Origin of the sequence: Photobacterium jeanii, from assembly GCF_001650345.1 — a bacterium.
GTDB lineage: Bacteria > Pseudomonadota > Gammaproteobacteria > Enterobacterales > Vibrionaceae > Photobacterium > Photobacterium jeanii.
Genome location: NZ_LVHF01000011.1, coordinates 1 through 57,671 on the forward strand (window position 1 = coordinate 1; position 57,671 = coordinate 57,671).

Below are 57,671 nucleotides of genomic sequence, written 5' to 3' on the forward strand. Positions count from 1 at the left end.
CCGGGGGTCGCGGGTTCGAGTCCCGTCCGCTCCGCCACTTATACTAAGCCCGAGTCGAAAGACTCGGGCTTTTTTACGTTTATATTTTGGTTAATCACGGATTGGAAGCGGCCGTTCAGCGGGTTAGCCTCTTTACCTTGAAGGCAGCGGCCTGTCACGGCGAGGGGCGCGCTGATTTTTGGTATGGGGAGTCCCGTCCGCTCCAACACTGAGACTAAGCTTTTTGATTGTGGGGCGGGAAGGGCTCGGGCTTTTTGCGTCTGCTGTTTGGTAATTTGATCTGCTCGTCTCGGAACTAGCAACCCATAGTCATTTTAGGTCATAAGCTAGCACCTTCGTAGGCGATTCCTGTCTAGTCACTTCTTTTATTTCCTTTCCTACATTTCCACAAGCCTGTCTTTCTCTTTATCAATTTATCTATAGTCAGTGAGGCGGACGAGTTTATCTTTGTTGCTGCTTTTTGGGAAATCTAGGACTCTACAGAAAAATGTTGGGATAAGAGGCTGATGAGTTCGTTTTGATAGCCTTCATGCTTGCTACTTGGTAGTAAGTGGGCAAGTTCGTTTCCGACAGGCGATAAGCGGTAATAGAGGAGGCTGCAGCGTTTGCTGATTGCTTGCAGTTTGTAGTGCTGTTGTTGATAGGTCAGTGTGAGTGGCTGTTGTGAGTTAATTTCACCGGATTCAAGCTCAGAGCTAAAGAGAATACCCAGATCGATTAATGAAAGAAGCTCATGATAAGGAAGTTGGTATTGCCCTAGGCTGAGTTTACGCTGTTCTTGTTTCGGTAAGATTAATAGTGATGTGCTGTAGTAATTGATACCTGTGATTAGTTTTTTGCCGTGTTCGTTACCAAAGCTGCTTGCGAGGGTGCAGAGATGTTGAAAAGCATGCGCTTCGCGCTTGGTCATTCGCTTGAGTGTTTCTAGCGCTTTGATAGAGAAGCTATTGGGTGTCGTCATTTCTCGCTTGAGTACACGGCTCCATAGTTTTTGCATGTTTGGACTATGGATTGTTTTGGCGATAGCCATGAACTGAGCGAGCCAATCAGGATCTGGGCTATGAGCGCTTTCATCATTACAGACATCGTGGGTCAGCTTAAATATTTGCTCTAGGTTTTGTTGTTCTAACTCTCTTGAGCGTTTTTCTCTGGTGAGTGTTCGCTGTTCAAGGGAAACACCTTCCGTTGGCTCGATGAGATAGTTGACTGCCAGTTGCTTTGCTATCGCTTGGGTCCACTGCTTACTGGTACGAAGGTTATTTTGATTGTTGGTATGTGATGAGCTTGCTTTGACATGAGTTGAGAGCTCAGTGGCGTTTTTCTCGGTAGACGTTGTCATAGTTCAGTAAGCTAAGAAAATAAGTGGATAGGTATTTATCGACTCTCGCTGTCAAAACTATAGGCAGGTTTTTAAAATCTGGGTAGAAAAAAGGCTAATACCAATGTATTAGCCTTAGTGGATGGTGATATTACATATCGTCGTATTCTTCTAAGTCAGTCCCTTCTATGACGTACCCTACTTCAGCGAGATCATGACTAACATGCTGTGTTTTAAGTTCTCCAATGATGTAAACCACATCCCATAATTGTTGAATTGGAGCGCCTGATGGGTATTTGACGTAGATGATTTGATTCGGCGGTGGTGGTGGTACGTGAATGCAGGCACCAAAATAAGGCACTAACAAGAACTCGGTCACAGCCTTATCGTCACCCTCTAGTGGGATCACAAAGCCTGGGATTCGTACTTGGCTACCGTTTAGCTCTTCACGTACTTTGCCCATTTTGCTTTGTTTGGCTGGGGCTCCTGTGTGATCAATGAAAGCGGCAATACCTTGTTCATTAATCATTGCACGTTCATTTTCTGGCACCAAGTCGAGCCAGTCTAAAGTGAGTGGCTCGGCAGCTTGGGCGACCAGAGGTAGCCAGCAGCATAAAGCGATAAGCCATTTCTTCATTTGTAATCCCTTAAATTTTGATTGTCATGCCATCAGATAAAGAATGCTGATAAGCACGAATCGCAGGAATAATACCTACTAAAATACCCGCCAATTGTACCAAGCCTAGCAGTAAGAGTTCATAGCTGTTTAGGGGCGTGATCTCAATGAACATGCCAAAATGAGACAAGATCACAGGTTGAGCAATAAATAACAATCCGTAGAGCACCATGGTACCAACTAAAATACCAATTGCTGTTAGGAAAGTGGCTTCACTGATCAGTAAGAAAAAGATATGGCTTGGGCGCGCACCAGTCGCACGGAGGATTGCCATTTCACGGCGACGTTCGTTCAGACTGGTTAACAAGCTCGATAGCATGCCAAGTAACCCTGCAATTACCACGAACCCAGAGACAACGAGCAGTGCTTGTTCGGCAATAGACATCATTTGCCATAGTTCATGAAGAGCGATCCCTGGCATGATGGCGCTCAGAGGTTCTTTACTATAAGTATTGATATAGCGTTGAAGGGCGAAAGTTTGGATTTTCGATTTAAGCCCAACCATGAAAGCCGTGATTTGCTTGGGCTTAAACTCATGTTGGAGTAAGACTTCAGCCGCTGGTGTTGGGCCGAGACGAGCACCGGATTCCCAGCCTACGTGTATCGCTTCAATGGCTTCTAGTGATACATGCACACTGCGGTCAACCGGGGTGCCTGTAGGCGCTAAGATCCCGACAATTTTAAATGGCAGATTGTCATGACGATTAAAGGATTTATCACTGATACCGTGCGCAATAATGATTTCGTCACCAATCTTATAGTTGAGCTTTCGTGCGACTTCTGCACCAATGACGGTTTCAAACAATCCGGTAAAAGGGATGCCTTGTGCAAAAGCTAAAGGTTGTTTCTTACCGTATTTGTAGTGTTCAAAATAATCACCGTTGGTGCCGATAACGCGAAAGCCACGGTGCGAATCCCCTAATGAGATTGGAATTGCCCATTTTACGGCGCGATGTGAGGTGATTTCTTGATAGCTTTTCCAATCAATATTATTGGTGGCGTTACCGATACGGAAAACGGAATACAGAAGTAGGTTGACCTGCCCTGCACGAGAGCCAACGATTAAGTCGGTGCCTGAAATGGTATTGGCAAAGCTAGCTTTAGCTTGAGTACGAACACGTTCTACACCAAGTAGAAGAGTAACTGAGATAGCGACGGTGAGAATAGTTAGTAAGGCAGTCGCTTTACGGTTCGTTAGGCTTTTCCAAGCCAGGTGCAAAATGGCCTTCATGATGTTGTCTCGTGATGAGTAGTATTGATTTCGTTGAGTGAAACGGTGCGATCAAACAAGCCTTGTAGGGTTTGATCATGACTTACAAACAGTAAGGTGGTATTGGAACGCTCACACTCTGTCATCAGTAATTCGATGAAGGCTTCACGATTGTTATGATCTAGTGAGGACGTTGGCTCGTCGGCAATCAGTAACTCAGGCTGCCCCATCAGTGCACGAGCGGCGGCGACACGTTGTTGTTGACCGATGCTGAGCTCGGAAATAGGTTTGTTGAGACAGTCGGTTGGAAGGTGGAGCTGCTTAAGGAGTCGCTTGGCTTCTTGTTCTAAACTGCTATTGATACGTTGCTGACGTAGTGGCGAGAAGCGACAAGGTAGCATGACATTCTCAATCACTGACAAATAAGGCAGCAGGTTGAACATTTGGAAAATATAGCCGATGTGATTGGCGCGGAATTTATCGCGTTGGCTTCCTTTTAGCTCACTAAACTTCTGACCTAAAATGGTGACTTCACCGTGTGAAGCTTGGTTAATCCCCGCTAATAGACCAAGCAGTGTCGATTTACCGCTGCCACTTGGGCCTTCAAGAAAGACCTTTTCACCTTGTTTAACTGTAAATTCTGAGATCTTTAGTACATCTGAGGCCTGGCGAGGCCAGCGAAATGCCAGATCTGATACTTCAATTACATTCATTTTGTATTACCGAAGAAGGGGCCGAAGCCCCTTGGAAAGCGATTAGAACTTAAATTGGGTTTGAGACGGTGTTAGATCGCCTGCTCTTTGCCCTTTGTTGGTGATTGCTTGGATGGTTACTTTTTCAGTCGCAGTGAAGTGCTTAAACCAATCCAGTTGAAGTTCGGTAAGGGCATCAATGTTGTCACAGCTGAATGTATATTGTGCTGAAAACTCACCGTGACCACTATGATCATGTTCGTGGCTATCATGCTCATGGTGTTCGTGGTCGTCATGGTCATGTTTGTCATGATCATGGTGCTCGTGGTTATCATGGTCATGTTTGTCATGATCATGGTGTTCGTGGTTGTCATGGTCATGTTTATCATGATCATGGTGGTCGTGACTATCGTGGTCATGGTGATCATGACCTTCATGACTGGCCGTCAGTGTTTCTGTAACATCAGATTCGGTGAGTTTACATTGTGCCGCAGTTGCGAGTTTGATGAAGCTAGTTGGTTGAGCGAGTTTGGTCAGTGCCTTTTCAAAAGCTTGTTTTTGTTCGTCTGTTTTTGGTGCGTGCTCAAAACCAACCACATCTGCACCAGGCGCGGTAATTTCAATGAGAAGCGCGTTATCATCTTGCGCGATGTTTAACTCCACCACGCCGTGAACGTGAGCATCGTGCTGACGAAATTCTTCGCCATGATCGTGATGGTTATGAGCGAATGCCTGCCCTGAAATGGCAGCGCCTAGGATGGTGGCACAAAGTGTACGAGTGAACTTCATTATTACTGTCCTTGAAAGTTGCAGAAACGGTTTATCAAACTCGTGACGCTAAAAGCGCGCTGCAATAATGAAAGACAAACATTAAGTGGAATAGTTCCAGTTTTGCGTCATACCTTTCTGATAGAGAGCGTGCAATGTCACGTGTTGTAATAGTATAACATCACACTGCGCGCTCTGATATGATCGAAAACCCGAGGGATTGTTACAGGTTATTGTTAATTAAGCTCATTACTTGCTTAACTTGTTGATCTGATAGTTTGCCTTCTTGAACGAATAACACCTTTCCTTGTGGATCCAGCAGCGCAATCATCGAATTCTCGGTTTGCAGATCCCAAGCTTGCTGTACGCTGCCATTTGCGTCTAACACCATAGAAGACCAAGAAAATTCACGCTTGCTGTCTTCTGCTGATGATTTAACGAAACCGCCGGTACCCCAAATAGCGTCATCTTGATTGATGATAGTCGTTGTTTGGTATTTGTCATTTGGCAGGTTAGCCGCCTTGATAGCATCAATCATCGGAGCGTTCATTTCTTTCGCTGCACTACGACCCGCAATGGCCTGAATGACACGAACTTTGCCTGGTAGTTGGTCACTGCTCCATGCTTGGTAAGCAACCTTGTCTTGGTTGAGAACAATCTCACCTTTGTCTTGTACTTCAACCATAGGCACTGGTTGACCTACAGTCAGATTGTGGGCTGAGGCAATCGTTGGCAGTAAACCAGCTAGTAAGGTGATGATTAGCTTCTTATTCATTGTCATTATTCCAATTGTAGTTAGACGCCATATTATCTTAGTAAATCTAGGTTGATCTGGTTATACCAGTTGCTAAATCGCGAAGTTTGTCACTGAAAATATGAGAACTTGAGTGGATAACGTAAGCAAAGCGGTGGTTTTGTTCTAAAGTCTATAAAGTTAGGGGAGTGCGATAGGCTATTACGGATTAATGGCTGATTTATTGCATGAGTTAAAGACGCGATGATTGAAACATTCTGTGTTTCTGCGGGTCTATAGCTATGTTGAAGAGAGGAACTCATGCTAAAAATATTCAAACAGTACCGACCAAATCAAATTGCGCGTTATGTCAAAAGCTACTTTCGAGGGCGCCTATTTATAATGGGGGTTGGGGCTTTTGAGTTTGACTGTGGGCGTTTATTACCGCCCAAGTCTAACGACATCAAAGCACTAAGTGCGCTAACGGAAGTTAATAAAGAAATCCAATTGCTGGCAGCAGAAGCTTATTAGCCCCGAGATAACGGGGCTATTTACTAGGTAAGCTATTTATTATTGTCGCCATAGTCGAGTATTAGGGTTGTAACGATGGCGGGAAACAGATCCCTGTTCCACCTAGGCCGCAATAACCGTTGGGATTCTTGGCTAAATACTGTTGGTGGTAATCTTCAGCAAAGTAAAAGGTGCTGGCTGGACAGATTTCCGTGGTGATTTTTGCACTATCACTATGTTGTGCTAACGCTTGTTGATAGTTCTCAAGGCTTTTAATTGCTTGGTCGTATTGGGTTGATGAGTGGGTGTAGAGTGCAGAGCGGTATTGAGTGCCAATATCATTACCTTGTCTCATGCCCTCTGTTGGTACATGGTTTTCCCAAAATAGGGCAAGCAGCCGTGATAAGGGTAGGATGCTCGGATCAAAAATTATCTTAACCACCTCAGTGTGACCTGTTTTTCCGGAGCACACTTCTTCATAGCTAGGGTTAGGTGTAAAGCCGCCACAATAGCCTACCGCAGTGCTATACACGCCCTCTTGTTGCCAAAACAGACGCTCAGCCCCCCAGAAACATCCCATGCCAACAATCAGCGAATCCAACCCGTCAGGGATCGTATCGTCAAGCGGCGTATTAAGCACGATGTGACGATGAGAGGGAATGATCGGTGTTGCTCGACCTATGAGTGCCGCTTCCTGCGAAATCATGGTTTGTTTGGTCAGCGTCATAATGACTTCCTTTTTCTGCTGCGTGATATAAAGAAAGTAGTGAAATTGGGAAGTACAATCAATGATCAATTTTTTAGCAAAGAAAAGCTGGCGGCTAACGCTGTGCTTTGTCAGAATATTTTGAGCGCAAATTGGGTCAAAATTTAATAAAAAAGAAGCAAAGAATGAATCCATTGTATAAGCGGTTAAGCCTTACCGCTGCAGCTTTACTTTTTTCTATTCCTGTCAGTGCCAAAACAACATTAAATATCAAAGGGCTAGATGGGGAGCTTGAAGATAATGTCGATGCTTATGTTCAGAGCATTGCCGAAGATGATTACAGCATTTCCTTACGTTTTCGCGAACAACTTGAATCAGAAATTAAGGATGCGCTAAAAGCACTGGGCCATTACAACCCCACTTTTCAGTACGAGATCAAAAAAAGCGATGATGATAGTCATATCACGGTTACGGTTGATCCTGGACCTGTGACCCGCATTGCTCGTAGTAACATTATTATCAACGGTGCAGCCAAGGATGATATGGACTTTATTGCCTTGGTTCGAGGCAGTGGACTTGGTCTTGGTGAGGCGCTGAACCACGGTAATTACGAAGCATTAAAATCAGGCTTGAGCAGCTTAGCGTTACGAAAAGGCTATTTCGATGCCAAGTTTGAAAAGCGGGCATTAGAAGTCGCTCCTTCGTTAAATGAAGCTTTTATCTATATTACGTTCGACAGTGGCATTCGCTACAACTTTGGGCAAACCATATTCACTGGTAGCCAGATCGAAGAAGATCGTCTGCAATCCCTGATCCCTTATGAAGAAAACGAACCTTATTTAGCCTCTAAACTTGGCGAGTTTAATCAACGTCTCTCTAACGTTGGTTGGTTCTCATCCATTTTCGTTGGCGGTGACGTTAACGAGCTCGATGGCGATAAGGTACCCGTCAAAGTCAGTTTAGCGCCGCAAAAAAGGAATCAAATTGAGACGGGTATTGGTTATTCCACCGATACGGGTCCACGCCTTAAATTCAATTGGAAAAAGCCGTGGATCAACAGCGCAGGTCATAGCTTGAATGTGAAAACCGAGCTGTCGTTGGTTCAACCGAAAGTCGAAGCCGCCTATAAAATCCCGCTTGATGATGTTTTGAATGATTACTACCAAATTGTTGGTGGGCTAAGTTATACCGATAATCATGACACCGTCAGTACGGAAATGACCGCAGGTCTTGAGCGTCACTGGTTACTGCCTCATGGCTGGAAGCGTATTGCCTCGCTACGCTGGCTCAATGAGAACTTCACCCAAGGTAAGTCAGAAAAACGGGTGTTGAATATGTTTATTCCAGGGATCACCTATACCAAATCACGCTCTCGTGGCGGTGCAATGCCGACATGGGGTGACAAGCAGTTGATCTCGGTTGAGTATGCCGATCCCAATTTAGGCTCAGATACCCGTGTTGGTCGTATTCGTGGTCGTAGTGCATGGATCCGTAGTCTTGGTGAAAACCACCGTGGTTTGTTGAAACTCGACGGTGGTGCGGTGATCGCCGATCGTATTGAAGATGTACCGCCATCAATGCGTTTCTTTATTGGTGGTGACAATACGATTCGTGGTTATCGTTATGAGTCCATCGCCCCGCGTGATAACGGAGGCCAGCTCCGCGGTGGTCAGTACATGTTAGCGTCTACTTTAGAGTATCAATATCGCGTGTACGGCAATTGGTGGGGCGCGATGTTTTATGACTACGGCTCGGCATGGATCGAAACACCTGACTGGCACCGTGGTGCTGGTGTCGGGGTGCGCTGGGCATCTCCTGTCGGCCCGGTTCGTTTAGATTTAGCGTGGGGGCTTGAGCGTCCTACCAGCGATCAAATCCAAATCCACTTTACCTTGGGGCCTGAATTATGATTTGGCTAAAGCGCATCTCAATAGCCGTACTGGCCACTCTGGTCTTCATTATTCTGCTGGTGGCGTCGTTGCTCTATACCCCTGCTGGCGTCAAGTTGGCAGTGTGGGGCGCGCAGAAAGCCCTGCCTGCATTAACGGTTGAAAACAGCCAAGGCGCTTTGTTTCGCGGCTTAGCGCTGCAAGGGGTGAAATATCAAGATCAAGGGATCACGCTTGAGGCGCAGCAACTTGCACTGGATCTTGATGATCGTTGCCTACTTGAGCCTCAAATTTGTGTCCGTGAGTTGGCGTTGCAAGGGGTAAATTTTGCGATGCCTGAATTACCTCCAGCAACGGCTGACGAAGCTGAACCTGAGCCTGAAACAAGTAACGAGGTGATTAACTTACCTGTGCCAATTTCGATTGAACGCGTACGTCTTGATGATATCGAATTGGCGATTTTGGGTAATCATGTCACTTGGCAACATTTTGCGACTGCCGCTGAGTTAGCGGGTTCACAAGTGAGCTTAAAGCCGACCGACTGGCAAGGGATCAACCTCCGCTTAGCACCGAGTGAGGAAGCTGCAGATGCATCTAATCCTCAGCAGAGCGAGCAGCTAAATGGCCAAACACCTACTGCGATCGCTTTGCCTGAGGTGTTACTGCCATTAAATGTTGATATTGAAAGGTTTACGGTAACGGATTTCACCCTTGAAGGTGATACCCCACAAAAAGTAAACCAGCTTGAGATCGTCGGCTATGCCAAAGGGCATGATGTTCGTCTAGATAAGCTGTTACTGGATGTGCCGCAAGCGGTGTTGAATGCGACCGCGGATGTTTCATTGCAACAAGATTACCCGTTGAACTTGGATGCGGATTTAGCCATTGCGATGGCGCCGTTACAAAACCATCAACTGGCATTACAGGCAACAGGTTCAGTGGCCAAATTAGCGTTAAATGCCAATTTAAAAGGCACGATTGATGCGGTGTTGGCGGGGCAGTTATCACCACTTGAGCCGACTTTGCCTTTCGATATCAAGTTAACCAGTGATCATATTCAATGGCCAATTGATAGCAAAGCGGAGTTTGAAGTTAGCGATACCGCGCTTAGTGCTAAAGGCGATCTGGATGGTTTCCGGTTTGATCTTAAGAGTGATATCGATGGTCAGCCAATGCCGGAAGTCGCGGTTAAGCTCAAAGGTAAAGGCGACCTTAACCAAGTGGAATTGTCATCGCTCAAAGTCGATACCCTTGGTGGTGAAATTTCCGGTAAAGCCAAGGCGAGTTGGCAAAAAGCGGTGAAATGGCAAGGGCAGTTGGCGTTTACCACGATTCAACCGGGTAAACAGTGGCCAGAAGTGCCGGGGAATTTGAGCGGCGAGCTTAGTACCTCGGGCGGATTAACTTCAAAAGGTGGCTGGTTTGTGAAGCTACCTGTCCTTAACGTTGATGGTGAGGTGATGAACCAAGACTTTGCTTTGCAAGGTCAATTGGATGCCAAAGATACTGCCGGTAAAGGTGATATTGAATTGGTGACGAATGGTCTATCACTTAGCCATGGCCCGAACAGCTTGTTAGCTAAAGGTTCGCTCAGTAAAGAGTGGGACATGTCGGCTGAAATCAATGCGCCTGCACTTGCACAATCAGTTCCGGATCTAAAAGGCGCGGTTGTTGGTAATGTCGCGCTATCGGGCAAAATGATGGAGCCCGATATTGCACTCGATTTACAAGGGAGCGCGCTTGGTTGGCAGTCACTGGCAAGCCTTAACAGCTTTAGCTTAAAAGGTCGCGTGACCCCGCTGCCACAGCTAAATGCCGACATTCAACTGAAAGCTCAGCAAGGAAAGTACGAAGACATTAAGCTTGATAGCTTAGCGTTAAGCTTCACGGGTACCGAGAAACAACATCAGCTTGATGTTGATCTGAAGGGTGAGCCAGCTAGTGCCGCCATTCAAATGGTCGGGGAGTTAGATCGCAAAGTAGGGTGGCAAGGGAAGTTAGTGAAAGCGGAACTGGGTACACCTGTTGGACCGTGGCGACTCAATAAGCCAACCGCGATTGGTTATAACCTCAATACTGCGATCGCGACGGTGGCAGCGCACTGTTGGCAACAAGATAGCGCAGGCTTATGTTTGACCGAACCACTTGAAGCGGGCACATCGGGTCATGCCAAAGTGGCATTGCAGCGTTTTGACTTCGATATCATTAAACCTTTTTTACCACCGGAATTAACGGTGCAAGGTGAAGTGGGCGCGAATGTCGAAGCGGTGTGGGCTCCTGAGTCAAAACCTTATGTTAAAGCTGCGGTGACTATGCCTGCGGGTAATGTCACTCAGCAAATTGATGATAAGCAGCCACCACTGAATATTGGTTGGGATAAAGTGACCGCCAATGCCGAGTGGAAAAATGATGTGCTGAATGCGGATTGGCTGATTGCGGTTAAAGATAACGGTGATGTTAGTGGTCAAGCGCGACTAGCGACTGATGAAGGTAAGCAGACCATAGATGCCAAGTTGAAGATCGACCGTTTTGTGCTGGATTTCCTGCATCCGTTACTGACCGATTTTCATGATTTTGGTGGGCAAGTGGATGCCAACTTACACCTAACGGGGCCAGCATTACATCCTGCGGTTAACGGTAATTTGAGCGTTAGCAAGGTGAAGATGAGTGGCAAAACTGCCCCAGTCGATGTCGAGCAAGCCGATGTAACTGCAAGCTTTTCAGGTTATCAAGCACAGTTGCATGGCAGTGTGATCACCCCTGACGGCAAGCTTTTGTTGCGCGGTAAAGGCGATTGGGCTGATTTAGCTAAATGGTCTGGTGAACTTAACGTTAACGGCAATGAGTTGGGGGTCAATGTACCGCCAATGCTGGCAATGAAAGTGTCGCCTAACTTGAAGATCGCCGCGACAGCCAAAGAAGCGGAGATCAGCGGTAGCATTAACATTCCGTGGGGCAGGATCACGGTAGACCAATTACCGCAATCTGCGGTGAAAGTCTCTGACGATGAAGTGATCCTCAACGAGGATTTACAGCCAATAGAGCAAGAGAAACCGTTGCCATTTAAGGTCAAAACCAATGTATTAGTGAAGATTGGTAACGACGTGAAAATCTCAGCCTTTGGCTTGAAAGCCAATTTGAAAGGTGATCTCAACGTTCGTCAAAAAGATAATGAGCCGTTGGTTTACGGTGAAGTGAATATCAAGAATGGTACCTATCGCTCGTTTGGACAGGAGTTGGTGATCCGCAAAGGTCAGATTTTGTTTAATGGTCCTGCCGATCAGCCTTATCTATCGATGGAAGCGATCCGCGATCCTGACAATATCGAAGATAGCGTTACTGCCGGTATTCGTGTGACCGGACCTGCTGATGCACCTAAGATTGATATTTTCTCCGATCCCGCGATGCCGCAGCAAAATGCCCTGTCTTATATCTTGCGCGGTAAGGATATCGACAGCGAATCGGGCGACAATAGCTCGGCCATGACTACAGCCTTGATCAGCATGGGCTTGGCGCAAGGTAGTCAGCTGGTGGGTGATGTGGGTCAGGCCTTCGGGGTACAAGATCTCGCGGTGGATACCGCAGGCTCAGGTAATGATTCACAAGTGACGATCAGCGGTTATATTGCACCTGGGCTGCAAGTGAAATATGGGGTTGGGATCTTCGATAGTCTCGGGGTATTCACGGTTCGTTATCGCTTGATAACCGATCTGTATGTTGAAGTGATCCAGAGTGAATACAACTCTATCGATTTCTTATATCAGTTTGAATTTGATTAATCGCTAAGGAAGTCGCTGCGATGGAAAGTACCAATATGGAATTAGTCTTTGTGTATGGCACCTTGCGCCGAGGGGAATCTAATCATGCTTTGCTACAGCATGCGAAGTGCCTCGGTGAGGCTGTGGTTAGCTCAGGTTATGTGTTGCATGATTTGGGACCATATCCTGGGGTTATCGTTGATAAGCACTCCCAAGCGCCGTTACATGGTGAAGTGTATCAGGTAGACAGTGAGACTTTCGCTGCGCTCGATCGACTAGAAGAATATCCGACGGGCTACGATCGCGAACTGGTGGTAACGCCTTATGGCGCAGCATGGCTGTATGTGTATTTACACTCAGTGACGCACGCGCCTGTGATTAGCAATGGTGATTGGTGCCGCCGTTAGCAAGTTATCGTCACCTTTCCTTATCGATATAACAATGCCCCAAGCTGTGCTTGGGGCATTTTTTATCTGTCGCCTCGTGTGCTGGTAATTATTTCTGTGCACGCTCGAAAGAGGTGAGGATTTCTTCTTTTGCCGCAGCGGCGTCAGCCCAGCCATCAACTTTGACCCATTTATTCGGCTCAAGCTCTTTGTAGCGCTCAAAGAAGTGGGTGATTTGTGCTTTGAGTAGCTCAGGCAGATCGCCGACATCTTGAATGTGGTCGTATTCTTTGGTGAGTTTGCTGTGAGGGACAGCAACCACTTTGGCATCTTCGCCAGATTCGTCAGTCATTTTGAGTACCCCGACTGGACGACAACGGATCACTGCGCCTGGCTGTAATGGGTATGGGGTTGGCACTAAGACATCAACCGGATCACCGTCGAGCGAAAGGGTGTGGTTTACGTAACCGTAGTTGCAAGGGTAGAACATCGGAGTCGACATAAAGCGGTCTACAAAAAGGGCGCCTGTGTCTTTATCGACTTCGTATTTGATCGGATCTGCGTTCGCAGGGATTTCGATAACAACGTAGATATCTTCTGGAATGTCCTTTCCGGCTGGGACATTGTTTAGGCTCATAACACATTCCTTTTGCTGAGTGAAAACCATGTAGTCTGCCAAGAAGTATAACCAGAGGTGGTGAAAAAAGAAGCGAATTTCGGTGAGGGTGTGGTGTATCGCAAAAATGTCCGAGCTTGGTTGCAAGCTCGGACATGGGGAAGTATTAGTATTCGGTCGGGAACTCTTTAATGAACTCCTCGACTTTGCGCACCATATTGGTTGAACCAACAAAGAATGGCACGCGTTGGTGCAGCTCGACAGGTTTCAGATCCATGATGCGTGTTGCACCATCAGAAGCAATACCGCCTGCTTGTTCGATCAAGAAAGCCATCGGGTTGCACTCGTACAGCAAGCGCAGCTTACCGCTAGGGTGAGTTGCAGTGCTTGGGTACATGTAGATACCGCCTTTCAGTAGGTTACGGTGGAAGTCTGCCACCAGTGAACCAATGTAGCGAGAGGTGTATGGACGATCATCTTCTGGCACGTTTTCTTGGCAGAATTTGATGTACTTTTTCACCCCTTGAGGGAAGCGAATGTAGTTACCTTCGTTGATCGAATAAATGCGGCCATCTTGAGGGATGCGCATGTCTTCGTGCGAGAGGCAGAATACACCCAGCGACGGGTCGTAAGTAAAGCCGTGAACACCGTTGCCTGTGGTGTATACCAACATGGTGGATGAACCATAGATGATATAACCCGCAGCGACTTGGCGGTGACCGGGTTGAAGGAAATCTTCTTGTGTTGGTGGGGTGCCAACAGGGGAAACACGGCGGTAAATCGAGAAGATAGTACCGACGGAAACGTTTACGTCAATGTTCGAAGAACCATCCAGTGGATCCATTAAAACAACGTACTTCGAGTTACGGTTAAGCTCTTTGTTAAATGCAACCGCTTCGTCTTCTTCTTCACTGGCTACGCCACAGACTTGGTCGCGAGCTTCTAGTGCCGCTTTAAATTTTTCGTTGGCGTAAAGATCGAGCTTTTGTTGCTCTTCACCTTGTACGTTCTCGCAGCCTACTGCGCCTGTAATATCAACCAGACCGGCTTTATTGATCTCACGGTTAACGATTTTCGCTGCAAGCTTAATTGAACCAAGCAGAGAGGAGAGCTCACCACTAGCGTGGGAGAAGTCGTTTTGTTTCTCGACAATGAACTCACCTAAGGTTCTAATATCGGACATACACAATCCTTGCATCAAGTTGTCATGGGGGGCTGAAAACTCATGTACAATGTCTCTTATGGACAATTTTGTACGTTATAGGCAAGAGAGCCTTTCGGTATCTAATTGTATATAAAGATCTTTTTTATGGTAACGAAGTAACGTAAAAGCGTGACTTCACATTTTTTTAGTCTGTGAGCCGACAATTATGCATATCCATATTTTAGGAATCTGCGGCACCTTCATGGGTGGTGCGGCTGTGCTAGCCCGCCAACTTGGGCACAAAGTAACAGGGTGTGATGCTAACGTGTATCCACCAATGAGTACCTTGCTTGAATCTCAAGGTATTGAAATTATTCAAGGTTACGATCCTGCTCAATTGAACCCTGCCCCTGATTTGGTGGTGATTGGTAATGCCATGAGCCGTGGTAATCCTTGTGTGGAATATGTACTGAATAACAATTTACGTTATACCTCTGGACCGCAATGGTTGCAGGAGTTCTTGCTGCATGATCGCTGGGTTATGGCAGTAGCGGGTACTCACGGTAAGACAACGACGGCAAGTATGCTGGCGTGGATCTTGGAAGATTGCGGTTACCAACCAGGCTTTTTGGTCGGTGGTGTACTCGGAAACTTCGGTATTTCCGCGAGGTTAGGTGAAAGCATGTTCTTTGTGGTAGAAGCCGACGAATACGACAGCGCTTTTTTCGATAAACGTTCTAAGTTTGTCCATTATCACCCTCGTACGCTGATCATGAATAATTTAGAGTTTGATCACGCCGACATTTTTGATGATTTGAAAGCGATCCAACGCCAGTTTCATCATTTAGTGCGAACTGTACCCGGTAATGGTCGTATTTTGGCGCCGAAAGGGGTGAGCAATATCGATCAAACGTTAGAGATGGGGTGCTGGAGTGAGCTCGAGTTCACCGGTGAAGACGGCCATTGGCAAGCAAAGAAATGTGTCGCGGATGGTAGTGAGTTTGAGGTTTATCTTGAAGGCAGTCACGTCGGTACAGTGAAGTGGGATTTAGTGGGTGATCACAACGTGAGTAATGCTTTGATGGCGATAGCTGCGGCGCGTCATGTTGGGGTTACTGCTGATTTAGGTTGTGAGTCATTGGCGAAGTTTGTCAATACTAAGCGCCGATTAGAGTTAAAAGGCGAGGCGAATAGCATCAAGGTTTATGATGATTTTGCTCACCACCCGACAGCGGTTGAGCTGACGTTAGGCGGGTTGCGTGCCAAGGTGGGCAATGAGCGTATTCTAGCGGTACTTGAGCCGCGCTCGAATACCATGAAGCTTGGTGTACACAAACACGATTTAGCACCCGCGTTGGCAGCGGCAGATGAAGTCTTTATTTATCAGCCAGATAATATCCCGTGGTCAGTGGATGAAATTGCCAACCATTGCCAACAGCCTGCGTATACAGATGATGATCTTGACGCGCTGGTGGCACGTATTGTTGCCCAAGCACAGCCAAACGATCATATCTTGGTGATGAGTAACGGTGGCTTTGGTGGAATTCACGGTAAAATCCTAACCGCTCTAGCCCAGCAATAATTGAGACAAAAAGAAGTAGTAATGATGAGCGATAAGCGGATCACGCTGGCTTGGACGGGTGCCTCTGGTGCCCCTTACGGGCTACGTTTATTAGAGTGTTTGTTGGCGGCCGATTATGAGGTTTACCTTTTGATTTCGTCGGCTGCGCGGGTGGTGTTAGCCACTGAGCACGGTTTGAAGTTACCGTCAGGTCCAGAAGCGGCACAGCAAGCATTAACCGCACACCTTAATTGTGATGCCTCTAAATTGGTGGTGTGTGGTAAAGAAGATTGGTTCTCGCCAGTGGCATCGGGCTCGGCTGCACCGAAGAAAATGGTGGTGTGCCCCTGTTCGGCGGGGACTTTGGCATCGGTTGCGCATGGGATGTCAGATAACCTGTTAGAGCGCGCGGCAGATGTGGTGCTGAAAGAGCGTGGTCAGCTCCTCATTGTGGTACGAGAAACGCCATTTTCGACGTTGCACCTTGAGAATATGCTCAAGCTATCGCAAATGGGCGTGACCATTATGCCTGCGGCACCGGGCTTTTATCACCAGCCCCAATCGATTGAGGATTTGGTGGACTTTATGGTGGCTCGAATTCTTGATCACCTTGGTGTTGAGCAAGGTTTAGTACCTCGCTGGGGCTACGATCACCGTAAATAGATGTGAAATACATTGCCAAGACAAGATGTCATTTCAAGCTAACAAAGCCCGCGCTCGACTTGAGCGTGGGCTTTGTTGTTTTTAGAGGTAGATGTTAATGGGGATGGGGCTAGTCGCTACTGTCGTGATAGCTTTGTGGTTTGAGTACCAGTACATTGATCGGCGAGTTTTCGACGACTTTACTGGCAACCGAGCCGAGCATGACTTTATCAATTTTTGAGCGTTTATGACTTGGCATAATGATGAGGTCTGCCCCGACGCGCTCCGCGTGTTCTAAGATAGTCGTCCATGTTTTTCCTTCCGAAATGTACTGATGGTGTAACACTTCTGCGGGAATGAACTTCTCGGCAAAGGCCTTGAGTTGCTTTTGCGCATCTTGCTTCATTTGGCGAGCAGCGTCTTTGGGGAAATAGCTCGATACCATCGACATGTGGATCCCCGGTAAGACATTTAATAAATGGATAGTGGCGTTGTTTTGTTGCGCCTGCCAAACCGCTAGCTCCACCGCTTTATCGGCAAAACCTTTATCGTTGAGATCAACGGGAACCAATATTTGTTTAAACATACTTCATCTCTTTCACTTAAGCCTGCTCAAGAGTGGCTTGAGCAGGCGGTTAGAGGGTTATGCGTTCGTAGTGGAAGCTTGAGTGCGAAGTGCGCGACGGCGCTGGTTCCAACCTAGCGCGAATAGCAGCAATAAGGTTGGAACGAAAACCCACTCTTTCATTGGACGAACCGCAGGTAAGCTAACTTTGGTGATTTCCCAATCAAAATCGATCCCAGCAGCTTCTGCCGGACTACCAAATTCCACCATATCGACCAGCATCTTGTTCTCTTCTTGGCGTAGCATTAGGCCTGTTGAGGCTATGCGATCGTCTGGGCTGATCGCGTTCTCATCAAATGGCAGTAAGACATGCTTACTGATCACCTTACCTTCAAGGTTTTCACCCATGACTTGAATTTCGATAGGTTCGCCAATCGCGAGTTTATCGGCGGCATCGGCAATCAAGGCGCCAGGCATTTCGTGCTTGGCTGGGTACACCATGTTCCACCAAAAACCAGGACGGAACAACGAGAAGGTAATGAGTAATAACGCCGCCACTTCCCACCACTTGGTTTTGGTAAACCACCACCCTTGAGTGGCGGCGGAGAAGGTCAGCATTGCTATAACCGCAGAGCCCACGGTGAGTAAGAGGTGCCACCATGAATCTATGTCCATCATTAACAGCTGAGTATTGAAGATGAACATGAAAGGTAAAATGGCGGTACGAATATCATAGGTAAAACCTTGGATACCGGTGCGTATCGGATCTGATTTTGCTATCGCGGCGGCGGCAAAAGCAGCCAGCCCCACTGGCGGGGTATCATCAGCCAAGATCCCGAAGTAGAACACAAATAAGTGAACGGCGATCAATGGAATGATCAGGCCATTTTGAGCGCCAAGGGTAACAATAACCGGAGCCATCAGGGTTGAAACCACAATGTAGTTGGCGGTGGTCGGTAGCCCCATCCCTAGAATTAGACTGATGATGGCGGTAAACAGTAGCATTAACATGATGTTACCGCCGGAGATGAATTCAACGAAGTCGGTCATCACCAAGCCAATCCCTGTGAGGGTCACAACCCCAACCACAGTACCAGCCGCCGCAGTGGCAACCCCTATACCTATCATGTTACGTGCGCCAGATACCAAGCTTTCTAGCAGATCATGTACGCCTTCGATACTGGCTTCGGATAAGGTTTTCTCCCTGTTAAACATTGCCAACAATGGGCGCTGGGTTAGCAAGATGAAAATCATAAACACGGTTGCCCAGAAGGCTGAAAGCCCTGGTGAGAAACGCTCCACGGTTAAGCACCATACCAGCACGACAATAGGCAGTAAGAAGTAGAGCCCTGATTTTACTGTTGGACCAGGATCTGGCACTTCACGCAGCTCTTCCTCTGGGTTTTCCATGATGTGGTCTTGGTAGTTAGCCGAGACTTTGACCAGCGCGACATAGGCAATCAAGATTGCTACCGCAATCATTGGAGTGGCAGCGGCACCAAAGACATCTTTGGTCCAGCCAATACCGTAGTAAACCACGGCGCTGATCACCACCAGACCAAGGATAGTTCCAGTGAAAGACAGCATACTTTGCGCAATCGTCGGCTTGTAACGGCGAGGTAAACCCGCCATGCCTGCTTTGCAGGCTTCAAGGTGAACGATGTATAGCAGGGCGATATAGGAAATAAGCGCAGGTAAAAGCGCGGCTTTGATCACTTCAACATAAGAAATTCCTACGTATTCGACCATCAAGAAAGCGGCAGCACCCATGATCGGCGGAGTAAGCTGACCATTGGTCGAGGCGGCAACTTCAACGGCACCAGCTTTGGTGCCGGGAAAGCCTACTCGTTTCATGAGCGGGATAGTAAAGGTCCCGGTAGTAACCACATTCGCAATCGATGAGCCGGATACTAAGCCAGATAAACCGGAGGCAACCACCGCCGCTTTAGCTGGACCTCCTCGCATATGACCAAGTAGCGAGAAAGCGACTTTAATAAAGTAAGCCCCAGCGCCTGCGCGCTCTAACATGGCACCAAACAGGACGAAGAGGAATACAAACGAGGTTGAGACGCCAAGGGCAACCCCAAAAACCCCTTCCGTCGTTAGCCATAAGTGGGACATGGCTTTGTTCAAACTGGCCCCTTTGTGCGCTATCACATCGGGCATGTGTGGGCCACCAAAGGTGTACAGTAAGAACACCGCAGCCACCACCATAAGTGGTGGACCAAGTGCTCGACGTGTCGCTTCGAGTAACAAAATCATGCCAGCAACAGCGACCACAATATCAAGGGTGGTTGGTGCGCCAGAGCGCTCGGCGAGGCTGGTGTAGAAGATATAAATATAAGCGGCAGCAAAACTACCGGCGAGCGCCAATAACCAGTCTACGGCTGGGATACGATCGCGTGGTGAACCTTTCAAGGCTGGGTAGGCAGTAAAGGCGAGAAATATAGCAAAGGCTAAGTGAACCGAGCGGGCTTCGGTGTCGTTTAAAATGCCGAAATTAAAAATAAATGGTAGCGGTGAAGCGTACCAAAGCTGGAACAGCGACCAGCACAGCGGTACAAACCATAAGATACGTCCGGCAAGTCCAGTTGGGTTCCTTGCCCCTGTGTCTGCTTGCGCCACCATATCCTGCACATCTGTCGACGTTTGTGTTGTCTTCGTCATGCATCTTCCTTCTTCGATGGGCTATGTTGTTGTATTTATTTAGGGTGTAAGAAAGCACTATGCGCCGCAGAGGCGGCGCATAGGTTGGCAGCAAGTGCCTCTTAACTTTAGTCGAAACTGATTACTTTGGTAGGTAACCCTTTTCTTTGTAGTAACGCACTGCACCTGGGTGAAGTGGGATAGATAGGCCGTCTTTCACCATTTGCTCTGGTTTTAGGTTGGCAAATGCAGGGTGAAGACGTTTAAAGGTATCGAAGTTTTCAAACACGGATTTCACGACCGCGTAAACCACGTCATCAGAAACATCGGTAGAAGAAACCAGTGTTGCGGCAACACCGAAGCTATTTACGTCGTTATCAGTGCCTTTGTACATGCCACCTGGTACCGTGCTTTTCGCGTAGTACGGGTTATCTGCAACGATTTTATCGATCGCAGCACCTTGTGCTGATACCAGTTTGGCATCACAAGAGGTGGTTGCTTCTTTGATTGAACCGTTTGGATGACCCACCATGTAGATGAAGGCATCGATTTTGTTATCACAAAGGGCTTGTGAACGCTCAGAGCCTTTAAGCTCAGCGGCAAGTTTGAAGTCTTTGTTGGTCCAACCTAGGGCATCCATCACCACGCCCATGGTGGCGCGGTCACCAGATCCTGGATTACCAATGTTTACGCGTTTGCCTTTGAGATCTTCAACGCCGTTAATGCCAGAATCGGCACGTGCGATGATGTTGAAAGGTTCGGTGTGAAGAGAGAATACTGCACGTAGTTTCTTGTAAGGGCCTTGATCTGCAAATTTGCTGGTGCCGTTGTAACCGTGGTATTGCCAGTCAGATTGCACAATACCAAAGTCGAGTTCACCTGCACGCATGGTGTTGACGTTGTAGATAGAGCCACCAGTGGATTCTACTGAACAACGCACTTTGTGCTCTTTACGATCTTTGTTAACCAACTTACAGATAGCACCGCCAGTTGGGTAGTACACCCCAGTTACTGAACCGGTACCAATAGTGATGAATTCTTGGGCGTTTGCCATCCCTGAGGCTGCAAATGCAGCTGCGATAGCAGTCACTTTAATAAGTTGTTTCAATGCCATGTTTGTCCCTTCCTAATTGTTGTTATCTTGCCTATGGCTAGGCGTTCCATTGATAGAAACGGGCATCCTAATTGAGATGCAATTCAAGGTGATGATAGCAAACTTGAATTAACTTTTTAAAATCACGTTAACAAATTTAAAGTTATTTCTATATTGGGGTTTGAATATTTACAGAAAGGAACGGGCTTTAGTTATTGAAATTAAAAGGGTTGTTGAATGTATGCGAGGCGGTGAGGATTTTCTATGAATGTGAGCTTAATCTCAGTTTGGCGAGGGTATTAAACCGGGTAGCTGGCTACCCGGTTAAAAATTTACTTACTGTAATCAAACAGATCGCACACAGATGCGTACAGTTCTTCAGTAGTAATGGTATTGGTAGGCGTGATGAAGATGGTATCGTCACCCGCGACAACACCAAGGATCCCTTCCGCTTTACCAAGGGAGTCTAGGAGACGTGCAATCACTTGCGCCGCACCTGGACCTGTGTGAATAACGACTAGTGCACTGTTGTAGCCGATTTCCATTACCAGTTCTTTTAGTGGGCTTGAGGTCGTTGGGACACCCAATTCCACTGGCAAACAATATACCATTTCCATTTTGGCATTACGGGTTCGTACTGCACCGAATTTGGTTAGCATTCGGGACACTTTCGACTGGTTAATGTTTTCGAACCCCTGAGCTTTCAGTGCATCAACAATTTCACCTTGAGAGCTGAATTTCTCTTCTTTCAAGATGGATTTAAAGGCCTTAATTAGACGTTCTTGCTTATCTGAATTTCGCATAGTTTTTAGTATGAACAGGGACGAGGTAGCGTATTCTTGCATAACCCGAGTTGAACTAGCAAACAGTGTTCATGGAAACTGATGTTTCAGTCACTATAAATGAAAATTATTAGTCTTTATTGTGCCTGTTATTAGTATAAATCCAGTCAATGATTGGCAATAAAAAGGCGAAGTAGAAATCAAAGCTGCCTGTTTGTCGCTGGGTTTTCAGGTATAAAGAAGAGGGAGTTCTAGCACATTTTCTACCCTCCATGCGTGACTTCGCAAAGCAAGTGGTGTTTGATTGTATTTCCAAATTGCATGCTATAACGTCTAAAGAATATTAACTGATTGATCATAAAGGATCGCTCAAAGAATCATGAGACAATGAGTTAATCTAACTATTTTGGTCTGAAAAATACTTCTATCGTAAAGGAGAACGAACATGAAAGTTGCTGTTATTGGTGCGGCTGGTGGTATCGGTCAAGCGTTAGCGCTGCTGCTTAAAAACCGTCTACCAGCAGGTTCTGACCTTGCTTTGTATGATATTGCACCGGTTACCCCTGGAGTGGCGGTTGACCTGAGTCATATTCCAACCCCAGTTTCAATCAAAGGATATAGCGGTGAAGATCCGACTCCTGCGTTAGAAGGTGCGGATGTGGTACTGATTTCTGCGGGTGTTGCACGTAAACCTGGGATGGATCGTGCTGATCTATTCAATGTTAATGCAGGGATCGTGAAATCATTAGCAGAGAAAATTGCCGTAGTTTGTCCGAAAGCGTGCGTGGGTATTATTACTAACCCTGTGAACACGACGGTGGCAATTGCAGCTGATGTACTGAAAAAAGCCGGTGTTTATGATAAGCGTAAGCTGTTTGGTGTAACGACGCTTGATGTGATCCGCTCTGAAACTTTTGTGGCTGAGTTAAAAGGTGTTGAGCCATGCCACGTGCGTGTGCCAGTGATTGGTGGTCACTCTGGTGTGACGATCCTACCGCTACTTTCTCAAGTTGAAGGCGTTGAGTTTACGGAAGAAGAAGTACAAGCCTTAACGCCACGTATCCAAAATGCGGGTACGGAAGTGGTTGAAGCTAAAGCGGGCGGCGGCTCTGCGACTTTATCTATGGGTCAGGCGGCGTGCCGTTTTGGTCTTGCGCTTGTGCGTGCACTTCAAGGTGAAGAAAGCGTGGTTGAATGCGCTTATGTTGAAGGCGACGGTAAGCATGCACGTTTCTTCGCGCAACCTGTTTTACTAGGTAAAGACGGTGTGGAAGAAGTCATGGATTACGGTAGCTTGAGTGCTTACGAGCAACAAGCACTGGAAGGCATGCTAGAAACGCTGCAAGGCGATATTGCAAAAGGTGAAGAGTTCGCGGCGAAATAATCGCAAAAGACCCTTTCTTTATATAGTAAAAGCGGCGCCTATCGGGCGCCGCTTTTGTATGATTTGGTATTCATGGGCTAGTAATAACGCTCACAACCACCGTGAAGTTGTGGTTGGTCGGTGATCTCATCACAAGAGATGGTGGATCTTTGATGATCCAATTGGTTTTCAATGATCACGGTATTGGCTTGGTGATCGATAGCAATCACCTCTGCGATCTCATGCTGGTGTTCAACCCACATGCCTTGCTTTAACTCTTTCGCTTGCATACACCACTCCTAATTCGTTGGTCGGGATATATACGATCTGAGTGTAGTTGAGATCATCGGGATCTTGCAGATTCGGGTCTATCGCGCAAAGTGATGCTCGGAAGTAGGGGGATATTGCGAAAGGGCGGTGCTGGGAAAGAAAAAAGCCTGCCACTGTCGGCAGGCTTGTTGATGCGTTTTTCGCTTGAAGGTTACTTGTTACGCTTCACTGCTAGGTGAGCAAGAGCGATAAGCGCTTCTTTGTACTCAGAGTCAGGTAGCGGTGCTAGCGCAGCAATCGCTTTATCGGCTTCTTCTTCAGCGCGCTGCTGAGTGTATTCCAATGAGCCAGCTTGGTGCATACAAGCCAGAATCGCGTCTAGTTTGTCCATGCCGTTGGCTTTTTCAATCGCTTCACGGATCATTACCGCTTGCTGCTCATCACCATTGTGCATTGCATGAAGCAGCGGCAGGGTTGGTTTACCTTCGGCAAGATCATCACCGACGTTTTTACCCATCTCTTTGCCGTCTGCGATGTAATCCAATACATCGTCAATCAGTTGGAAGGCGGTGCCTAAGTAACGACCGTAATCTTGTAACGCTGTTTCGATTTCTTGCGGTGCGTCGGCGATGATAGCGGCGATTTGAGTCGCAGCTTCAAACAGACGAGCGGTTTTGGAGTAAATCACTTCCATGTAGCTGTCTTCGGTGGTGTCAGGATCGTTGCAGTTCATTAACTGCTGGACTTCACCTTCTGCAATCACATTGGTGGCTTCACTCATGATGTCGAGGATACGTAGTGAACGTAAGCTAGTCATCATTTGGAACGAGCGAGTGTAGATATAATCGCCAACTAATACGCTAGCAGCATTGCCAAATGCCGCGTTAGCGGTTTCTTTTCCGCGTCGCATATCCGACTCGTCAACTACGTCATCGTGCAGCAAAGTCGCGGTATGGATAAATTCAACAAAAGCAGCAGCAGTTGTATGTTTTTCACCCTCGTAACCTAAGGCTCTCGCAGCCAAAACCGCGAGCATAGGACGCAGGCGTTTACCACCACCACTTACAATGTAAAAACCCAGTTGATTAATTAGCGCAACGTCTGAGTTAAGTTGTGCTTGTATCTTCGCGTCAACTTCCGCCATATCTAAGGCGGTAAGCGCTTGGATAGCTTTAAAATCCATTAATACATCCAGCTAAATGAGACCCCGCAAAGGCGGAAAGTTATTTTCATATGATGCCCGAATCTTACACTAAAATTGCGCTATGTTCCTAACCTCAAAGGGGGGGAATGACATGTCTTTCGTTTGTGAATAGCTTTTCGCCACTTTTTTTGTTTAATCGCTTGCCAGAAGGCACGATTTCACGTAACATTCGCGCCCTATTGATGACAAGATTAAGCGCATACCCATTGCCCAAAATATAACCGTGGCAAATGGCCTATGCGGACAAGCGGAGTAAGACATGTACGCTGTTTTCCAAAGTGGTGGTAAACAACACCGTGTAAGCGAAGGCCAGACCATTCGCTTAGAAAAATTAGACGCTGAAACTGGCGCAAACGTTGAGTTCGATTCAGTACTTCTAGTAGCTAACGGCGAAGAAGTAACTGTAGGTGCTCCTTTCGTAGCTGGCGGTAAAGTAACTGCTGAAGTTGTTACTCACGGTCGTGGCGATAAAGTTAAAATCGTTAAGTTCCGTCGTCGTAAGCACTCTCGTAAGCAAGCGGGCCACCGTCAGTGGTTCACTGAAGTCAAAATCACTGGCATCAGCGCTTAATAACAGGAGAATTTAAAGATGGCACACAAAAAAGCTGGCGGTTCTACTCGTAACGGCCGCGATTCAGAAAGCAAACGTCTAGGTGTTAAGCGTTTCGGTGGCGAATCTGTACTAGCAGGTAACATCATCGTTCGTCAACGTGGTACTAAATTCCACGCTGGTAACAACGTTGGCCTAGGTAAAGACCACACTCTATTCGCTCTATCTGACGGTAAAGTGAAGTTCGAAGTTAAAGGTCCTCAAAACCGTAAATTCGTTTCTATCGAAGCTGAATAATTTAGCCTCGACACGAATTATAAAGCCCTGCCTATTGGCGGGGCTTTTTATTATGTCAGTGTTGAGCGACACAAGGTGGGCGTAAGAAGGAGCGATGAATGTCGAATCGTAATACGACTATTGGGATCGGTCTGGCGCTCACAACCGCAGTGTTTTGGGGCGCATTGCCGATTGCCATGAAGCAGGCGGTGGAGGTGATGTCACCTTTTACCATTGTGTGGTATCGCTTTTTAACCGCGTCGATTGGTTTAGGTTTGTGGCTTGGTGTCCGCAAACAGCTGCCAACCCGTTGGGGCGGTGGTAAAGCCAGTGCACTTATTCTGTTATTGGCAAGCGTTGGGCTTGCAGGTAACTTTGTGTTGTTTAATAGTGCGCTAGAATATTTACATCCCCCTGTGGTGCAAGTGATCATTCAGCTCGCGCCCGTGATCTTGTTGATCTCCAGTGCTTGGCTGTTTAAAGAGAAGCTCGGACGCCATCAGATCATAGGGGTGACGTGTCTGTTTCTTGGTTTGCTCTTGTTCTTTAATGAGCGTTTGTTTGAATTGTTCACCAGTTTTACTGGTTATACAGTTGGCGTATCATTAGCGGTATTGGCAGCCTTGGTATGGGTGATATACGGACTTGCCCAAAAGCAGTTGTTGCAGTTTTACTCATCGGCACAGATCTTGTTTATGATCTACGTGATTTGTGCTGTGATGCTAACGCCAATGGCAGAGCCTGAGCAGCTACTATTAATGGATTCTAGGCAGTCGGGCATGTTGATGTTCTGCTGTGTTAATACGCTTGTTGGTTATGGTGCTTTTGCAGAAGCAATGGCGCGCTGGCAGGCATCGCAAGTGAGTGCTGTGATTACATTAGCACCCTTGTTTACGATAATTTTTGTCGATTTAGCTAGTCTTGTATGGCCGCAATTCTTTGTGGCAGCACCGCTAAATAGCCTGGGTTACTTAGGTGCCTTGGTCGTTGTGAGTGGTGCAATGTTTTGTGCGATTGGACATAAGTTGATCCGTGCACGTGCTTAGGTAAGGCTGGCATAACAAGTTAATTCAGACGATGAAGGCGATTGGTCATCGTTCGTGATTAAACGCCACAGTGCGGAGAGAAGAATGAAATTTGTAGATGAAGCGGTGATCCGTGTAGACGCCGGTGATGGTGGTAACGGTACTGTTAGCTTCCGTCGTGAAAAATATGTTCCAAAAGGCGGCCCTGATGGCGGCGATGGTGGTGACGGCGGTGACGTTTACCTACTGGCGGACGAAAACCTTAATACACTGATTGATTACCGTTTTGAACGATTCCATGCTGCACAACGTGGTGAGAATGGTCGTGGTGGTAACTGTACGGGTAAACGTGGTGATGACCAAGTGTTGTCTGTGCCTGTAGGTACACGTGCGGTTGATGAAGAGACTGGTGAGGTGATTGCCGATCTAACCGAACACGGCATGAAAATCATGGTAGCGAAAGGTGGTTTCCACGGTTTGGGTAACACCCGTTTTAAATCGTCGGTAAACCGTGCGCCTCGCCAAAAAACCATGGGTACGAAAGGTGAGGTTCGTCACCTGCGCCTTGAGCTATTGCTATTGGCTGATGTGGGTATGCTGGGTCTACCTAATGCAGGTAAGTCGACCTTTATCCGCTCGGTATCGGCAGCGAAACCAAAAGTCGCTGATTACCCGTTCACCACTCTGGTACCTAGCCTAGGTGTGGTACGTGTGGGTAACGAGCGTAGCTTCGTTGTTGCAGATATTCCGGGTCTTATCGAAGGTGCTGCTGACGGTGCTGGCTTGGGTATTCGCTTCCTGAAGCACCTTGAGCGTTGTCGTGTGCTGCTTCACATGATCGATTTGCTACCAGCTGACGGTTCAGATCCGATTGAAAATGCATTCACCATTATCAACGAGCTTGAGCAGTACAGTGAAAAACTGGCGAGCAAGCCGCGTTGGTTGATCTTCAACAAAGTGGATCTACTACCTGAAGGTGAAGCGGAAGAGAAGATCACTGAGATCCTTGAAGCGCTAGCGTGGGAAGATAAGCATTACTGCATTTCTGCGATTAACCGTGAAGGTACACAGCCATTAACATACGACTTGATGGAACTGATCGAGAGCATGCCTGCTGAAAACTTCGAAGAAGAGGAAGAGGCAAAAGACGAGAAAGTTGAATTCAAGTGGGATGACTACCATACCCAGCAAGTTAAAAATGCATCGGATGCTGACGATGATGATGACGATTGGGATGATTGGGACGAAGATGATTACGATGTAGAAATCATCTACAAGCCATAATCATACTGCTGTGTAAAAAGCCGCTCTCTTGAGCGGCTTTTTTGTGCCCTGTCAACATGTCGCGGGTGGCTTTGTATGATAATACAGGGTCGTGCATTAGATGAGGGAAGAGGATGCCATCAACAAATCGGACTTTGACCGAAGCCGAACAACGTGAAATATCACGCCTTGCGGTCGGAGCGGGGCAAAAATTATTACAGCACGGGGCTGAAAGTACCTTAGTGATGGCAGTGACTCAGCGACTAGGGCTAGCGTTGGGGGTGGATAGCGTTGAGGTTTCGTTATCCGCGAGTTCAATGGTGATCACCACCTTGTATCAAGGGCGTTGTATCACCACGACTCGCCGATGTCAGGATCGTGGGATCAACATGCAGGTGGTGTCGGATATTCAGCGCATTTGTATCATGGCGGAGAAAGGACTGCTGGATATCACTGATGTCCACGAGCGTCTTGAGGCGGTAAAACCATTGCGTTATAACCGCTTATTGGTTGTTGTCATGATAGGACTGTCGTGTGCCTCGTTCAGCCGTTTGGCGGGGGGCGATTGGCCCGTGTTTGCGTTAACCTTCTTTGCTTCTGCGGTGGGAATGTTTGTACGTCAAGAGATCGCCCATGCGCATTTTAATCCGCTGGTGAACTTTGGGGTGTCTGCATTTGTGACTACCCTGATTGCCGGCTTTGGTCAGGTGTACCACATAGGTGAAGCGCCTTTCTTAGCGATGGCCTCATCGGTACTGATGTTTGTGCCGGGCTTTCCGTTGATTAATGCGGTATCTGATATGGTGAAAGGCTTTGCCAATATGGGGATCGCACGCTGGACGATGGCGAGTTTATTGACCTTGTCGACCAGCCTCGGGATTGTGGTTGCGATGAATATCTTGGGTGTGTGGGGGTGGTTATAATGATGGATTTACTGCTCGCGCTATTAAATGACATGTTCTTCGCCTCTATTCCTGCGGTTGGTTTTGCTTTGGTGTTTAATGTCCCGCAAAAGGCACTCAAGTATTGCGCCATTGGTGGGGCACTCGGTCATGGCTGTCGCTTTCTATTGATGCATTATGGGGTGCCGATTGAGTGGGCGACCTTATGTGCAGCCAGCCTAGTCGGGATGATCGGGGTTCATTGGTCACACCGTTTTCTTGCCCATCCTAAAGTCTTTACCGTCGCGGCGATGATCCCTATGGTTCCTGGGGTCTTTGCTTTTAAAGCCATGATTGCGATCGTTGAGATCAACCATCAAGGCTACAGTCCTGAGCTGATCGCTGTGTTGATGGAAAATGGCGTGAAGGCGGTATTCATCGTAGCAGCGTTGGCAATTGGACTGGCAATGCCGGGGCTATTGTTTTATCGTCGTCGCCCAGTGGTGTAATTGATAACTGATTCCCAGTGAGCGTTTGAGGAGAAATAATGAAGATCAGTATGATTGCCGCGATGGCAAACGATCGTGTGATTGGTAAAGACAATGCGATGCCGTGGCATCTTCCTGCTGATTTCGCGTGGTTTAAGCGCTCTACCCTGGGTAAACCTATTGTGATGGGCCGTAAGACCTTTGAGTCAATCGGTCGTCCATTACCTGGGCGCCACAATATTGTGATCAGCCGTAACCCTGAGTTTCAGGCTGATGGTGTGACTGTCGTTGCGGATATTGATGCCGCGATTGCTGCCGCGGGTGATGTTGCTGAGGTGATGATCATTGGTGGCGGCAGTATTTATCAAGCTTGCTTACCCAAAGCGGACCAGCTTTACCTGACGTTTATTGATGCTGAGGTTGACGGTGATACACGTTTCCCTGAGTGGGGTGAAGCGTGGACTTTGGACCATGAAGAGCATTATCAAGCCGATGAGAAAAATGCCTACGATATGCATTTTGTGGTGTTAGCTCGATAAGTACGCGTGACATGAATAACAAAGGGAAGCCAAGTCGGCTTCCCTTTTTGCTTTTAGCTCTTTGTTTTTTTGCGAATTAGTATCGGCTTCCGGCTACTAACGAGAGTCACGGTTTTCGACTCGGTGAATTAAGCATAGAGTGGACATTCGGTGACAAAGCGCTGTCCGTCCTCCCAGCGAAGCATAGTGAGACTATTGCCCCACACGCACCCTGTGTCGAGTCCAATCACTTGCGTGTCCTCATGGCCCATTAAGGCGGCCCAATGACCGAAAATGATCTTCTTATTAAGCGGTTGTGGGCGTGGTAACTCAAACCACGGCACGAGTTCGCCGACACCATCATCGCCAGGCGAGAGTTTACACGCCATATCTAAGCGGCCGTCAGGGTAGCAAAAACGCATCCGGGTAAAGGCATTGATGGTGTAGCGCAGTTGTTCAAGCTCGTTGAGATCATCACGCCAAGCGTCAGGCCCATCACCGTACATATTTTCCAGCAGCCACTCGGCGCGCTCTGAGCGTAATACGTTTTCTACTTGGCGTGCTTGTTGGTGCGCTTGGGTTAATGTCCAATCAACCGGAACCCCTGCATGCACCATTACCAATGGATGTTGTGGATGCTCAGCCAATAACGGTTGTTGGCGCAGCCAGTCGAGTAGCGCTTCACCATCAGGGGCATCAAAAATCGCTTGGGTTTTGTCTTTTTTCTTGTTCTTAGCAAAGCCTTTGGCGACGGCCAGTAGGTGTAAGTCGTGGTTACCTAAAACCACAGTCGCAGCGTCGCCTAAGCTTTTGACAAAACGTAGCGTTTCTAGAGATTGCGGCCCTCGGGCTACTAAGTCGCCCGCGAGCCAAAGTTGATCTTGTTGAGGGTTGAATTGTGCTTGGTCGAGTAGGTGAAGAAGATCGTCAAGGCAACCTTGGATGTCACCGACGAGGTAAGTAGCCATGGAGTTCCTTAATGTAAAATATTGGGAATAGCGAGGCGAAACGGGGCGATGTCAGCTTCAAAGGTTTCACCGTCGTCGGTTTGCATGGTGTAATGGCCCTGCATGACCGCGACAGGGGTTTCGATGATAGTGCCACTGGTATAGGTGTAATCATCGTTCGCTGCGATATGGGGTTGCTCTCCAACCACCCCTTCGCCTTCAATCACCAATTGCTTGCCATTGGCATCGGTAATGAGCCAGCGACGAGCGAGGAGTTGAGCATTGCCATGACCAAAGTTGGTGATGGTGATGGTGTAAGAAAAAACGAAACGTTGGTTATCAGGATCGGATTGTTCGACGAGGTAATGGGTGGCCACGTGGCACTTGATGGTCGGGTGATGTGCTTTCATAGGCTTACTTCCTTTCCTTGCTTCTTTTTATCAGCAGCGCTGAGAGCGTCACGGACGTGCGCATCTGAAGTTCGGCAGCCTCAGAGGAGGCTGCCAATTGCCATTAAGCGTGGTTGGCATCCAGCCAGTTAGCCATAGCAACAAATTGCTCCAGAGTTAGGTTCTCTGGACGCTGGCCAGGGTTAATGCCTAGCGCTTCAAGCTGCTCAACACTCATGAGTGTTTTGTAACAGTTGCGAATTGTCTTACGGCGCTGGTTGAAGCCTTCACGACAAACACGGTCTAACCACTTAAGGTTAGTACATGGGTGCGGTAAGGTTTCATATGGCGTTAGACGTACTACGGCTGAATCCACTTTTGGCGCCGGCTTGAATGACTCAGGCGGTACTTCCAATACAGGCATCACGCGGCAGTAGTACTGGGTCATCACGGTTAGACGGCCGTATGCTTTGCTACCTGGGCCTGCTGCTAAGCGGTTAACCACTTCTTTTTGCAACATGAAGTGCATATCTTCGACGTGCTGGTGGAATGACAGCAGGTGGAAGATAAGCGGTGTTGAAATGTTGTACGGCAGGTTACCGAAAATACGTAGCTTATTGTTTTCTTTAATCAGCTGCGTGAAATCGAAACGCATCGCATCGCCTTCGTGGATCGTTAGCTTATCCGCTAGATCTGGGTGATTACGAAGACGTTCAGCCAAGTCACGGTCAAGCTCGATCACAGAGAATTTATCAACCAGTTTACCCACTGGTTCTGTGATTGCTCCTAGACCAGGGCCGATCTCGATCAGGTTTTGACCTGGGCGAGGGTTGATGGCTGATACAATGCCATCAATGATGTATGGGTCATTCAAAAAGTTCTGGCCAAAGCGCTTACGGGCGCGGTGACCTAGGTGGACTTGATCGCTGCTCATGCTTGTTTTTCTACCAATTCGAGGGCGTGTGATAGCGCTGTCCAAAGGCTACCCGTGTCCGCCTGTCCAGTACCTGCGAGTTCCAGTGCGGTACCATGATCTACTGAAGTTCTGATGAAGGGCAGGCCTAACGTAATGTTGACCGAGTTACCAAAGCCTTTAAATTTCAGCACTGGTAGCCCTTGATCGTGATACATCGCCAATACCGCGTCGGCATCGGCTAAATATTTGTCTTGGAAAATAGTATCTGCCGGTAAAGGGCCGATCAGATTCATGTTTTCCTGTTGGCGAAGTTGTTCTAGGGTTGGGGTGATCACCTCGATCTCTTCCATGCCTAAACAGCCATCTTCACCAGCATGCGGGTTTAAGCCACACACGTAAATGTTGGGTTGTGCAATTCCAAATTTGGTCACCAAGTCGTGATGTAAAATACGGATAACGTCTTTAAGGCGCTCTTCGGTGACCGCTTTTGACACATAAGCCAATGGGATATGCGTGGTCACTAAAGCAACTCGTAGCCCTTCGGTGGCTAACATCATCACAACCTGTGGCGTATCTGATTGCTGAGCAAAAAACTCAGTGTGACCACTGAAAGATACCCCTGCACGGTTAATCACCCCTTTGTGTACTGGGCCTGTCACTACAGCGGCAAACTCCCCACTCATACAGCCTTTGGCGGCACGCTCTAGGGTATTTAGCACATAGTGACCATTTTGCTCGTTGAGCTCTCCCGCGACAACAGGTACGGCCAATGCACAATCAGCGACCACTAGGCTACCTGCAACATGGGGTTGTGCAGGTAGGCTTGGGTCGTAGGTACGTACATTAAGGGTGATACCTAACTGGGCTGCACGTTCTACCATAAGCTGAGCATTAGCACAAATAACAAGCTCGTGCGGCCAGTCGTGTTGCGCCATGGCTAGCACTAGGTCAGGGCCGATACCCGCGGGTTCGCCAGGAGTAATTGCGAGGCGTTTAACCTTGTCCATTTGCACCACCTTGGTCAGCGGTATTGCTATCTAGCTGCTCAATGTAAGCGCCAGCGCGTAGTTCTTGTAACCAAGCTTGAGCTTCTTCATTGAATTTGCGGCTAAAGAGAATTTGGTAAGCGCGGTTTTTAACGGCAGCGTCAGTTCGGTCGACATTACGGCGGTCCATCACTTCAACGATATGCCAGCCGTGAACGGTCTTGAACGGTTCGCTGATCACGCCTTTGCTGATGGTTTCTACTTTATCTTTGAATTCAGGTACGTAAATGTCAGGTGTGTGCCAGCCAAGTTCTCCGCCGTTAGCAGCAGAGCCAGGATCGGCACTGAGTGCTTGTGCGGCATCGGCGAAGCTACGGTCACCCGCCATAATGGCTTGGCGCGCTTGCTCTAGCTGACGTTTAGCGGCTTCATCGCTTAAGATCACTGATGTTTTTACCAAAATATGACGAGCCTTTACTTCGGTAACCGAAACGGTTTCTAGGCCTTTGGTGTCATTGATCTTGATGATGTGGTAACCAATACCGCTACGGAATGGACCAATGATCGCCCCTTTGCCGTGCGCTTTGATCTGATCGGCAAAGATGGTTGGCATTTCTTCTTGACGCATCCAGCCCCACTTACCACCTTGAAGCGCTTTTGGCCCTTTTGAGTAGGTGTACGCCATGTTGGCAAAATCAGCCCCTTGATTGAGCTGCTTCACCAAGCTTTTAGCTTGTTGTTCCGCTTCTTCGCGAGTGGCTTTATCAGCGTCGTCATCTACACGAATTTGAATATGGCTAACGTTGTATTGAACGCCTTGCAGGTTTTGCTTATTGAGCTGCTCTGCTAGGGCATCTACTTCTTGCGGTAAGATATTGATACGGCGACGCACTTGAATAGTACGGGCTTCACTAGCGGTAATGTCACGACGCATTTGCTCACGGAACATTGAATAACTAATGCCGCTCGCTGCAAGCTTTTGACGTAGCTGAGGCAAGGTCATTTTCTGTTGCTGCAGCATTTGCTGAATCGCTTGATCCAGTTTGTTATCGTCGATACGAATGCCAAACTGCTCAGCTTGCTGGATTTGCAGCGCTTCGATGATCAGTTTTTCTTTGACTTGCTCAGTCAGTACTGTGGTGTCTGGCAAGGCTTGATTTTGATCGGCAGCATTGAGGCGCACCGTTTTTAGCATCGCATCAATGTCGCTTTGTAAAATCACCCCGTCATTGACGATAGTGACAACTTTATCCATTTCCGTTGGTGCTGCGAAGCTACTGGTTGCAGCGCCAAACATCATTAACCCTAGTAGTGAGGACTTCCACTTCTTCATACTGTTTTCCATTGCGCTAAGCGCGTAAAGAGGTCTTGGTGAGAACAATAAATGTTAGACACCAAGACATGAAATTAGTTGTTGAGATTAAACGGTTGACCGTAAGCAATGGCATTGCCGCTTGCTGTTGATGCGCCAAAGCTACTCACACCCGCTAAACCAAGTAAGCTGAAAGAGATACTGTAGTTATTCTCATAGGTAGGTGTATCAAAGCGAACATCACCACGTGCTACTAAATATTTGTTGTAACCAACCGTAATTAACCAACATGAGGTACGGTAGTTCAGCGAGATCTGACTTTCGATCATTCGGCTATCATTAAGATCGTGGTAATAATCACCACGTACACTCAAGCCACCGTAAACTGGGAAGCCAGTAACAATACCCGCTTGTGAAATCCCTTTGTCTGTGTACTTGTCGATATCGTTATTGTCTTTCAGGCTACTCTTGATGTAGTCCTTGGAAACAAAGCGGTAGTTCAGCTGAGTAAAGAAGCTTGATTCGCGGTATTCCAGTGCTGAATTGGCAAATTGGATATCATTACTACCCGCATCAAACTGTAAACCTCCGTGGAAGAATAACCAATCATCGTAGTTGAAATCAGATTCTAATGCGGTAGCTGAATAGTTTGGTGTAGCCTCATCGCTGCTATCGTCAATATTGGCATTATCTTGGTTAAGATAAAAAATTTGACCGATAGATAGATTAAAGCGTTCTTTGTACTCGTTATCAAAGTAACGGGTTGAGGCACCAACTGTAAATTGGTTTGCTGCCGCAATGCGATCGACGCTGGAATAGCGTTTATCGCGGAACAAGCCGTAGTAATCGGTTTGTAACAACGTTGTATCGTATGCATCGTAAATGTTCTTTTGGTCGACACTTTGTACGTACAAATATTGAACTTGAGGTTCTAGACTTTGGGTGTAATCACTGCCCCAAATCTGAGTGTTACGTTCAAGATAAAGACCACTGTGCACGCGAATACTCGGGATAGTGCGCGATACCGTTTCTTCTAGATGTTGGTTTGCTTGTACATTCTTATCGAATTCTTGGTTGTAGTAGGTGTACATCAGCTTAGCTTCTGATGTAATTGACCACCAAGGGGTTGAATAAGGAAGCGTTAACGTTGGCTCCAAGTGAAGACGATCTGCTGATGGCTTGTTAGGATCATCGATTTCAAAACGGCTTAAGTGGCCGTTAAGTTGGAAATCAAAACCGTACGGCAAGTCAAGACGGTAATAATTCGCCTCTAGTTGTGGCATCAAGCGGTAGTTTGACGATACCCCTGTAGTTAGAGGCTGGAAGTCACGTACTCGCAAGGTGGCATCCCAGTCTTGTTCACGGTATGACGCTTCTGCTGTTTGCAGCAAGTTGTTGTCTTCACGCTTACCTATGTTAGAGGTGATATCGTTGAAGTATGCAACATCGCTGACCTTACTGTAATCAGCTGTAAATAACCAATGCCCTTGGTAGGTACCTGAGTGGTTGAAATTAAATGCCCAGCGAGCGCCAAGATCTTGATATTTTTGATCACTGCCTAGATATTCAGCTTTCAAACCACCTGAACCGAAGGTGGTCAAGTAACGGAAATCGGTATTAAGCTGTAGACCTCTGTTAGTCATATACTTAGGCGTGATTGTCATGTCGTAGTTGGGTGCTATGTTCCAGTAAAACGGGGTCATAACACTGAAACCATCACGCGAGTTCAGTTTGATATTGGGGTACAAGAAACCCGTTAAGCGCTCTTTGCCGACCGGCACTCGTAAGTACGGCAGATAGAAAATGGGTACATCCACCACCTCAAATCGTGCGTTATAAAGGTTGGCAAATGGTGAGTCGGTTTCGCGCTCAATACTGGTCGCCGAAAAACGCCAGCTCTGATCACCAGCCGGACAGGTGGTGTAAGTCCCGTTTTTCAGGCGGTAGTATTCCAGACCATCTTTGACAACTTTTTCCGCTTCACCACGGCCAGGTTCACAGGTCATGTTATAGACAGCGTTATCCATCTCTGAATCTTCGGTGTCTAAATCACTTTCCAGACGGTCAGAGAAGACTTCCATCCCACCATCGTGGAAGTACACGTTACCCTCAGCGGTCACGCTGTTATCTGGTTGATGGTAAGTGGCTGTATCTGCCGCCATAGTGCGGTGACCTTGTTTGATCACAACATCACCACTGTAGGTGACAGCAATGGCACTCTCCGCATTGGCTTCATTAGCGGCGATATGAACCGGCTCGTTATTGATATCTTGTGAGCGGTCTTGTGGAGCGATACAGGTGCCTTTGACGACTTCTAAGGTTGAAACATCGATTTCTGGTTGTGATTCTTGTGATGCTTCGTTGGTTGTATCGTTAATATTATTGGTAGTGGCTTGTGGATTGTCATCTGCCATCGCCGGTCCATAAAGGGCTAGGCTGATCATGGTCGCAAGCAAACTGCGGGAGGATAATGACATCTAATTTCACATTCCTGTATTGAATTCTTGGCGCGTCGTGAATTGGTGGCGCTTTTTACAAGCATTCCCGATAAATGACAGCTATCATAATGCAAATTCCACTCGACAGCACGTTTTCCCTCGGTACTGTTGAGCTAAATACATGTTAAACGAAATATAATTAAATCTAGCAAATTACCAGAGAGTATAGAATGCAGGTGTGGGGCAAAATACTTGGCGCATTTTTTGGTTTCCTTCTCGGTGGCCCATTTGGTTTGGTCTTAGGTCTATTTTTAGGGCATAAGTTCGATAAAGCGCGACAAAATGTTTATGGCGGTGGTTTTGGCGGCTTTGGGGGCAGTCAAGCCTCGCAAGCAGAGCGTCAGGCAGAGTTCTTCCATGCGGGCTTTGCTGTTATGGGGCATATCGCCAAAGCGAAAGGGCGAGTTACCCAAGAAGAGATCCGAGTGGCGAGTGCCATTATGGATCGCATGGGTCTGCATGGTGAATCACGTCGTCAGGCGCAAAATGCGTTTCGAGAAGGGAAAAGTGATGATTTCCCGCTTGAGCATACCTTGCAGCGTGTGCGTCAAAACTGCAGTGGTCGTATCGATTTATTGCAGTTTTTCTTAGAGCTTCAAATTCAAGCCGCTTTTGCTGATGGCACATTGCATCCGAGTGAGCGTCAAATCCTTCATATTGTGGCGCGCTACCTTGGTTTTTCCGAGCATCAACTGGAGCAACGTCTGCGGATGCAAGAAGCGGCGTTTCGTTTCCAGCAAGGTGGTGGCGGTTATCAACACCATCAACAAGGTGGTGGCTTCAAAGCGCCACCGAGCAAAGATCAGTTGGCGGCTGCTTACGATGTATTGGGGGTGAGTCCATCAGCATCGGCGCAAGAGTTAAAACGCGCCTACCGTAAGCAGATGAATGAGCATCACCCTGACAAACTGGCAGCCAAAGGTTTACCGCCAGAAATGATGGAGTTGGCGAAGCAAAAAGCGCAAGAGCTACAAGCGGCGTACGATTTGATCCGCAAAGAAAAGCATGACAAGTGATCGACAGTGTTGAGCTATTGATAGCAAACGGGAGCCTGTAAAGGCTCCCGTTTTTTGTTCATGAAAATGCGATGAGGCTTACTCTGAGTCACTTTCGGCTTGTTGGCGCGCAGCCATGGCTCTTGCGACTAGGGCTTCGTGCGCTTTGCGCTTTTCGGCGCGACGAGCTCGACGCGATTGTTTGGCTGGCTCTTGTGGGCGAGGCGGGTTTAACGGCAAGGTTTGCTGTGGCGCCTCAGGGTAAAACTCGCACGGTGCGAATAAATGCACAGGGTCATTGGTCGTAGGGTGGTAAAGGCAAAGCTCTGCGGCATGAAGCGCAAGACGTGGTGACAGTGCTTTGGCTTCCTCGTTGGCGTAAAACTCGTCCCCAACGATAGGGTGGCCCAATGCCATCATGTGCAAACGCAGTTGGTGTGAACGACCGGTGATAGGTAATAGGCGCACAAGGCTGGTGTTGTCGGCATCACGGCGCACCACTTGGTAGTGGGTGAGTGACGGCTTACCGTGGACGTGACAAATCTTTTGGCGTGGGCGGTTTTCCCAGTCGCAGATCAGCGGTAAATCAACGCTGCCCTGGTCTTGTTCGACATGACCCCACACGCGGGCGTAATACACTTTATGGGTGAGGCGCTCGCGAAATTGGAAGTGTAAGTCCCGCTCGGCTTCTTTGTTTAGCGCCATGATGATCAACCCTGAGGTCGCCATATCAAGACGGTGCACAATATGGGAATCAGAGTGCGCCTGACGCACGCGGCTGTATATGCTGTCGTGGTGCTCAGGATGGCGTCCTGGATTAGACAATAGCCCACTTGGCTTATTGAGCGCGATAAAGTCATCGTCTTGATAGAGTACATCAAGCCAAGGTTCCATCGGTGGGTTGTATTCTAATACAGGCAAAGGTTTCATAGCGGTTTACTGTGTTGTCAGTGATAAAAAAGGCCGCGCGAGGCACGGCCGTTGACTATTTTACATGATTCTACGCTTACATTACTGCAAGACGGTCTGAAAGTGGTTAGTTGTGGCTAACCGCAATCAAACGTAGCGAATCTAGCTGTACTTGCGCTTTACTGATGTAACCACTTAGTTCGCTGATTTGAGTTTCAATCAGCTCTAGCTCGTCATCACGAATGTTCGGGTTAACGGCTTTCAGTGCTTGCAGGCGATCAAGCTCGGCACGCAACGTGGTTTCCATTTCAGCATGGGCTTGTTCGCGAATGCTATCAGCCTCTTTGGCGATCTCTTTTTCAGCGTGCTCAATCAGTACGTGCACCTCTTTTTGTACTGAGTTCACTAGCTTACTACCAAGATGACGATTCACCGGACTTAGTTGGCGGTTGAAGCCTTCAAACGCCACTTGCGCTGACAAGTTATTGCCTTTGGCATCGAGCAAGATGCGGATCGGTGTTTTCGGTAGGAAGCGACCAATACCGGATTGCTTCGGCGCTTGGGCATCGACCACGTACACCAATTCCAGCAGCAAAGTACCCGCAGGTAGTGCCTTGTTCTTCAGCAGTGATACCGCAGTCGTACCGACACCTTCAGATAGCAGTAAGTCGATACCGCCTTGGATCATTGGGTGTTCCCAACTGATGAAGTGCAGATCTTCACGCGAAAGGGCGGTGTCGCGGTCAAAAGTGATGGTACAGCCGTCGTACGGTAGACCCGGGTAGCTCGCTACCATCATGTGCTCAGATGGGGTTACTACAATCGCGTTTTCGCCTTTGTCGTCTTGGTTCAAGCCAATGGTATCAAACAGACCCAACGCAAAAGTAACGAGGTTGGTGTCACCGTCTTTGGCTGCAATGCTATCGACTAGCTCGCGAGCGGCGTCACCACCGTTGGAGTGAATTTCCAATAGACGGTCACGGCCTTGCTCTAGTTTCGATTTCAGCTCGTTGTGCATCGTCGCACTTTGCTCGATCAGCGAATCTAGTGCCGCTTTATCTTGCTCGTTGTTAGAAAGCTGTGTCATCAGATCGTCACGAACATGTTCGTACACCGCACGACCAGTTGGACAGGTTTCTTCAAACGCATTCAAGCCTTCGTTGAACCAACGCGCCAGTAAGGCTTGCGAAGTTCCTTCAAGGAAAGGGACGTGGATTTCGATATCACGTTTTTGACCAATACGGTCCAAACGACCGATACGTTGCTCAAGCAAATCTGGGTTGCTTGGTAGATCGAACATCACTAGCTGGTTAGCAAACTGGAAGTTACGACCTTCAGAGCCAATCTCAGAACACAGCAGCACTTGGGCGCCGTCTTCATCTTGCGCGAAGTAAGCGGCAGCTTTATCGCGCTCAATGATCGACATTCCTTCGTGGAACACAGTGGCACGAATACCTTCGCGTTCACGCAGTGCTTGTTCTAGCGTTAGTGCGGTTTGCGCGCGAGAACAGATCACCAACACTTTCTCTTGGCGATTGGCTTTTAGCATATCTAGCAGCCAGTTAACGCGTGGGTCGAAGTTCCACCAAGTCGCGGATTCACCTTCAAACTCTTGGAAAATGTCTTCTGGGTACAGCAGTTTCAGCACTTTCTCTTCTGCGCTGACTTTCCCCATCATCATGGTCGCAACACGCATTGCGGTGGTGTACTGAGTCGGCATCGCCAACGGGTACAGATTAAGATGACGAGTTGGGAAGCCTTTCACTGCGGCGCGGGTGTTACGGAACAGAACGCGACCAGTACCGTGACGATCCATCAAGTTATCGATCAGCTCATGACGGGCTGTTTGTGCTTGCTCGTCTTCTTCGGTGCTCGATTCGATGATGCGCAGCATTGGTTCGATATCTTGCTCGGGCAGTAGCTCCGTCAGGGTGTTTTTAGCATCGTTATCCAGTTTTTCACCAGAAAGCAGACGGGAAACCGCATCGGCAACTGGTGCGTACTGACGCTCTTCTTCAACGAAGGTCTCGTAATCGTAGAAACGATCCGGATCCAGCAGGCGCAAACGGGCAAAGTGACTTTCGTGACCAAGTTGCTCTGGGGTTGCCGTTAGCAGCAGGACGCCTGGTGTCTTTTCAGCAATCGCTTCAACCACTTGATACTGACGGCTTGGCTTGTCTTCGCTCCACTCAAGGTGGTGCGCTTCATCGACCACAACCAGATCCCAGTCGGCATCTAGCGCTTGTTCAAAGCGGCGACGGCTCTTACGAAGGAAATCCAGTGAACACAGCACATATTGCGCGGTATCAAATGGGTTTGCTGAATCGGCGTATGCCTCAACACAACGTTCTTCATCAAAGATAGAGAAGTGAAGGTTGAAGCGACGCATCATCTCTACAAGCCATTGGTGCTGTAGGGTTTCAGGCACCAAGATCAGAATACGTTCAGCGCGGCCTGATAGCACTTGCTGGTGGATGATCATGCCAGCTTCGATGGTTTTACCTAAACCTACTTCATCGGCCAGTAATACGCGTGGTGCGTAACGGCGACCTACTTCATGAGCAATGAACAACTGGTGCGGGATCAAGCCTGCACGCATGCCACATAAACCACGTAGCGGACTCTTGTGCTGCTCGTATTGGTTTTTCAGTGCGCGGTAGCGTAGAGCAAAGCGATCCATGCGGTCGATTTGGCCGGCAAAGAGTTTGTCTTGCGGCTTGTTGAAACGAATTTGGTGGTTCAAGAAGATTTCGCGCAGCGCAACGTCAGATTCACCAGTATCGGTACGGGTACCAATGTAAGTGAATATCCCGCCTTCTTCTTCAACTTGCTCAACGGTCAAAGACCAACCTTCATGGCTTTCAACCACATCACCCACGTTAAACATCACACGGGTTACAGGGGCTTCGTTTCGGGAATACAAGCGGTTCTCTTCACTGGCGGAGAACATCAGGGTAACAGTACGAGCGTCGCAAGCGACCACCGTACCCAATCCTAAATCACTTTCAGTATCACTGATCCAACGTTGACCCAAAGCAAATGGCATAGTGGTTAAAACCTTCTAATTCTTTGAAAATATGGAAAATGTGTAACCGGTTTGGCTAGATAAATGTCGCTGTGTGGATGATGGTGAGCTAACGCTCAGTTATCAAACACAGCTATAAGTGTAAGCCAGAATACGAACCGGAAAAAAGGAGAGCCATGTTACTGCATGATGTGAATCAGGTCACGGTGAAAGTGCGATGAATCCGTCAAAGTGAAATTGTCACATTTATTTCAATATTATCGGTCTTTAATAGAGATAGAGGAGAAAGTGATACAGCTGTGAATAACTGTCGTACCATTAAATGAAGGTAGGCTAAAAATGCTACCGGATTAAGACCAAGGAGGTGCCTATGGGCGATTCAGATCGGAAAGTCTTTATTCTCGATACTAATATCTTGCTACACGAACCTCTCGCCATCTATTCCTTCCAAGAACACGATGTCGTGATCCCGATGACTGTGCTCGAAGAGCTCGATCGGATCAAAGACAGCAAGCGTGATGTTGCCCGTGATGCGCGGGTCGCGATTCGCGCATTGGAAGATATTTTCCACGATGCCACTCCAGAGCAAATCGCCGCCGGGATCCCATTTTCTAATCAAGCCAATCACAGTGGCACCATTGCCATTTTTGCTGATTATGAAGTGGCGGAAACGGTCCATGCCTTTATGGATAAAGCTGGTGACAACCGAATCCTCAATGGGGTGCTGTATTTGCAACAAGAGTATGCGCCACGTGAAGTGGTGTTGATCACCAAAGACATCAACATGCGTCTACGTGCCAAAGGGGCGGGGGTGTATAACGTTGATGATTACCGCTCCGATCAGCTGATTGATGATGTGAGCTTGCTGACCAAAGGGTTTGTGAAATACCCGGGACGCTTCTGGGATGTGGTTGGTGAGTGTCACTCGGAAAATCGCGGTCGTTCCACCATGCATACCTTGCCAATCAGCTTGTTTGATAAGCCGTTTGTGAATCAATATTTGATTGATGAAGAGGGTGAGTTTGCAGGGCGGATCACCCAAATCGAAGATGAAACCGTGACCATGAAAGACATAGGTCAAGAGCGGTTGATGCATCGCAAAGCCTGGGGGATCCATCCGAAGAATGTTTATCAAGGGATGGCGCTCGATGCCATGCTCGACCCTGAAATTGATTTGGTGATTCTCACTGGTCCGGCAGGGTGTGGTAAAACCATTTTGGCAATGGCGGCAGCGCTTGAGCAAGTGATTGAAAAGGGAATGTACGATAAGATCATCGTGACCCGTAATACGCCAGAAATTGCGGAGTCGATTGGTTTCCTACCGGGAACCGAGGAAGAGAAAATGATGCCGTGGTTGGCGGCGGTCACCGATACCATGGAAGCACTGCATAAGAACGATGTGTGCACCGATGGCTCGATGAAATACATATACGACAAAGCCAACATTCAATTTAAATCGATTAACTTTATGCGCGGCCGCTCGATCCAGAATGCATTTGTGTTGTTGGATGAGTGTCAGAACCTGACCGCGTCGCAAATCAAAACTATCATCACCCGTTGCGGTGAAGGTACTAAGCTAGTCTGCTCCGGTAACTTGGCGCAGATTGATTCTAACTACTTATCTCCAGTGACATCCGGTTTAACCTATATTGTTGAGCGCTTCAAAAACTTCGAAGGTAGCGCCAACGTGTATCTCAACGGGGTTGTTCGTAGCCGCTTGGCTGAATTTGCAGAAGAAAACCTCTAATCGTCTTTTAAACCTAAATACATTATCGAATTAACAATAAAGGGAGCGGTTATCGCTCCCTTTATGTCGCTTGGGCATGACGCTTGGTGACTCGGTTTAGCCTATGGCTGTTGCATTGGTTTAAAGCCCGAGGTAGTGCTTGAGCGCTTCGTCTTGTGGGTTATCTAGCACTTTTGCTGTCTCACCAAAGACCCGAACTTGTCCTTTGGCAATAAATGCGCACTTGTTGGCAATTTTGCGTACATCATCAGGGCTGTGGGTCACCATCACTACAGTCGTGCCTTGCTCTTGTGCCAAGCTGCGGACCAGTTCCAGCATTTCTTTGCGTAGCGCTGGGTCTAATGCCGAAAAGGGTTCATCTAGCAGTAACAATGGACGCTGGCGTACCAAGCATCGTGCTAAGGCCACTCGTTGTTTTTGACCGCCAGATAGTTGCTCGGGCAAGCGATCTAAGTAAGGTTGAATGCCGACACGAGCCGCTGCAACCACAATGGCCTCTTTGTCGCTTTGGCTGAGTGTTAACCCAGGGTGAATACCCAACCCAATGTTTTCCGATACCGTTAAGTGAGGGAACAGGTTGTGCTCTTGAAATAGCATTGAGAGCGGGCGCTCAGCTGGGCTTTGCTGGTGAATGGCTTGATGATTGATCGTCAGTTTGCCGTTATCAGGGGCTAAAAAGCCCGCCACCATTGCCAAGAGGGTGCTTTTGCCGGCACCACTTGGACCAATTAAGGCGACAATATCGCCCTGTTCAACACTGAGTGAAAACGACAGAGTGAGCGCATTACCTTGTGGTGTTAGCGACTGATAGTGGTGAGTTAAATCTTGTAATGTCAGCATATTATTTTTTCCGCAACAGCACGTTTTCTACCAAGGTGAATAAGCCCAAACTGAGCAGCAGCAAGATCAAAGCCGCCACTGCAGCGGCGTCCATTTGGTAGCTACCTAGCAGCTCGAATAAGTACAGTGGTAAGGTTTGGAATGATTGGCTGCCAAATAAGGCAATAGCACTGAGATCGCCTAGTGATAACACAAAGCTGATCGCCATCGCTTGTGCCAGTGGTTTGCGTAGTGCTCGCCATTCGACTAAGCGTAATCGCGCTAATCCCGTCATGCCTAAGCTATCGCACAATGGGTTAAATTGTTGAGCGAGGTGCAACATAGGTTGGCTTAGCGTTTTGATCACATACGGCAGCGCCATTAAGGCATTGACCATGACCACCACCCAGTAGGCGAGGGCAAAAGCATCGGTAAATTGGCGCAGTAGCAGAAATAGCCCAGTGCTGAGTACTAGCCCAGGGGTGACCAAAATAATGGCTCCGATCAACTCAATGCCATCTGCTTGCCATTTGTGTTGCTGCAAGCGCCACTGACGGCTGGTCAGTAATATCGCAATGCCCGCTATCAAGGCAATGGCACAGGCCATGACTGCAATTTTGAGTGAGTTAGCGACCGCTTGCCACAGATTGCTCGCGCTGAGTTGAGTGACCAGTTCACTATTTAGCCCAGAGAGCACCACGCTCAATAGTGGCGGAAGTACCAGTAAACAAGCCGTGATGATCCATAGTCCATCCCAAATGCGGCTTTGCCAGCGAGCACTATCGTCAAGCGCTAGGCGGTTAAAGGTGCCCGTTAAGGTCGGTAATGGTTTAGCAAAACGCTGTGATGTTAATACTAAGATGCTACACAACAGCATTTGCCACAGTGCGAGGATCGCACCGCCTGCTAAGTCGAAGTCGTAACGCAGCGCTTGGTAAATGGCGAGCTCTATGGTGGTCGCTTTAGGACCGCCCCCCAGTGACATTACCACCGCAAAACTGGTGAAACACAGCATGAAGATCAGACCGATCACATGAGGAAGTTGTTGGCGAAGCCGCGGCCAAGCCACCAGTTTAAATTTGTGCCAGCCTTCTAACCCTAAGTGGGCGGCGAGTTGGTGTTGCTCGTAAGGGATCCCTTCTAGGCTTTGCAATAACAACCGAGCCGCCAGAGGCAGGTTTAAGAACACATGCGCCAATAAAATCCCGCTTAAACCATAGATATTAAGCCCAAGTTCGAAACCAAGCTGAGCTGCCCATTGGTTGAGCAAGCCGCTCTTACCGTAAATCGATAATAAGCCAAAGACCGCCACCAACACAGGTAATACCAAAGTCATCGCAAATATGCGCAGCAGTAAAGCACGACCGATAAACTGACGGCGTGATAGAGCATAGGCTATCGGTATGGCAGGGACGACGCTTAACACCGTTGATAACAGGGCTTGGTAAAAGCTAAAGCCAGTAACATGACGTAAGTAAGGATCTTGCCATAATTGCCACGGTGCTAGCGCATCGGCTTGGTTGAGTAGCGCACCGATAGCCGAAGCCATCAATGCGACGATGAGCCCGGCAGCAATTAGGCCGGGCACGGTAGTGGTGAAGCGGGATTTCAAGGTGTGGGTTCCAACTTGCTATAAGATTGGCAGTTAACGGCTAACCCTTATTGGGTTAGCGCATGTTGCCATTCTCGGATCCAACTGCGGCGCTGCTTCGCGACATCGTTGGCATCGAACTCGAGTGCTTTGGCTGGTACTGTAAGTTGTTTAAACCCTTGCGGTAGGGTTTGTTGAGTAACTGGGTACATCCAGTTGCCCGTCGCCATATTAGACTGGAAGCCGTCGCTTAAAATGAAGGTCATAAACTGATCGGCAAGTTGCGGTTGTGGGCTATTTTTTAACTTAGCCGCCACTTCCACTTGCATGTAGTGACCTTCGCTAAAGTCTGCCGCTTTATATTGGTTCTTTTGTTCGGCAATGATGTGGTAAGCCGGTGAGGTGGTGTAAGACAGCACCATGTCCGCTTCGCCTTTCAAGAACATGCTGTAGGCTTCAGACCAGCCTTTGGTAACGGTAACCGTTTTCTTCGCCAGTTGTTGCCATGCTTCGCTTGCTTGTTCGCCGTACACAGATTTCAGCCACAGCATCAAGCCTTGGCCTGGTGTTGAGGTGCGTGGGTCTTGGTACAGGATGGAGAGATCTTTACGTTCTACCAACTCTTTGAGGCTTTTCGGTGGGTTAGCCAGCTTGTCGCTGTCGTACACAAATGCGAAGTAACCGTAATCGTAAGGGACAAAGGTGGTATCGCTCCAACCGTTAGGAAGCGTCACTTTCGTCGTATCTACCTTATGCTCTGCCAGCAATCCGGTTTGCTTTGCCTCGGCAATCAAGTTGTTATCCAGCCCCAACAGAATATCGGCTTTGCTGCTTTTGCCTTCAAGACGCACACGGTTGAGGATCGACACGCCATCATCTAGCGCCACCAAGTTCAAGTGACAGTCACACTCGGCTTCAAACGCTTTTTTAATCGCGGGGCCCGGGCCCCAATCAGAGGCAAATGAGCTGTAGGTATAAACCGTCAGTGTTGGCTGAGCCGCCATGGCTGAGCCTGTCGCAAGGGTTAACGTGAGTAGTGGTAGTAGTTTTTTCACAAAGCGCTCCTGATGCCGATGCATCCTGCTGGCAAGAAATCAAATGAGCGAGGGATGAGAAAAAGGTGGCTGGATAAGTTCACTGTTACTTCAATGGGTAACAGTTAGATCAGCGACTTCTCAATTCCTACGCCAGTATTAGCTGGTTCAGGTTCTGTGGGTTCTGCGTATGCAATCTCAGCGTCAACCTAAGATGTTGTTTGTTGGCTAACAAGTATCTTCTTAGGCTAGCTCCCCAATGAGAACGTCGTCATTGTAATAGTGCCTGTCAAGGGTTACTAGGGTCGAGGCACAATCATTGGCATTATTTTGCCTCGTTGAGCGCCCAATCATAGTCGTAATCGACATTTTGCAGCTTGATTGGCGTGGTTCGGTATTGGTTGAGGTGCTGCTCGAGCTGACTCTCATTACCAAAATCACTGGCGTACCAGTCATAAATTGACGATAGGGTGACTTCATTGGCTTGCACTTCAACGCCTTTGGCGCTGTTAATAAATTGTTTGGCGGCAAGGTTCAGTAAGTGGTCACTATTGCTGGCGGTGAATGCATGCGGTTGTAAGTTCGGGCAACCTAAGCTGGCGCAGTTGACGGCGTAGTGAATGCGGTTGTCTTGCCAGATTGGGCGAAGGATGCGGTGTTCGATGTCGTTCAAGGTCAGCGTTTTGCCGTTGATGGTAACCACATCATCATTCCAAGGGCCAAAACTAAAGACACCACCTAGTTTGGTGATTGATTTAAGTGGGTAGTTATCAACGATCAGTTTGACGGTGAGGGCGTTATACAAGTTAACCCAGTAAGCAAATTGCTCGGCTTTGCGGTATTCCAGCGGATTGAGCTTGCTCATATCGCGTAAGTAGCGGTCGAGTTGCCATTTATCATCATCGCTAAAATTGCGGTAATTCACCAAAGTTTGTGAGTCTTGTTGTGACAGGTAACGATTGAGAAGGTCTTGCCATATCTGATGATTGATCGGCAGGGTATTGGCTTCGTTGCTCTGTTGCCAGTACGGCCAGAGCTCAGCTTTGGGGGCGGCGAAAGCTGTGGTGCTAATCGCTATCAGGGCGATAAGAAATACGCGAACGGATGAAAGTACACGAGCAGTCATGGGCAACCTTTTCAATCTGGGTATATAGCCACTATAGACCGAAGGCGCGACTTTTTTCTTTCAGATAACATTCAACATCTTTTCGTAGAACGTTTTTTCGTAGAGCATAGGTTTTACGAATGAAACCGTGGCAAATGAAGTCGCAAGAAATGGAACTGCGAGCAAAGACGGTAAATAAAACAAAGGTAAGTAGTTACTTACCTTTGTTTGAAGCGGTTTTGGTGTGAACCGCAATATTAAGGGCTTAAGCTAAGAACGCGGGAATATTTTGTTCGTAGTCAGCGATTTTATCTTCGTGTTGTAGAGTTAAGCCGATGTTGTCTAAGCCATTGAGTAGACAGTGGCGGCGAAACTCATCGATTTCAAAGCGATACGTTTTGCCGTTAGCGGACACTAACATGGCCTCAAGATCGACCGTGATTTGGGCGCCTTCGCTTGATTCGACATACTGGAATAACTCATCCACTTCCGTTTCGGTTAAACGTACCGGCACCATTTGGTTGTTGATGGAGTTACCGTAAAAAATATCGGCAAAGCTCGGGGCTATCATGACTTGGATACCGTAATCCGCCAGAGCCCAAGGGGCGTGCTCTCGGGATGAGCCACAACCAAAGTTTTCTCGCGCCAGTAAAATGCTGGCACTTTGGTAACGAGGGGCATTCATCACGAACTCAGGGTTCGCTTTGCTACCTGCGTCATCGAGAAAGCGCCAGTCGTGGAAGAGGTGTTTACCAAATCCGGTGCGGGTGACTTTTTGTAAAAACTGTTTAGGAATGATGGCATCCGTGTCGATATTGGCAATATCAAGCGGCACGACCAAGCCTGTATGTTGTTTAAAACCTGCCATTGTACTTTTCCTCTTGATTTAAGCCGTGGTGCTTTCTAGTTCACGAATATCGACAAAGTGTCCTGCGCACGCTGCTGCCGCCGCCATCGCAGGGCTGACAAGGTGAGTACGACCATCGCGCCCTTGGCGACCTTCAAAGTTACGGTTACTGGTTGAAGCGCAGCGCTCTTTTGGCCCAAGGCGGTCGTTGTTCATCGCCAGACACATAGAACAACCCGGTAAGCGCCATTCAAAACCAGCCTCGATAAAGATTTTATCCAGCCCTTCTTGCTCAGCTTGTGCTTTGACTTGCTCTGAGCCCGGCACTACTAGCGCTTGGACATGAGCGGCCACTTTGCGCCCTTTCGCGATTGCCGCTGCTGCGCGCATGTCTTCAATTCGCGAGTTGGTGCACGAGCCAATGAAGACTTTATCAATGGCAAAATCAGACAATTTTTTGCCTGCTTCCAGTCCCATGTAGGCTAGCGCTTTTTCCGCTGAGGCTTTTTCAACCGGATCGGCAAAATCAGCGGGAGTTGGGATTGGCGCATCAATGGCAATCACCTGACCCGGATTGGTTCCCCAAGTGACTTGTGGTTTGATATCACGCGCATCTAAAGTCACAGTGGTATCAAATTCAGCGCCTGCATCGGTTTTCAATGTTTCCCAGTAAGCAATCGCTTGTTCAAGGTTTTGCCCGGCAGGGGAGAATTTACGATCTTTAATGTAATCGTAAGTGGTTTGGTCTGGGGCTATTAATCCAGCTTTGGCTCCGAGTTCGATAGCCATGTTACAGACGGTCATGCGCCCTTCCATCGATAGATCGGTAATGGCTTGGCCGCAAAACTCGACCACGTGACCTGTACCGCCCGCTGCTGTGGTCTTGCCAATGATGGCAAGCACGATATCTTTGGCGGTGATCCCCGGTGCAACCTTGCCTTTGACCTCAATTTTCATGGTCTTTGCGCGAGCTTGTTTTAGGGTTTGGGTTGCAAGTACGTGCTCCACTTCTGACGTCCCAATACCAAATGCTAGGGCACCGAAGGCACCATGAGTCGCGGTATGCGAATCACCACATACTATGGTCATCCCCGGTAGGGTAATGCCCAGCTCAGGTCCCATCACATGAACGATCCCTTGGTATTCATGGTTAAGATCGTACAGCGTGACGCCAAACTCTTCACAGTTTTTCGCGAGCGTTTCCATTTGGATCCGCGCCATTTCGCCTGAGGCTTTGATGTCTTTGGTTTGGGTTGAGACATTGTGATCCATAGTGGCAAAGGTTTTGCTCACCTGACGGACTTTACGTCCTTTTTCACGTAAGCCATCAAAGGCTTGGGGCGAAGTCACTTCATGCACGAGGTGACGGTCGATATACAGGATTGGGTTTTCGCCTTGTGCCGCGACCGCAACGTGGGCATCGTAAATTTTTTCGTATAGCGTCTGTGGCGCTTTATCTTGGTGTTGTGTTGCTGACATTGCTCGGTGCTCCTTGCCGGTCGTGATTATGCTTGGCGGATGTAAGCCGCGATCTTATCGCCCATTTCGCTGGTGGTTAGCGCAGGGCTGTCACCCGCAAGATCGGCAGTTAGCTCGCCAGCTTCTAGTGCTTGAGCAACGGCTTGCTCGATAGTACGGGCGGCATCTTCTTCACCTAGGCTGTAACGTAGCATCAGTGCGGTTGACAGAATTTGTGCCACTGGGTTAGCGATGTTTTTGCCTGCGATATCCGGAGCAGAGCCACCCGCGGGCTCGTACATACCGAACTTATCTTGATTTAAACTCGCCGATGGCAGCATGCCCATTGAGCCGGTGATCATGGCGCATTCATCGGAGATAATGTCGCCAAAGATGTTAGAGCACAGCATGACATCAAACTGAGCCGGATCTTTGATGAGCTGCATGGTCGCGTTATCAATGTACATATGGTTCAGGGTGACCTGTGGGTAGTCTTTCGCGACCTCTTCGACCACTTCTCGCCATAGGATTGAGCTTTGCAGTACGTTGGCTTTATCAATCGAGTACACGTTCTTGTTACGAAGCATGGCTGATTCAAACGCGATACGGGCAATACGCTCGATTTCGTAGCGGTGGTAGACCTCGGTATCAAAGGCTTTTTCTTGCGGCCCTTCACCTTCGCGCCCTTTTGGCTGACCAAAGTAGATCCCGCCCGTTAGTTCACGCACCACCACGATATCAAAACCGCGCTCGGAGATATCGGCACGCAATGGTGAGAATTTTTCTAATCCACTGTGGATTTGCGCTGGACGTAGGTTACAAAACAGTTGGAAGTGCTTGCGCAGTGGTAGTAGGGCGCCGCGCTCTGGTTGCTCATCGGGCGGCAGGTTTTCCCACTTAGGTCCACCTACTGAGCCAAATAGCACCGCGTCTGAATCTTCACAGCCTTTTAGAGTGGCATCGGGCAGTGGACAGCCATGGTTATCAATCGCAATGCCGCCGACATCAAATTCGTTGCGAGTAAAGGTAAGATCAAACTTGGCTTCAACAGCGTCTAGGACTTTATGGGCTTGCTGCATCACTTCTGGGCCAATGCCATCACCGGGTAAAACGGCAATCTTATAGGTACCTGCCATGGTTATCTGTCTCCGTAATTTGAGTTATATCCGTTAAATTTTCGGGGACGGGGACGCTTTGTACGTCCCCATCCTTTATCCGTTAGACCGTTGCGGTGCGCTCTTTGATTTCCGCAATTTTGTCGGCGCGATGAATGCTGTTAATCACATGCAATAGCGCTTGGCCGGAAGCTTCGACGATATCGGTCGCTAGACCTGTACCGTGGTATTTGCGGCCTTTGTAGTTGGCAATAATGTCGGCTTGGCCCAGACCATCTTCGCCTTCCCCTTTGGCGGTTAGATCGAACTTATCGAGTACAATGTCGTAGCCTGTTAGGCGGTAAATACATTGGTAAAGGGCATCAACCGGTCCATTCCCCACTGCCGCTTCGCACTTCTCTTCCTCACCGCATTGCAGTTTGATGCTGGTGGTGGCCATGATGCTGCCTGACTGGACACTGAGGTAATTCAGTTTGAAGAAATCGTCTTCTTCGCGCAGGTTGGCAAAATGCATTAGCGCTTCTAAATCGTAGTCAAACACTTGGCCTTTACGATCGGCTAGCTTCAAGAAATCAGCGTAAAGTTCATCAAGATCGTATTCTTTTTCAGTGTAGCCAAGGGTGTCCATGTGACTTTTCACTGCGGCACGACCCGAGCGGCTGGTTAGGTTCAGCGCTTGGTTTTTCAAACCAATCGACTCTGGGGTCATGATCTCGTAGGTGTTTTTGTTTTTTAGCATCCCATCTTGGTGGATCCCCGATGAGTGGCTGAAAGCATTGGCACCGACAATGGCTTTGTTGGCTTGAATCGGGGAGTTACACAACTGGCTGACCATCTTGCTGGTGCGGTGAATTTCGTCGTGTTTGATATTGGTGTGGACGCCAAGGAAATCGGCACGGGTTTTGATGATCATGGCGATCTCTTCTAGCGAACAGTTACCTGCTCGCTCACCCAGTCCATTGATGGTGGCTTCTACTTGGCGAGCCCCTGCTTGAACGGCGGCCATCGAGTTTGCCACCGACATGCCTAGATCATCGTGACAGTGCACCGAGATAATGGCTTTGTCGATATTGGGTACACGGTCAAACAGTTGCGCGACGATACCGCCAAACTCGTTCGGTAGGGTGTAACCCACGGTATCGGGGATGTTGATGGTGTTAGCCCCAGCGTTGATTGCAGCTTCCACCATGCGGCATAGATTATCAATCGGGGTACGGCCAGCATCTTCGCAGGAAAATTCCACATCGTCGGTGTAGTTGCGGGCGCATTTTACCGCTGCCACACCCATGTCGATCACATCGTCATAGCTACGACGCAGTTTGTCTTGTACGTGAACGGTGGAGGTTGAAATGAAAGTATGGATTCGGAAGGCGTCGGCAACTTTTAGCGATTCAGCAGCCGCATCAATGTCTTTAGCAACGGCGCGAGACAGGGCGCAGACGCGGCTGTTTTTGATGTGTTTGGCAATGGTTTGCACCGATTCGAAGTCACCCGGTGAAGACACAGGGAAGCCGGCTTCAATCACGTCGACCCCAAGGCGCTCTAGCGCATAGGCGATCTGTAGTTTTTCTTTTACCGTTAGGCTGGCTGACAACGCCTGCTCACCATCACGTAGGGTGGTATCGAAAATAATGACCTGATCTTTCATTGCGACTTCCTTTTATTTTGCCTGCCTGAGTGACCTTGGAGGTATTAGGCGTCATCGTCATCCGCGAGCGCTGGGCATAGATATAAAAAACCCGCGCTAGGTGCGCGGGTTTGTCAAATTCTTAGTGGTGTTTCTCCACTCGTAAGCTACCCGCGCGAATTATTCACGATAAGGAGGAGGCTTAGGAGGATAAAGAAACGTTTTTTCATTTTTACATGTCTTCCACAAAGTTGATAACAAATGAATACCAAATAGACAGGTTAAAGGTCAACCACTATTTGGTGGTTTATTTTGTTTTTCCTTCTATCTGTTTGAATATATTGCCTTTGTTTACGCGGTTTTAAATGGCTAAGCTTTGCGGTAATCATCATTAAAATCAATTTCGGCATTGGCTGATATTTACCAACTTGTTACGGCGAGTAACAAATCGCTTGTGATAAGCAAAATAGCCTCCTGCATAAAATCCAGATCACGGGATTATTGACTGATCACAGAATTAATTAATCAATTGGTTAAATTAGAGTGAATTTAAAAAATAATCCTTTTAGGAATTTGGGCAGTACAATTATTAATCATGCGATTAATTTTATGAGACAGGCAGGATATGGCGGGAAAAGCAGGGCGTCCTTCGGGCGAGTCGGATGCACGGCAACGGTTACTCAGTGAAGCAAAAAAGTTATTTGTCGCCTTGCCCTACAGCAAGGTTTCGACACGGATGATTGCAGCACGTGCTGATGTGAATGTTGCCTTGATCCGTTATTACTTTGAAAACAAAGCAGGGTTGTATCAAACCATGATGCACGAAACCATGGCACCGATTGAAGCGCAGATGAAAGTGGTGATGGACAAAGGCGACTTCGACTCCATCGGCGATTTTATGCGGACTTACTATCGGATCATGGCGCCAACCCCGGATATGCCCAAGTTGATGTCACGCGCCATGATGCTGTCGCCAGACGACCCGCAGCGGCAAATGATGGAGCAAATGGTGCGTAATATTGCTCGTCCAGCCACTGACATGATGTTTACCAAATTGCAGGAAAACGGCAGCTTAAATCCGGGGATGGATCCGGAAAAAGCGCGGATGACCTTCATTAGCTTGATGGTTTTTCCTTTCTTGATCCCACCCGCGATGCTGGAAATTCATGGGATTGAGATGAATGAATCGTACCTTTATGAATTAGCAGAACATAACGTCAAAGTCCTGACCCAAGGGATCTTCAACCAAAAAGGAGAGGCACAGTGATTGCCCGTAATCGAAAGCTACTGTTTATTCCGGCCTTAGCGGTTGGCATTTTGATTTTGGTATTGGCGGTGAAGATGCGCCCGTCGCCCAGCAGTAAACCAGCGCTAGAGCGCAGCCGTGCGGTGGATGTGATCACTTTGCAGCAGCAACCGTTAGCCCCGCAGGTCACAGGGTTTGGGCGTGTAAAACCAAAGGTTGAGTGGAAAGCGATTTCTGAAGTGAGTGGTAAGGTGATTTACCGCCACCCTGATTTGGAAAAAGGGCGGGTGATGGATGCTGGAACGGTGATCCTTAAAATCGACCCGCTTGATTACCAATTGTCGCTGGCGAAAGCTGAAGCTGACATTAGCTCAAGTCAGGCGCAACTTGCCAAGTTGGATTTGGAAGAGAAAAATTTAAAAACGACCCTCAAAATTGAAAAAAATCGCTTAGCGATCAGTCAAAAAGAAGTGGCGCGTAAAGAGGAGTTACGTCGTAAAGGGCTGACCTCACAATCTGCTTTAGACTTGGAAAAGCAGTCGTACTTAGCCAGCCAAAAAGTGGTGCAAGATCTCGAAAGTCAGTTGCAAGTGCTGCCAAAAGAGCGTCGAGTGAGCGAAGCGCAATTAGAGGTGAATCAATCTAAGGTAGAAGAAGCCAAACGCGCATTAGCTAAAACTGAGATTGTGTTGCCAATTGATGCTCGTATTTCGAGTGTCGATATCGAACAGAATCAAGTGGTGAATATGCAGCAAACCATGGTGGTCGCCCATGGGATTGCAGAAATCGAAGTGGATGCTCAAGTGGCGCTGCACGATATGCAGGCTCTTGCCTCGAGTCTGACTCAGTATACCGCTCACGCCGATGGTCGCCCGCGTGCTGACCAATTGGATTTAACCGCAGCCATCGAGCTTTCTAGCGGTCAGTTTACCCAACGTTGGCCAGCCAAAGTGGCGCGTATTAGTGACACAGTCAGTGTGAATCAAGCCACTGTCGGCGTGATTTTAGAAGTGGCGCAAGATTACCGTCAACTCTCACCAGAAACCGCGCCGCCGCTGGTGAATGGTATGTTTGTTGAGGCGCAACTCGAAGGGCAAGCCAATCCCCATTGGGTGATCCCTGAGCGCGCGCTGCACGGCGATAAAGTCTATTTAGTGGGTGATAACGATACCTTGATGATCCAGCCTGTGACCGTACTTTTTCGTCGTCAAGGCTTGGTGGCTGTGGCAGGAGAGCTCCATAGCAATCAACGCTTGGTGGCCAATGATCTGTTGCCAGCTGTGACTGGGATGGCACTGAAAGTGGTGACCGTCGATGGCAAAACTGTTTCCGCGGTTTCCTCTCAGCCCGGCCTAGACAAGGAGACAAGTAACGAGATAGACAGTGAGAAAGGAGCGGTAACACCATGATCCGTTTTTTCTCGCGCCACCCCACAGCTGCTAATTTGATGATGCTTGCCCTGATCTTGTTGGGGGTGGTGGCATTACCGCAAATTAAGCGCGAAACTTTTCCTGAATTTTCACCGCCTTACATTATTGCCTCTGTTGTGTACCCCGGAGCATCGCCGCAAGAAGTTGAGCAAAGCATCTGTATGCGGATGGAAGATGCGGTCGATGGCCTTGCCAATATTGTTGAAACCCGTTGTGAAGCGGTCGAAGGTTCGGCATCGTTGATCTTGAAATTGACCAATAGCGATGTGGTGTCGCGGATGTTGGTCGATGTTCAGACTCAAATTAACGCCATCAATGATTTTCCTGAGCAAATTGAGTCACCCATTGTGCGTGAGCTTGATTGGAACGAACCCGTGGTGGACGTGGCCATTAGCGCCGACACTAACTGGCCGCATTTGAAAGCCTATGCCGAAGAGCTCAAGCGAAAGCTGAAGATTGATTACGGTGTGTCTTTGGTGGCGGTGAGTGGTTTCTCTGATCACCAATTGCGAGTCGAGTTAAAAGAAACCGCCTTACGTCAGCTAGGGATGAGTGTTGGTGATGTTGCTGATCGTCTGTCGCGACAAAACATCAAACTCCCAAGCGGTAATATCGAGCTGGCTGATAAGAATCTGTTGATCCGTTTTGATGAGCAAAAAGTCACGCCACAAACGCTCGCCAACACCATCATTGGTGCGGATGCGGAAGGGGCGGTATTGCGTTTAGGTGATATTGCTACCATTACTGACCGTTTTGAGCTCGATGAGCAAAAGGTCTTGTTTGATGGGAAGCCGTCTGCGGTTTTGAAGATCAGCAAGAACAAAGCCGATGATGCATTGCGGATTAAAGAGCGCGTACAGCAATTTGTTGAGGACGAAAGCCAAATAGCGCCAACCGGCGTAACCCTGAGTTTGACTAACGATATCTCCTCGGTGCTGTGGGATCGTTTGACCATGATGGTCGATAACGGTCTACAAGGGGTGGTGTTGGTATTCTTCACTATGTGGCTGTTTTTTACTTTCCGTTATTCGTTTTGGGTCGCGGCGGGCTTGCCTGTTGCCTTTATGGGTAGCTTGTTTTTGATGTCGTGGTTGGGGTTATCCATCAACATCATGTCGTTGGTCGCGCTGTTAATGGCGATCGGTATCATGATGGATGATGCCATTGTGATCGCCGAGTCCATTGCCGCTCACTTAGAGCGGGGGCAGTCGGTGCCCGATGCGGTGTTTAATGGCGTTAAGAAAGTCTTCCCCGGGGTACTGTCGTCTTATCTCACCACCGTCTGTATTTTTGGCAGCTTGTTGTTCCTTGAGGGGGAGATGGGCGCCGTGCTGCGGGTTGTACCACAGGTTTTGATTTTGGTACTGACCATTAGTTTGATTGAAGCCTTCTTGATTTTACCGCATCACTTAAGCCATTCACTGCAAAAGCAGCAAGGTCGAGAAGAGCGCCCTGATATCAAATTTAAGCAGGTCTTTTTGGCTAAGTTTGAGCGCTTTCGTCAGAACCAACTGGTTACGGCGGTTGATGCCGTGGTGCGTTGGCGATACCTCTTCTTGGGTGCGGTGGTTGCTACTTTGTTTGCCTCGGTTTCATTGGTGGCAGGCGGAGCGTTGAAGTTCGTCGGTTTTCCTGAGTTGGATGGTGATATTGCCGAGGCGCGGGTGATTTTGGCACCAGGTTCATCATTGGCGCACACCGAAAAAGTGGTCGATCACATTGTGGCTGCCGCTGAGCGCTTGAATGAAACCTGGAGTCGCGATGTGGAAGGCGGCAATGTCCTGATCGAGCACATTACCGAGCAGTACAATGCGAACGCCGATGCTGATGAAAATGGTCCACACGTGGCGACAGTGCGTTTGGATCTGCGTGGTGCTGAGTTACGTAACACGGTGATCGATGAGTTTATTGCCGCATGGCGTGAAGAGGTAGGTACCCTTGCCGATCCGATCTCCTTGGTGTTTAAACAACCTATGATGGGACCGGGCGGTCGCGCGGTTGAGATCAGGATGCAACACGATGATCTCACCGATCTTAAAGCCGCGTCATTGCAAGTGCAGCAGTTCTTGAACGAATTTGATGGTGTCTACGGCGTGCTCGATGACATGCGGATGGGTAAGCAAGAAGTGTTGGTGACGCTAC

Annotated in this window: 50 protein-coding genes and 1 riboswitch (1 of these 51 running past the window's edge); of the genes, 19 read left to right on the forward strand and 31 right to left on the reverse strand. The window is 48.2% G+C overall.

Annotation, left to right across the window (positions count from 1 at the left end; genetic code table 11):
• Nucleotides 1-469 precede the first annotated feature (469 nt).
• From A3K86_RS00930 to A3K86_RS00955, 6 genes are all read right to left on the reverse strand, one after another.
• Complete coding sequence (locus tag A3K86_RS00930) at nucleotides 470-1,339, reverse strand: TIGR03899 family protein (RefSeq protein ID WP_084406458.1); 870 nt, start codon at nucleotides 1,337-1,339, stop codon at nucleotides 470-472.
• Nucleotides 1,340-1,469: 130 nt separating this feature from the next.
• Nucleotides 1,470-1,955, reverse strand: coding sequence for a DUF3299 domain-containing protein (locus A3K86_RS00935; protein ID WP_068326319.1), 486 nt, complete (start codon nucleotides 1,953-1,955; stop codon nucleotides 1,470-1,472).
• 10 nt (nucleotides 1,956-1,965) lie between these two features.
• Entirely contained in the window at nucleotides 1,966-3,225 is a 1,260-nt protein-coding gene (locus tag A3K86_RS00940) for an ABC transporter permease (RefSeq protein ID WP_068326322.1), read from the reverse strand.
• Complete coding sequence (locus A3K86_RS00945) at nucleotides 3,222-3,917, reverse strand: ABC transporter ATP-binding protein (protein ID WP_068326325.1); 696 nt, start codon at nucleotides 3,915-3,917, stop codon at nucleotides 3,222-3,224. The genes A3K86_RS00940 and A3K86_RS00945 overlap by 4 nt, the downstream gene beginning before the upstream one ends.
• Before the next feature lie 42 nt (nucleotides 3,918-3,959).
• Entirely contained in the window at nucleotides 3,960-4,685 is a 726-nt protein-coding gene (zrgA, locus tag A3K86_RS00950) for a zinc uptake protein ZrgA (protein ID WP_068326328.1), read from the reverse strand.
• A 202-nt stretch (nucleotides 4,686-4,887) separates the two neighbouring features.
• Complete coding sequence (locus A3K86_RS00955) at nucleotides 4,888-5,439, reverse strand: YtfJ family protein (protein WP_068326332.1); 552 nt, start codon at nucleotides 5,437-5,439, stop codon at nucleotides 4,888-4,890.
• A gap of 279 nt (nucleotides 5,440-5,718) precedes the next feature.
• Here A3K86_RS00955 and A3K86_RS00960 point away from each other — a divergent pair, with 279 nt between their 5' ends.
• Nucleotides 5,719-5,928, forward strand: a complete 210-nt coding sequence (locus A3K86_RS00960; RefSeq protein WP_068326334.1) for a DUF1107 domain-containing protein — start codon at nucleotides 5,719-5,721, stop codon at nucleotides 5,926-5,928.
• A 61-nt stretch (nucleotides 5,929-5,989) separates the two neighbouring features.
• Here A3K86_RS00960 and msrA read toward each other — a convergent pair whose 3' ends face one another.
• Nucleotides 5,990-6,634, reverse strand: coding sequence for a peptide-methionine (S)-S-oxide reductase MsrA (gene msrA / locus A3K86_RS00965; RefSeq protein ID WP_068326630.1), 645 nt, complete (start codon nucleotides 6,632-6,634; stop codon nucleotides 5,990-5,992).
• Between the two features lie 164 nt (nucleotides 6,635-6,798).
• On the opposite strand from msrA, the gene tamA reads away from it, so the two are divergent.
• Genes tamA through A3K86_RS00980 form a run of 3 tightly spaced genes read left to right on the forward strand, consistent with a single transcriptional unit; the run spans nucleotide 6,799 to nucleotide 12,667 of the window.
• Nucleotides 6,799-8,523: an autotransporter assembly complex protein TamA gene (gene tamA / locus A3K86_RS00970; RefSeq protein ID WP_068326337.1), complete on the forward strand. Its 1,725-nt coding sequence runs from the start codon at nucleotides 6,799-6,801 to the stop codon at nucleotides 8,521-8,523.
• Nucleotides 8,520-12,281 (forward strand): autotransporter assembly complex protein TamB, encoded by a 3,762-nt coding sequence (gene tamB / locus A3K86_RS00975; protein WP_068326340.1) that lies wholly within the window; start codon nucleotides 8,520-8,522, stop codon nucleotides 12,279-12,281. The genes tamA and tamB overlap by 4 nt, the downstream gene beginning before the upstream one ends.
• Before the next feature lie 20 nt (nucleotides 12,282-12,301).
• On the forward strand, nucleotides 12,302-12,667 hold the full coding sequence (locus tag A3K86_RS00980) for a gamma-glutamylcyclotransferase family protein (RefSeq protein WP_232321886.1): 366 nt from the start codon (nucleotides 12,302-12,304) through the stop codon (nucleotides 12,665-12,667).
• Between the two features lie 88 nt (nucleotides 12,668-12,755).
• Here A3K86_RS00980 and ppa read toward each other — a convergent pair whose 3' ends face one another.
• A complete protein-coding gene (gene ppa, locus A3K86_RS00985) occupies nucleotides 12,756-13,283 on the reverse strand; it encodes an inorganic diphosphatase (RefSeq protein WP_068326344.1) in 528 nt (175 codons plus the stop codon).
• A 145-nt stretch (nucleotides 13,284-13,428) separates the two neighbouring features.
• The gene (fbp, locus tag A3K86_RS00990) at nucleotides 13,429-14,445 is read right to left on the reverse strand and encodes a class 1 fructose-bisphosphatase (RefSeq protein ID WP_068326348.1); all 1,017 of its coding nucleotides are present in this window, start codon (nucleotides 14,443-14,445) and stop codon (nucleotides 13,429-13,431) included.
• A gap of 187 nt (nucleotides 14,446-14,632) precedes the next feature.
• Here fbp and mpl point away from each other — a divergent pair, with 187 nt between their 5' ends.
• Nucleotides 14,633-15,988 (forward strand): UDP-N-acetylmuramate:L-alanyl-gamma-D-glutamyl-meso-diaminopimelate ligase, encoded by a 1,356-nt coding sequence (gene mpl / locus A3K86_RS00995; protein WP_068326351.1) that lies wholly within the window; start codon nucleotides 14,633-14,635, stop codon nucleotides 15,986-15,988.
• 24 nt (nucleotides 15,989-16,012) lie between these two features.
• Complete coding sequence (locus A3K86_RS01000; protein ID WP_415860024.1) at nucleotides 16,013-16,630, forward strand: flavin prenyltransferase UbiX; 618 nt, start codon at nucleotides 16,013-16,015, stop codon at nucleotides 16,628-16,630.
• A gap of 109 nt (nucleotides 16,631-16,739) precedes the next feature.
• Here A3K86_RS01000 and A3K86_RS01005 read toward each other — a convergent pair whose 3' ends face one another.
• The 4 genes from A3K86_RS01005 to argR form a co-directional block, all read right to left on the reverse strand.
• Nucleotides 16,740-17,195 (reverse strand): universal stress protein, encoded by a 456-nt coding sequence (locus A3K86_RS01005; RefSeq protein WP_068326357.1) that lies wholly within the window; start codon nucleotides 17,193-17,195, stop codon nucleotides 16,740-16,742.
• Nucleotides 17,196-17,252: 57 nt separating this feature from the next.
• Nucleotides 17,253-19,841: a TRAP transporter permease gene (locus A3K86_RS01010; protein WP_068326360.1), complete on the reverse strand. Its 2,589-nt coding sequence runs from the start codon at nucleotides 19,839-19,841 to the stop codon at nucleotides 17,253-17,255.
• A 121-nt stretch (nucleotides 19,842-19,962) separates the two neighbouring features.
• Nucleotides 19,963-20,934: a TAXI family TRAP transporter solute-binding subunit gene (locus tag A3K86_RS01015; protein WP_068326363.1), complete on the reverse strand. Its 972-nt coding sequence runs from the start codon at nucleotides 20,932-20,934 to the stop codon at nucleotides 19,963-19,965.
• Between the two features lie 311 nt (nucleotides 20,935-21,245).
• Nucleotides 21,246-21,716, reverse strand: coding sequence for a transcriptional regulator ArgR (argR, locus tag A3K86_RS01020; protein WP_068326366.1), 471 nt, complete (start codon nucleotides 21,714-21,716; stop codon nucleotides 21,246-21,248).
• 424 nt (nucleotides 21,717-22,140) lie between these two features.
• On the opposite strand from argR, the gene mdh reads away from it, so the two are divergent.
• Nucleotides 22,141-23,079, forward strand: a complete 939-nt coding sequence (mdh, locus tag A3K86_RS01025) for a malate dehydrogenase (RefSeq protein ID WP_068326369.1) — start codon at nucleotides 22,141-22,143, stop codon at nucleotides 23,077-23,079.
• A gap of 77 nt (nucleotides 23,080-23,156) precedes the next feature.
• Here the strand turns inward: mdh and A3K86_RS01030 are convergent, their stop codons facing one another.
• Both A3K86_RS01030 and ispB read right to left on the reverse strand, forming a co-directional pair.
• The gene (locus A3K86_RS01030) at nucleotides 23,157-23,348 is read right to left on the reverse strand and encodes a hypothetical protein (RefSeq protein WP_068326372.1); all 192 of its coding nucleotides are present in this window, start codon (nucleotides 23,346-23,348) and stop codon (nucleotides 23,157-23,159) included.
• A gap of 191 nt (nucleotides 23,349-23,539) precedes the next feature.
• Nucleotides 23,540-24,511 (reverse strand): octaprenyl diphosphate synthase, encoded by a 972-nt coding sequence (gene ispB, locus A3K86_RS01035; protein ID WP_068326376.1) that lies wholly within the window; start codon nucleotides 24,509-24,511, stop codon nucleotides 23,540-23,542.
• A 280-nt stretch (nucleotides 24,512-24,791) separates the two neighbouring features.
• Between ispB and rplU the strand changes: the two genes are divergently transcribed.
• The 7 genes from rplU to folA all read left to right on the forward strand — a co-directional run bounded on the left by rplU (nucleotide 24,792) and on the right by folA (nucleotide 29,554).
• Nucleotides 24,792-25,103, forward strand: coding sequence for a 50S ribosomal protein L21 (rplU, locus tag A3K86_RS01040; protein ID WP_068326378.1), 312 nt, complete (start codon nucleotides 24,792-24,794; stop codon nucleotides 25,101-25,103).
• An 18-nt stretch (nucleotides 25,104-25,121) separates the two neighbouring features.
• Nucleotides 25,122-25,379 carry a 50S ribosomal protein L27 gene (rpmA, locus tag A3K86_RS01045; RefSeq protein ID WP_068326381.1) on the forward strand — a complete coding sequence of 86 codons (258 nt, stop codon included), beginning with the start codon at nucleotides 25,122-25,124 and terminating at the stop codon, nucleotides 25,377-25,379.
• A gap of 98 nt (nucleotides 25,380-25,477) precedes the next feature.
• Nucleotides 25,478-26,404 (forward strand): DMT family transporter, encoded by a 927-nt coding sequence (locus A3K86_RS01050; RefSeq protein WP_068326384.1) that lies wholly within the window; start codon nucleotides 25,478-25,480, stop codon nucleotides 26,402-26,404.
• An 84-nt stretch (nucleotides 26,405-26,488) separates the two neighbouring features.
• Nucleotides 26,489-27,667 carry an Obg family GTPase CgtA gene (cgtA, locus tag A3K86_RS01055; protein ID WP_068326387.1) on the forward strand — a complete coding sequence of 393 codons (1,179 nt, stop codon included), beginning with the start codon at nucleotides 26,489-26,491 and terminating at the stop codon, nucleotides 27,665-27,667.
• Between the two features lie 113 nt (nucleotides 27,668-27,780).
• Nucleotides 27,781-28,569 (forward strand): threonine/serine exporter family protein, encoded by a 789-nt coding sequence (locus A3K86_RS01060; RefSeq protein WP_068326390.1) that lies wholly within the window; start codon nucleotides 27,781-27,783, stop codon nucleotides 28,567-28,569.
• On the forward strand, nucleotides 28,569-29,036 hold the full coding sequence (locus tag A3K86_RS01065) for a threonine/serine exporter family protein (RefSeq protein ID WP_068326393.1): 468 nt from the start codon (nucleotides 28,569-28,571) through the stop codon (nucleotides 29,034-29,036). Before A3K86_RS01060 ends, A3K86_RS01065 begins: the two co-directional genes overlap by 1 nt.
• A gap of 38 nt (nucleotides 29,037-29,074) precedes the next feature.
• Complete coding sequence (gene folA, locus A3K86_RS01070) at nucleotides 29,075-29,554, forward strand: type 3 dihydrofolate reductase (RefSeq protein ID WP_068326396.1); 480 nt, start codon at nucleotides 29,075-29,077, stop codon at nucleotides 29,552-29,554.
• A gap of 128 nt (nucleotides 29,555-29,682) precedes the next feature.
• On the opposite strand, the gene A3K86_RS01075 is transcribed toward folA, so the two are convergent.
• The 6 genes from A3K86_RS01075 to lptD all read right to left on the reverse strand — a co-directional run bounded on the left by A3K86_RS01075 (nucleotide 29,683) and on the right by lptD (nucleotide 36,560).
• On the reverse strand, nucleotides 29,683-30,501 hold the full coding sequence (locus A3K86_RS01075; protein WP_068326399.1) for a symmetrical bis(5'-nucleosyl)-tetraphosphatase: 819 nt from the start codon (nucleotides 30,499-30,501) through the stop codon (nucleotides 29,683-29,685).
• Between the two features lie 8 nt (nucleotides 30,502-30,509).
• Nucleotides 30,510-30,890: a Co2+/Mg2+ efflux protein ApaG gene (apaG, locus tag A3K86_RS01080; RefSeq protein WP_068326402.1), complete on the reverse strand. Its 381-nt coding sequence runs from the start codon at nucleotides 30,888-30,890 to the stop codon at nucleotides 30,510-30,512.
• A gap of 103 nt (nucleotides 30,891-30,993) precedes the next feature.
• Nucleotides 30,994-31,803, reverse strand: coding sequence for a 16S rRNA (adenine(1518)-N(6)/adenine(1519)-N(6))-dimethyltransferase RsmA (gene rsmA, locus A3K86_RS01085; RefSeq protein ID WP_068326405.1), 810 nt, complete (start codon nucleotides 31,801-31,803; stop codon nucleotides 30,994-30,996).
• Nucleotides 31,800-32,792 (reverse strand): 4-hydroxythreonine-4-phosphate dehydrogenase PdxA, encoded by a 993-nt coding sequence (pdxA, locus tag A3K86_RS01090; protein ID WP_068326408.1) that lies wholly within the window; start codon nucleotides 32,790-32,792, stop codon nucleotides 31,800-31,802. Before pdxA ends, rsmA begins: the two co-directional genes overlap by 4 nt.
• Nucleotides 32,779-34,104, reverse strand: a complete 1,326-nt coding sequence (surA, locus tag A3K86_RS01095) for a peptidylprolyl isomerase SurA (protein ID WP_068326412.1) — start codon at nucleotides 34,102-34,104, stop codon at nucleotides 32,779-32,781. The genes pdxA and surA overlap by 14 nt, the downstream gene beginning before the upstream one ends.
• 74 nt (nucleotides 34,105-34,178) lie before the next feature.
• Nucleotides 34,179-36,560: an LPS assembly protein LptD gene (lptD, locus tag A3K86_RS01100; protein ID WP_068326415.1), complete on the reverse strand. Its 2,382-nt coding sequence runs from the start codon at nucleotides 36,558-36,560 to the stop codon at nucleotides 34,179-34,181.
• A gap of 191 nt (nucleotides 36,561-36,751) precedes the next feature.
• On the opposite strand from lptD, the gene djlA reads away from it, so the two are divergent.
• Nucleotides 36,752-37,597 (forward strand): co-chaperone DjlA, encoded by an 846-nt coding sequence (gene djlA, locus A3K86_RS01105; RefSeq protein WP_068326417.1) that lies wholly within the window; start codon nucleotides 36,752-36,754, stop codon nucleotides 37,595-37,597.
• 78 nt (nucleotides 37,598-37,675) lie between these two features.
• Here the strand turns inward: djlA and rluA are convergent, their stop codons facing one another.
• Both rluA and rapA read right to left on the reverse strand, forming a co-directional pair.
• Nucleotides 37,676-38,506: a bifunctional tRNA pseudouridine(32) synthase/23S rRNA pseudouridine(746) synthase RluA gene (gene rluA / locus A3K86_RS01110; RefSeq protein ID WP_068326420.1), complete on the reverse strand. Its 831-nt coding sequence runs from the start codon at nucleotides 38,504-38,506 to the stop codon at nucleotides 37,676-37,678.
• 106 nt (nucleotides 38,507-38,612) lie between these two features.
• Entirely contained in the window at nucleotides 38,613-41,531 is a 2,919-nt protein-coding gene (gene rapA, locus A3K86_RS01115) for an RNA polymerase-associated protein RapA (protein ID WP_068326422.1), read from the reverse strand.
• Between the two features lie 349 nt (nucleotides 41,532-41,880).
• On the opposite strand from rapA, the gene A3K86_RS01120 reads away from it, so the two are divergent.
• On the forward strand, nucleotides 41,881-43,257 hold the full coding sequence (locus A3K86_RS01120) for a PhoH family protein (protein ID WP_068326425.1): 1,377 nt from the start codon (nucleotides 41,881-41,883) through the stop codon (nucleotides 43,255-43,257).
• 120 nt (nucleotides 43,258-43,377) lie between these two features.
• Here A3K86_RS01120 and thiQ read toward each other — a convergent pair whose 3' ends face one another.
• The 8 genes from thiQ to leuA form a co-directional block, all read right to left on the reverse strand.
• Nucleotides 43,378-44,097: a thiamine ABC transporter ATP-binding protein gene (gene thiQ, locus A3K86_RS01125; RefSeq protein WP_068326428.1), complete on the reverse strand. Its 720-nt coding sequence runs from the start codon at nucleotides 44,095-44,097 to the stop codon at nucleotides 43,378-43,380.
• A gap of 1 nt (nucleotide 44,098) precedes the next feature.
• Complete coding sequence (thiP, locus tag A3K86_RS01130) at nucleotides 44,099-45,688, reverse strand: thiamine/thiamine pyrophosphate ABC transporter permease ThiP (protein WP_068326431.1); 1,590 nt, start codon at nucleotides 45,686-45,688, stop codon at nucleotides 44,099-44,101.
• 47 nt (nucleotides 45,689-45,735) lie between these two features.
• On the reverse strand, nucleotides 45,736-46,746 hold the full coding sequence (thiB, locus tag A3K86_RS01135) for a thiamine ABC transporter substrate binding subunit (RefSeq protein WP_084406459.1): 1,011 nt from the start codon (nucleotides 46,744-46,746) through the stop codon (nucleotides 45,736-45,738).
• Nucleotides 46,747-46,829: 83 nt separating this feature from the next.
• A riboswitch (TPP riboswitch) is annotated at nucleotides 46,830-46,970 on the reverse strand.
• 56 nt (nucleotides 46,971-47,026) lie between these two features.
• A complete protein-coding gene (locus A3K86_RS01140; RefSeq protein ID WP_068326437.1) occupies nucleotides 47,027-47,827 on the reverse strand; it encodes a DUF547 domain-containing protein in 801 nt (266 codons plus the stop codon).
• 244 nt (nucleotides 47,828-48,071) lie between these two features.
• Nucleotides 48,072-48,674 (reverse strand): 3-isopropylmalate dehydratase small subunit, encoded by a 603-nt coding sequence (leuD, locus tag A3K86_RS01145; protein ID WP_068326440.1) that lies wholly within the window; start codon nucleotides 48,672-48,674, stop codon nucleotides 48,072-48,074.
• 18 nt (nucleotides 48,675-48,692) lie between these two features.
• Nucleotides 48,693-50,132 carry a 3-isopropylmalate dehydratase large subunit gene (leuC, locus tag A3K86_RS01150; RefSeq protein ID WP_068326443.1) on the reverse strand — a complete coding sequence of 480 codons (1,440 nt, stop codon included), beginning with the start codon at nucleotides 50,130-50,132 and terminating at the stop codon, nucleotides 48,693-48,695.
• A 26-nt stretch (nucleotides 50,133-50,158) separates the two neighbouring features.
• Nucleotides 50,159-51,247, reverse strand: a complete 1,089-nt coding sequence (leuB, locus tag A3K86_RS01155) for a 3-isopropylmalate dehydrogenase (RefSeq protein WP_068326444.1) — start codon at nucleotides 51,245-51,247, stop codon at nucleotides 50,159-50,161.
• 82 nt (nucleotides 51,248-51,329) lie between these two features.
• A complete protein-coding gene (gene leuA, locus A3K86_RS01160) occupies nucleotides 51,330-52,874 on the reverse strand; it encodes a 2-isopropylmalate synthase (protein WP_068326447.1) in 1,545 nt (514 codons plus the stop codon).
• Nucleotides 52,875-53,478: 604 nt separating this feature from the next.
• On the opposite strand from leuA, the gene A3K86_RS01165 reads away from it, so the two are divergent.
• The 3 genes in view from A3K86_RS01165 to A3K86_RS01175 are tightly spaced (each overlapping or abutting the next) and all read left to right on the forward strand, a layout consistent with a single transcriptional unit that may run on beyond the window.
• A complete protein-coding gene (locus A3K86_RS01165; RefSeq protein WP_068326451.1) occupies nucleotides 53,479-54,120 on the forward strand; it encodes a TetR/AcrR family transcriptional regulator in 642 nt (213 codons plus the stop codon).
• A complete protein-coding gene (locus A3K86_RS01170) occupies nucleotides 54,120-55,508 on the forward strand; it encodes an efflux RND transporter periplasmic adaptor subunit (RefSeq protein WP_084406463.1) in 1,389 nt (462 codons plus the stop codon). Before A3K86_RS01165 ends, A3K86_RS01170 begins: the two co-directional genes overlap by 1 nt.
• Nucleotides 55,505-57,671, forward strand: the 5' portion of a protein-coding gene (locus tag A3K86_RS01175) for an efflux RND transporter permease subunit (protein ID WP_068326454.1). 947 nt of this gene lie beyond the right edge of the window; 2,167 of the gene's 3,114 nt are visible here — the first part of the coding sequence; the start codon lies at nucleotides 55,505-55,507; its stop codon lies off the right edge, out of view. Before A3K86_RS01170 ends, A3K86_RS01175 begins: the two co-directional genes overlap by 4 nt.

What these genes read in the sequence shown, in the direction of transcription:
- A3K86_RS00930 (WP_084406458.1), bottom strand. Translation starts at nt 1,339, where the DNA reads ATGACAACGTCTACCGAGAAAAACGCCACTGAGCTCTCAACTCATGTC.
- A3K86_RS00935 (WP_068326319.1), bottom strand. Translation starts at nt 1,955, where the DNA reads ATGAAGAAATGGCTTATCGCTTTATGCTGCTGGCTACCTCTGGTCGCC.
- A3K86_RS00940 (WP_068326322.1), bottom strand. Translation starts at nt 3,225, where the DNA reads ATGAAGGCCATTTTGCACCTGGCTTGGAAAAGCCTAACGAACCGTAAA.
- A3K86_RS00945 (WP_068326325.1), bottom strand. Translation starts at nt 3,917, where the DNA reads ATGAATGTAATTGAAGTATCAGATCTGGCATTTCGCTGGCCTCGCCAG.
- zrgA (WP_068326328.1), bottom strand. Translation starts at nt 4,685, where the DNA reads ATGAAGTTCACTCGTACACTTTGTGCCACCATCCTAGGCGCTGCCATT.
- A3K86_RS00955 (WP_068326332.1), bottom strand. Translation starts at nt 5,439, where the DNA reads ATGAATAAGAAGCTAATCATCACCTTACTAGCTGGTTTACTGCCAACG.
- A3K86_RS00960 (WP_068326334.1), top strand. Translation starts at nt 5,719, where the DNA reads ATGCTAAAAATATTCAAACAGTACCGACCAAATCAAATTGCGCGTTAT.
- msrA (WP_068326630.1), bottom strand. Translation starts at nt 6,634, where the DNA reads ATGACGCTGACCAAACAAACCATGATTTCGCAGGAAGCGGCACTCATA.
- tamA (WP_068326337.1), top strand. Translation starts at nt 6,799, where the DNA reads ATGAATCCATTGTATAAGCGGTTAAGCCTTACCGCTGCAGCTTTACTT.
- tamB (WP_068326340.1), top strand. Translation starts at nt 8,520, where the DNA reads ATGATTTGGCTAAAGCGCATCTCAATAGCCGTACTGGCCACTCTGGTC.
- A3K86_RS00980 (WP_232321886.1), top strand. Translation starts at nt 12,302, where the DNA reads ATGGAAAGTACCAATATGGAATTAGTCTTTGTGTATGGCACCTTGCGC.
- ppa (WP_068326344.1), bottom strand. Translation starts at nt 13,283, where the DNA reads ATGAGCCTAAACAATGTCCCAGCCGGAAAGGACATTCCAGAAGATATC.
- fbp (WP_068326348.1), bottom strand. Translation starts at nt 14,445, where the DNA reads ATGTCCGATATTAGAACCTTAGGTGAGTTCATTGTCGAGAAACAAAAC.
- mpl (WP_068326351.1), top strand. Translation starts at nt 14,633, where the DNA reads ATGCATATCCATATTTTAGGAATCTGCGGCACCTTCATGGGTGGTGCG.
- A3K86_RS01000 (WP_415860024.1), top strand. Translation starts at nt 16,013, where the DNA reads ATGAGCGATAAGCGGATCACGCTGGCTTGGACGGGTGCCTCTGGTGCC.
- A3K86_RS01005 (WP_068326357.1), bottom strand. Translation starts at nt 17,195, where the DNA reads ATGTTTAAACAAATATTGGTTCCCGTTGATCTCAACGATAAAGGTTTT.
- A3K86_RS01010 (WP_068326360.1), bottom strand. Translation starts at nt 19,841, where the DNA reads ATGACGAAGACAACACAAACGTCGACAGATGTGCAGGATATGGTGGCG.
- A3K86_RS01015 (WP_068326363.1), bottom strand. Translation starts at nt 20,934, where the DNA reads ATGGCATTGAAACAACTTATTAAAGTGACTGCTATCGCAGCTGCATTT.
- argR (WP_068326366.1), bottom strand. Translation starts at nt 21,716, where the DNA reads ATGCGAAATTCAGATAAGCAAGAACGTCTAATTAAGGCCTTTAAATCC.
- mdh (WP_068326369.1), top strand. Translation starts at nt 22,141, where the DNA reads ATGAAAGTTGCTGTTATTGGTGCGGCTGGTGGTATCGGTCAAGCGTTA.
- A3K86_RS01030 (WP_068326372.1), bottom strand. Translation starts at nt 23,348, where the DNA reads ATGCAAGCGAAAGAGTTAAAGCAAGGCATGTGGGTTGAACACCAGCAT.
- ispB (WP_068326376.1), bottom strand. Translation starts at nt 24,511, where the DNA reads ATGGATTTTAAAGCTATCCAAGCGCTTACCGCCTTAGATATGGCGGAA.
- rplU (WP_068326378.1), top strand. Translation starts at nt 24,792, where the DNA reads ATGTACGCTGTTTTCCAAAGTGGTGGTAAACAACACCGTGTAAGCGAA.
- rpmA (WP_068326381.1), top strand. Translation starts at nt 25,122, where the DNA reads ATGGCACACAAAAAAGCTGGCGGTTCTACTCGTAACGGCCGCGATTCA.
- A3K86_RS01050 (WP_068326384.1), top strand. Translation starts at nt 25,478, where the DNA reads ATGTCGAATCGTAATACGACTATTGGGATCGGTCTGGCGCTCACAACC.
- cgtA (WP_068326387.1), top strand. Translation starts at nt 26,489, where the DNA reads ATGAAATTTGTAGATGAAGCGGTGATCCGTGTAGACGCCGGTGATGGT.
- A3K86_RS01060 (WP_068326390.1), top strand. Translation starts at nt 27,781, where the DNA reads ATGCCATCAACAAATCGGACTTTGACCGAAGCCGAACAACGTGAAATA.
- A3K86_RS01065 (WP_068326393.1), top strand. Translation starts at nt 28,569, where the DNA reads ATGATGGATTTACTGCTCGCGCTATTAAATGACATGTTCTTCGCCTCT.
- folA (WP_068326396.1), top strand. Translation starts at nt 29,075, where the DNA reads ATGAAGATCAGTATGATTGCCGCGATGGCAAACGATCGTGTGATTGGT.
- A3K86_RS01075 (WP_068326399.1), bottom strand. Translation starts at nt 30,501, where the DNA reads ATGGCTACTTACCTCGTCGGTGACATCCAAGGTTGCCTTGACGATCTT.
- apaG (WP_068326402.1), bottom strand. Translation starts at nt 30,890, where the DNA reads ATGAAAGCACATCACCCGACCATCAAGTGCCACGTGGCCACCCATTAC.
- rsmA (WP_068326405.1), bottom strand. Translation starts at nt 31,803, where the DNA reads ATGAGCAGCGATCAAGTCCACCTAGGTCACCGCGCCCGTAAGCGCTTT.
- pdxA (WP_068326408.1), bottom strand. Translation starts at nt 32,792, where the DNA reads ATGGACAAGGTTAAACGCCTCGCAATTACTCCTGGCGAACCCGCGGGT.
- surA (WP_068326412.1), bottom strand. Translation starts at nt 34,104, where the DNA reads ATGAAGAAGTGGAAGTCCTCACTACTAGGGTTAATGATGTTTGGCGCT.
- lptD (WP_068326415.1), bottom strand. Translation starts at nt 36,560, where the DNA reads ATGTCATTATCCTCCCGCAGTTTGCTTGCGACCATGATCAGCCTAGCC.
- djlA (WP_068326417.1), top strand. Translation starts at nt 36,752, where the DNA reads ATGCAGGTGTGGGGCAAAATACTTGGCGCATTTTTTGGTTTCCTTCTC.
- rluA (WP_068326420.1), bottom strand. Translation starts at nt 38,506, where the DNA reads ATGAAACCTTTGCCTGTATTAGAATACAACCCACCGATGGAACCTTGG.
- rapA (WP_068326422.1), bottom strand. Translation starts at nt 41,531, where the DNA reads ATGCCATTTGCTTTGGGTCAACGTTGGATCAGTGATACTGAAAGTGAT.
- A3K86_RS01120 (WP_068326425.1), top strand. Translation starts at nt 41,881, where the DNA reads ATGGGCGATTCAGATCGGAAAGTCTTTATTCTCGATACTAATATCTTG.
- thiQ (WP_068326428.1), bottom strand. Translation starts at nt 44,097, where the DNA reads ATGCTGACATTACAAGATTTAACTCACCACTATCAGTCGCTAACACCA.
- thiB (WP_084406459.1), bottom strand. Translation starts at nt 46,746, where the DNA reads ATGCATCGGCATCAGGAGCGCTTTGTGAAAAAACTACTACCACTACTC.
- A3K86_RS01140 (WP_068326437.1), bottom strand. Translation starts at nt 47,827, where the DNA reads ATGACTGCTCGTGTACTTTCATCCGTTCGCGTATTTCTTATCGCCCTG.
- leuD (WP_068326440.1), bottom strand. Translation starts at nt 48,674, where the DNA reads ATGGCAGGTTTTAAACAACATACAGGCTTGGTCGTGCCGCTTGATATT.
- leuC (WP_068326443.1), bottom strand. Translation starts at nt 50,132, where the DNA reads ATGTCAGCAACACAACACCAAGATAAAGCGCCACAGACGCTATACGAA.
- leuB (WP_068326444.1), bottom strand. Translation starts at nt 51,247, where the DNA reads ATGGCAGGTACCTATAAGATTGCCGTTTTACCCGGTGATGGCATTGGC.
- leuA (WP_068326447.1), bottom strand. Translation starts at nt 52,874, where the DNA reads ATGAAAGATCAGGTCATTATTTTCGATACCACCCTACGTGATGGTGAG.
- A3K86_RS01165 (WP_068326451.1), top strand. Translation starts at nt 53,479, where the DNA reads ATGGCGGGAAAAGCAGGGCGTCCTTCGGGCGAGTCGGATGCACGGCAA.